Source organism: Gemmatimonadaceae bacterium (assembly GCA_040882285.1).
Lineage (GTDB): Bacteria > Gemmatimonadota > Gemmatimonadetes > Gemmatimonadales > Gemmatimonadaceae > JACDCY01.
Map to the genome: position 1 here is coordinate 412,609 of JBBEBQ010000005.1, position 57,671 is coordinate 470,279.

The following is a 57,671-nucleotide window of genomic DNA, read 5'->3' on the forward strand; positions in this document are numbered from 1 at the left end:
AGATCATCCGGCTCGCCGGCTATCTGGATCACGAGAAGCTCGCGATCGCGCGCCAGTTCCTGGTGCCGCGGCAGCTCCAGACCAACGGACTGGATCCCGCCGAAGTCACGTGGGACCCCGCCGTCCTGCCCGAGATCATGCGCAACTACACGCGCGAGGCCGGCGTGCGCGAGCTGGAGCGCCGCATCGCGCGCGTCGCGCGCAAGCTCGCGCGCCGCATCGCGGAGAACCCGGGGACGATCCCCGATCGCGTCGTCCGGACGTCGGACATCAAGGCGCTGCTTGGAACCCAGCCGCACGATCCGGATGACGTCTCGCTCGAGGACAAGATCGGCGTGGCCGCGGGACTGGCCTACACGCAGAGCGGCGGCGAGCTGCTCGAAGTCGAAGTCAGCGCGGTGCCCGGCCGCGGCAAGCTCCAGCTCACCGGCACGCTCGGCGACGTCATGAAGGAATCGGCGTCGGCCGCGCTCAGCTACACGCGCTCGCGCGTGGACGCGCTCGCGCTCCGCCCCGATTTCTACCGCACGCGCGACATCCACGTGCACCTGCCGGCCGGCGCGACGCCGAAGGACGGGCCCTCCGCCGGCATCGCCATCGCCACCGCGGTGATCAGCGCGCTCGCGCAGATACCCGTGCGCGGCGACGTCGCCATGACGGGAGAGATCACGCTGCGCGGCCGCGTCCTGCCGATCGGCGGGCTCAAGGAGAAGGCGGTCGCGGCGCACCGGAACAAGGTGCGCGAGGTGATCATTCCGCACGGCAACCTGCGCGACCTGGACGAGCTCCCGGAGGAAGTGACGCGCACCGTGCGCTTCCATCCCGTGAAGACGATGGACGAGGTGCTCGCCATTGCGCTCCGGGGAGGCGCCGGCGTGGCCGCGGTCGCGAAGGCTATCGACCAGCCCGCTACGTTCGCCCAGCCGCCCGCCGGCTACGAGCAGCCGACGGCCCACTGACCGTTGACCTCGCCCGCCGCCGATCCGCTCGTAATACGCAGCATTGAGTTCCTCGGCGGGCTGGCGAGCGTTGGGGGGTGGCGCCCAGAGATCACGGTCCCGGAAGTCGCCTTCGCCGGGCGGTCGAACGTCGGAAAATCCTCGCTGCTGAACGCGCTGGTCCGCAGGAAGGCGTTCGCGCGAGTCAGCCGCACCCCCGGCCGAACGCGGGAGATCAACTTCTTCCTGGTGAACGGCGGCTTCGTCTTCACCGACCTTCCCGGCTACGGCTACGCGCGCGTGTCCAAGACGCAGCGCGCCGGGTGGGAGCCGCTGATCGAGAGCTACCTCCGCGGCACGAAGCAGCTGCGCGGGATCGTGCAGATCTACGACAGCAGGCGCGACCTGTCGCCCGAAGACCGCACAATGCTCGGGTTCCTTGCTGAAACCCGCGTTCCTGCGATCTTTGTTGCGACGAAGGTGGACAAGTTCTCCCAGCGCGCGGCCGCGGAGCGCGTCTCCGAGATCGAGCGGCAGCTCGGCTTCGAGGGCGCGGAGGTGATCCCGTTCAGCGCCGTCACCGGCGAGGGACGCGACGAAGTCGCGGCCGCGATCGACCAGCTACTCAGCGAACCTGGCAGGGCCGATGAGGGTTAGGATTTTACTCTGGATTTCGCCGCTGTTCTTCGCCGCGTCGTGCGCGCCCGCGCAGCCGGTCGGCGGCGTCGTACCACCGGTGTCCTCGTCGGCGCACGATACCACCGGGATGGACCTCGTTCCCGCCGGCTTCGGCACGCTGCGGCAGGACGAGGTCGCGATCCGGCTGCAGCCGCCGGGACTGGTGGTGCGGCTGCTGCCGCTGGACGAAGGGCTCATACGGCTGCTGACGCCTGACTCGTACCGCGCGCTCCGCGATCTGCAGCAGAGCGCGAGCCGGCGGGTCGCCGAGCTGTCGCAGCGCTTCGGCGGACGGCAGCTGTCGCTGTGGCTGGTGTCGTTCTACGGCGTGGAGCCCGACATCAGGTTCAGCCCGATGGACGTGATCGTCACCAGCACCGGCCGCGACTTCCGCCCGGTGGACGTGATCGCTCTCAGCTCCGGCTTCGGCGAGCAGCGGCTGAAGCAGCGCGAGACCCAGAGCGCGATATTCGTCTTCGACGGCGAGATCGATCTCGATCAACCGCTCGTCGTGCGATTCCTGAACGAGCAGAACGCATTCTGGGAGCAGGCGCTGCCCCGCATTGAGCGAGAGAGAGCGTTGGTGCGCGCGAGATCTCTGCGGGCGCCAACTCCGTGACGATACTTGCTCCTGGGATATTCCAAGGGGAATCCACCTCAACCGCTTGCCCACATGCGGCTACTGCCCTCGAGAAAGATGTTGGTCATCTACACGGGAACGGTTAGGTGACGGCTGTTGAGAGCGAAGTAACCACCGCCCCCGACTTCGGCGATCAGGACCGTCTCGCCGAATCGTTGTCCGAGCTTTCACGGGGAATGCACCTCTCGGGCATTCTCCGCACCGCCAACCAGGTGCGCGAGCTGCGGGCGGCCGGCGCCGAGATTCTGGACTTCAGCATCGGCGACTTCGGCCCGAAGTATTTCCGGATTCCGGAGAAGCTGCTGCGCGAAGTAGAGAAAGCACTCGAGTCCGGCGTGACCAACTACCCCCCGCCACCCGGTCTGGCCGCGCTCCGCAAGGCGGTGAGCGGCTACGTCGAGCGGTGCTCGGGCGTGCGCTACCCCTTGGAGTCGGTCCTCATTACGTGCGGCGGACGGCCGGTGCTGTATGCCGCGTACCGCACGGTTGTCGAGCCGGGCGACACCGTCGTGTACTCCGTGCCGTCGTGGAACAACGATTCGTACGCGTGGCTATCGGGCGCCAACGCCGTCGAGATCGAGGCGCTGAGCGAGAACGGATTCCAACCCACGCTCGCCGAGCTCGAGCCGCACATGCGGACCGCGCGGCTGATATGCCTCTGCTCGCCGGGAAATCCGACGGGCACGGCGATGGCGCCCGATACGTTCAAGTCGATCCTCGAGGCGATCGTGCGGGAGAATCGCCGGCGCGAGAGCGACGGCAACGAGCGGCCGCTGTTCCTGCTGTACGACCAGATCTACAGCTCGATCCGCGTCAAGGACAACAAGCATCGATATGCGCTCGCGCTCGTGCCCGAGTCAGCACCCTACGTGCTGACGGTGGACGGTGCGTCGAAGGCTTTCTCGGCGACCGGCCTCAGAATCGGCTGGCTGCTCGCGGCGCCGGCGATCGTGCGGAAGGCCGGTGAGCTCGTGTCGCACATGGGAGCCTGGGCACCGCACGCCGAGCAGGTGGGACTCACGGAGCTGCTGAACGATCCGGACTCGATCGCCGAGTACCGGGAGACGATGGACGCGGCGGTGCACGAGCGCCTCGACGCGCTGCACCGCGGGTTCGCCGCGATGCGCGAGGAGGGCCTCCCCGTGGACGTGCTGTGCCCCGACGGAGCGATCTACGTGTCGCTGCGGCTCGAGCTCAAAGGGAAGCGGATCGGCGGGCGGGTGCTGGAGGACAACGAGATGATCCGCTCGCTCGTGCTCGAGCAGGCCGGTGTGGCGCTGGTGCCATTCCAGGCGTTCGGCCTGATGCGCGAGACGGGCTGGTTCCGGTTGAGCGTCGGCGCCGTCTCCATGGAAGAAATAGCGGAAGCGTTAGCCCGGATTCGGGCGCTGCTCTCCCGGGTTACGCGCTGACGTTGAATGTGCCAGCTCCTTAGGCCCTTCGCTCCAGGAATATTCCAAGGGGAATCCAGGCCGTGAGCAGCGAGCTGTTAGCCTTGAGCGGTCAGCAAAGGCGATATTGGACGTAACGTCAAATATCGCAGTTGCTGACAGCTAACCGCTGATTGCTCACTGCTCACGGCCTGGATTCCGCTAGTCTTCCACCAGGACCATCGGACCACCTCCACCGGCTGCCCCAATGGCCATGCTGCCTTTACGAAAGATTGCCGACCGCCCCAATGCCTCCCTCGCGTCGGCGTGGCTCGAACAGATCGCCGCCGCCCTCACCGACGGCACCACCGACCGCGCGATCCTCTGCCGCGACAGGTTGTGCGAGATCACGTATCCGGAATACGCGACCGACTGGGAGAGTGCGGTCGAGGACCGCTCGCTCCCGCTCGGCACCAGGCTCGCGCTCTCCGCGCTCGATCCGCGCAACGTCACGCTGGAGCCCGAGTACTACGCCGAGTGCGACGACACGCGGTTCCAGAAGGTGAAGCCGCTGCTGTGGCTGTGGTACTCCTTCGACCGCACCGCGCTGGGCGGGCAGTACGTGGATCTCGGCGTGCGGCTTCGCCGGCTGCTGGCGCCGCACATCTTCAAGCGGTGCGGCGAGAACTTCAAGGCGTTCCAGCACGTCGAGTTCTCCTTCGGCTACAACATGGACGTCGGCGACAACGTGGTGGTGCACCGGCACGTGCTGCTGGACGACCGCGGGGGACTCGTGATCGGGGACGGAGCCTCTATCGCGGACTACGCCAACATCTACAGCCACACGCACAGCATCGTGGACCAGAAGGACGTGACGAACGCGGTGACGACGCTGAGCGAGGGAACGCGAATCACCTATCACGCGACGGTGCTCGCCGGCGTGCACGTCGGGGAGCACGCGATGGTCGGAGCGGTTGCGGTCGCGACCAAGGACGTGCGGCCGTATCACGTCAACGTCGGGATCCCCGCGAAGAGCGTGCGCGTCAAGCCGAACGCCCCGGAGAACGCGCAGCACTTCACGACGGTCAAGCGGCAGTGACGCCGGAGCACGACTTACACTCAGGGAGCGAGACGATGGGAGAATCCGCGAGCGTCAGCGAGGAGCTGATGCAGGAGCACCGGCTCATCGAGCGGGTGCTGGACGCGCTCGAGACCGCCGCGGGACATCTCGAGGCCGGGCATTCCGTGCCGCCGGAGTTCTTTCTCGACGCCGCCGATTTCATCGCCGGCTTCGCCGACGGGTGCCATCACAAGAAGGAGGAAGGCGTGCTCTTCGGCGCTATGGTGGAGAGCGGTCTGCCGCGCCCCGAGGAGCCCCCGCTGGAGATCTTTCTCGACGAGCACGTGGAGGGGCGCGCGCTCACGCGCGCCATGCGCGACGCCGCGGGGCAGCTGCGCGGCGGCGAAGCCGGCGCGCGCGCCACGCTCATCTCGAGCGTGAATAGCTACGTCGCGCTGCTCCGCGATCACATCGTCAGGGAAGACGAGATGCTGTTCCCGATGGCGGAGGAGATGCTTTCAGCCGACCAGCGGCGGAGCGTGCTGCGCGACTTCGAGCGGGTCGAGCGGGAGGACGTCGGAGCGGGAGCCCACGAGCGGTTCCATGCGCTCGCCGAGAGACTGGAGCGCGAGGCCGCGGCGATGACCTCGTAGGCGATCCTAGGAGGGCACCAGCACGGCGCGCTTCATGAGCCCGCCGTGGTGGGCGCGGTCGAATACGTCGTTGATGTCCGCGAGCATGTGCCTTTCCACGAACGGCCGCACCGCAATCCGGCCGTCCGCGATCCACTCCAGCAGCTCGGGATACACCAGCGGGTCGGCGCCCCAATTGCCCTGCGCGATGGCGTCGAAGGCCATCAGGTTCGAGAGCGCGAGCTCGACCTTGCCCGTCGCGTAGCCGACCACCGACAGCGTCGCGCCGTAGCCGATGAGCCCGTACGCGAGCTCCTGCCCCGCGCGCGTTCCCGACGTCTCGAAGATCTTCCACAGAAACGGCCTCGCGCCCAGCTCCTCCGCGAAGCGCTTGACCTGCTTGCGCACGTCCTGCACCGATGAGTCGCTGACGTTGAGCGTCACGTGCGCGCCGGCAGCGCGCGCCTGCTCGAGCTTGGCGTCGTCTATGTCGAGCGCGACGACTTTCGCGCCCGCCGCGGAGGCTATCTGCACGCCGTACACGCCGATGCCCCCGACTCCCACGCACACGGCCAGGTCGCCCGCCGCGAGACCCGAGCGCTTCACCGCCTGGAAGGGCGTGGCCACCGCATCGGCGACGACGCTCAGCTCCCAGAGATCGTGCCGGCGAAGAACCGCGTCGGGTACGGTGCAGATGTACCGCGCCGGCAGGACGACGTGCGACGCGAATCCGCCGTGGCGGTCGTTGCCGGGCATCACCTGCTTGCGGCAGATGGAGCGGCGGCCGGCGCGGCACAGGTCGCACTCGCCACACGGCAGCACGGCCGGCACGACCACCGGCCGTCCGACAAGAGCCGGATCGACGCCGGGTCCAACGGCCCGCACGTATCCGCTTATCTCGTGGCCGAGCACGAGCGGCAACGCCGACCGCGTACGCACTCCGCCATGCAGGAAGGAGAGATCGGTATGGCACACGCCGCAGCCCGCCACTTCGATCGTCGCTTCGCCGGCGCCCGGCGTCTCCGCCGGCCGCGGTGCATGCTCGAGCACCGCGTCGGGCGCGGTCATCATCCACGCGTCCCACATTCCGCCGGCGGTCATCGCGGTCGTCACCCGAACCACTCGCCCGGAGACGCGGCCGGGGACAGGTCACCGAACAGCACGCTGCCGCACTCGTGACAGCGGTCGAGCGTGCAGTCCTTCCCGGCAAAGCAGTGCCGGTCGTCCGGCATGAGCCGCATGATCTTCCGCAGGAACCGGCAGTCGCAATCGATGCTCGGCTCGTAAATGGCTTCGAGGTACCCTTCCGCGTTCTGCAGCACGTTCCGCACGCGCACCTTCATGGACGGCGTGAGCTCGCGCGCCTCGAGCGACAGCTCCTTGGCGACCACCGCGAACGCCTCGATGCGCTCGTACTTTGCCGGCCGCTCCTGGTTGAATCGCATGATGGTCTCCCGCAGCGAGTCCTTGACGACGCGGTCCGCGGTCGCCTGGTCGTCCCCGAACTGCTCGGCGATCCGGAAATAATCCGGGTAGATCAGCGCGGCAAGGAAGCGGCGTCCGTCGCCGGCGACGATCACATGCCGGATGAAGCTGTTCATTCCGGCCAGGCGATTCTCGATCTCAGTCGGGACGATCTTCTCCGCGTTGAGCATCTTGAAGACGCGGTCCTTCCGGCTGATGAGCTTGAGCCCGGTGCCCACGAATTCCCCGAGATCCCCGGTGTGAAACCAGCCGTCCCCGGGGAGCGCGGCCTGCGTCGCGGCGGGGTCGTTGTCGTATCCCCGCATCACGTTGGAGCCCTTCACCAGGATCTCGCCGTCTGGGGCGATGCGCACGCTCACGCCCGGAATCGGATACCCCACCATCCCGGGCAACCCGCGAGCTTCGGTGAGATCCGTCATGGTGCAACATGGGGACGTCTCGGTCAGACCCCACCCCTCGAGCACGGGAATCCCCTTCCCGGCGAAGTACGCCGAGATGTTCGCCGGCAATGGCGCGGCCGCGGTGAACACGAAGCGCAGTCCGGGGTGGAAAATTCGCGGCTCGTCTTCGGGGTGCGTTTGCGCGTGCGCGACCAGCTGCTGGTACACCTGCGGAACGCTGAAGTAGATCGTCGGCTGGACGTCCAGCCAGTTGGCCAGCAGACGGCTCGTGTCCTTGCCGAGCGAATCGTCGATGTAGATCGTAGCGCCGTTGTACAGCGCGGTGTACTTCTCGAAGATCCCGCCGAAGCTGTGATGCCACGGCAGGTACGACAGGAGCCGGTCCTCGGACGTGACATTCCATACCGCGCCGAGCGCGCGCTGCTGGGAGAGAATGTTGTCGTGCGTGAGTACTACGCCCTTCATCCGGCCGCTCGTGCCCGACGTGTACATCATCAGGCAGGCCGTGGACGGGTCCACTTGCGCCGCGTAGGCGAGGAAAGCGTCCGCGGCCGCGGCGGTGGCGGCGCCGGCTCCGCGCTCCAGCGCGCCGGCGAACGGCAATATCCGCGTCAGCGGACCGGCCGAAACCGCGTCGCGCTCCGCCTCCGTCAGCGGGTCCAGCGTGACCAGCGCGCGCACCGTCTGCGGCACGCACGCCCGCATGAGCTGCTGGCGTCCGGCCACGACGAGGATCGTGGGATCGGCGTACTCGATCAGGTCGCGCAGCTGCTCGGCGGAGTAGCCCGCGAAGATGGGGACGTACGTGGCGCCGAGGCACATCGTAGCTAGCTCGACGACCAGCAGCTCGCCGCGATTCGGCGAGACCGACACGACGCGCGTGTTCGGTCCCACTCCCGCGTCCGCCAGAAAGCGCCCGAACGTGACGACGTCTTCCAGGCATTCCCTCCAGCTGACCCTGTGGAACGCTCCGTCGCGCTTTACGCCGTACATGGCATGGCGCGGGAACCGGGCCGCGTTGCGCGCCAGCATCACGCCCACCGACTCGCGCTCGCCGACCGGCCGCAGCCGCGAGTAGATGGTGTTGCCGTCCCGGACGGCGGCGCTGCCGAGGCTCATGGCTGACCCAGCTCCGCCATGTCGGGCGTGTCCACCGTGTCGTGCGTCTCACACGCGGCGAAGGCCGCGAGCGCGGCACCGAACGCGCCCATCTCCTGGGGGTGGGGCGGCACGACCACCTCGCCCCGGCATGCCTCAGCGATCAGCTCCACCATGATCGGGTGGTATGCGACCACTCCCCCCGTCGGCACGATTTTCCCTTCGAGCACGTCCATCGACACGATGCGCTTGAGGAGCGACCGGTACGCCGCCATGGCCAGATCCGCGGGCTGCTTCCCGCCGCGGATGAGAGTCAGCAGCTCGGTTCCGGCGAACACCGTGCAGAAGCTCGATAGCTCGAGGTTCTCGGTCGATCCGCGGCCGAGCGCGTTCAACTCGTCGACTCGGATCCCCAGCCGCAGCGCGATCTCGTCGAGGAAGCTCCCCGTGCCGGCCGCGCATTTCCGGTTCATGCGGTGCGACAGACGGCGGCCGGCGGCATCGAGCCGGATGACCTTCGCGTCCTGCCCGCCGATGTCGACGACGACGAGCGGCCCCGGTATGAAATGCGCCACGCCGCGCCCGTGACAATCGAGCTCCGTGCGCGATCCGTCCGCGAACGGAATCGTGTTTCTGCCGAAGCCGGTGGACCATACCGCCTTGACGTCGCCGCGCGCGCGGCCGCTGTTGGCCAGCGCCGTCTCGTAAGCGCGCTCGGCCGCCGCGGTCAAGTCCGCGCCGGACCGCGTGACCGCGGTGCCCAGCACCTCGCAATTCCCGTCGATGACGACCGCCTTCGTCGTCCAGGATCCGCTGTCGACGCCGGCGTAGTACGTCATCGCCGCGGACCTCTTCCCGCGGTCGCCGCGCGCGCGTCGGTCAGCTGCTCGACGAACCCCTCGATGTTCGTGCGCGCCTGCTCGTCGGAGAAGCACCGCAGGTCGTTCACGTCGCCGTCGAGCACGAGGGTCGGAATTCCCAGGCGCCCGGTGATGCGCCCCGGCATCCCGTAGCGCGTGTTCGAGTTGTTCGAGCAGGTCCGGCAGTCGTGGAAGATCACGCCGTCTACGTCGTAGAACTCCGCCATGCGGGCGATGTAGCGTTCCTTCGGTGCTTCGGAGCGCGCGATGAACAGCTCCAGCAGCGCGCGGGAGACGGACCGCCACGGGTCGGCGGGGTCGAGGCCCGCGAACGCCCAGCTGTTGCAGTACGTCGAGGCCACGACCGCCGTATCGAACTCGGCGAACATCGTGGACAGCGCGCGCAGCCGTCCCCAGACAGGCATGCCGTCCCAGTACAGGCGCAGCGTCTCTCCCGGCACGGCTCCCACGCGGCTCTCGACGCGCTGCCGCAGCTCGGCCAGCAACGTTCGGTAGTACGCGGGAGCGTCCTCGGTGCCGCGCAGCACCACGGCCGGTCCCATGTGGATGGTGCCGTCGAAGAACGTCAGCGGTGCCGGCCGCGCCGCGGCGGTCTCGAGACACGCGCCCCAGAGATCCGCTCCGTCCCTCGACGCGCGCGTAGCGCTCGCCAGTCGTGAGTCGTCGAGCCGCGTCCCGGCGATCTGCTCGAGCGGCGCCACCAGCGCTTCGAGCTGCCTCGTCACTGCGTCGATGTCACTTTCCATGACCTCGTCGATCGCGCGCGGCGAGTGCAGGCCGACGACGGGAACTCCCAGCTCGCGCCCGTACCACTCGAACCAGTCGCGTACGTCCCGGCACTGGTTCGTATTGAACACGAGCACGTCCGGCGTCGGCGCGCGCTCCAGGCCGTAGGCCCTGAGCGGCGACTCGCCCGCGAGGTACGCGCCGATGTCGCTGGTGAGGTACGAGCAGATGTCCTGCGAGTACCCCTGCGCGTGCGCCAGCGGCAGGTACCGGTTGGCCGTGCGCGCGGCGCCCATGATCGCCGCGTGGTTCTCGGGAAAGTGCACCGCGAATCCGAGCGCGCGCAGCAATTCGGCCGGTCCGACGCTCGTGCACCACGCCACCGGCGCGGTCCCGCGGAGGGCGGCATCCGCCAACGAGCGGTAATACGCGTCCATGGTGGCGCGCAGCGCGGTGGTGCTGGCGAGCTCGGTCAATGCAGCGCTCCTCCCGCGTGATCGACCACGCGGAGCGCGGGCTGTTCCCCCCGCTCACTGAAGGCTGCGAGCGCGGCTCCGAATGCGCCAGTGCAGATCGGCTCCGGCAGCGTGGTCACCCGCAACCCCGAGAGAGATTCCAGCGCGCGGAGCACGCCGGGGAAATACTCCACGACCCCTCCGGACACCACGACAGGGTCCGCGAATGAGCCCAGCTCCAGTACGCGCTGCGCGACGGACCGCACGCAGCCCAAAGCCACCTGCTCGCGGCTGGCGCCCTCCCGCAGGCGCTCGAGCACTTCGGACGCGGAAAACACCGAGCAATAGCTGGTCACGACCGCCGCGTCTCCGGCGGCCGCGTCGGCAAGCTCGTCGAGCTGCGCGGCGCCGACGTCGAGTTGACGCGCAGCGAGCGTGAGAAAGCTCCCGACTCCCACGGCGCAGCGACGCATCCCGCGGGATCCGGTCTGGCCTCCCGTGGCGTCCACGACGATCACGTGCGGATCGCCGCCTCCGATGTTCACCAGCGTCATGGCGTGTGGCAGGTGCTGGAACGCGCCTCGCGCATGCGCCGCGGATTCCATGAGGGTCAGCGTCGCGCCGGGAACGCATGCCATGCCGAACCCCGTCGCGCCGACGCCTGCCAGGTCCTCGAGCCGGCTCCCCGAGTCGTGCAGAGCGGCGGTCAGCGCCTCGTATGCGCAGACCTGGAAGTAGCCGCGCGTGGGGAGCACCGAGCGGCCGAGCGTGCGCCCGGCATCCGTTATCACCACGGCCTTCACGCACTCGGTTCCGACGTCCACACCCGCCGCGATTCCGCTCGAATTCCGGGACACGGCTAACTCCCCCTCGCAAGTATCGGCTCGCGACCGGCGTGGTGCGCAGCCCGCAGCTCGTGCCGCTCCAGGAACTCCGCGAGCTGCTGCTCCATCCGATCGGCCGAAAAGAGCCGCTCGTCATGCGAGTCGGACTCGATCACCAGCGCGGGCACGCCCGTCTGTCGCTCGGTCCGGACCGCGAGGCCGTAGCGCACGGGGCTCCCTTCCGGTGTCGTGCGCGAATCGTGGAACACGGCGGCGTCGACGCGAAACCGCTCGAACCTGGAGGCGAGATAATCACGCTGGTATCGCTGCGACCGGTTGCCGAACACGCCGGCGTAGGTCCGCGCGACGCTCTCGATCGGGTCGAGCGCGTCGAGCCCCGGGAGCGTGAACGTCTCGCACGGTGTAGCCGCGACGATCGAGACGCCGTGATCGGCGAACATCCGCGTGACGGGTCGCAACGCGCTCCAGACCGGCGGGCCGTCCCAGTAGAAGCGGTGTCGCTCGCCCGGTACCGCCGCGATGCCGCTCGCTACGCGGTCCTCGACTTCGCTCTTGAGGAGCCGGTAGTAGGCGGCCGCCTCCGGCGTCCCGCGCAGGACGACCATCGGCGTCAGGTGCGTCAGCATGTCGCCGAACGTCAGCGGAGCGGGCACGGTGGACGCCAGCTCCAGAACATCGGTCCAGAGCTGCGCCGCCTCCACCGTGTGCGCCACGGTCTCGCTGAGGCGATCCATGAAGAGCGTGAGACCGGTGGCGTGCTCGACCTGCTCGACGAGGCGGAGGACCTGCTCGGTCGCCCCGTACGCCTCGGAGCTGCCCATCCTGTCCATCGCCGGCAACGGGCACAGTCCCGCGACCGGCACGCCGAAGTGCGCGCCATAAAACTCGAACCAGCGCGGCAGCTCCTGACCGGTGCTGGTCGAGTACACGGCGATATCGCAACGCGGCGTGCCCGTGATTCCATCGGTCATGACGAGCGGACCGCTCTCGGACAGCAGCGCTCCGATGTCCGTGCGCATCGCCGAGCTGGAGAACGGGGAGAAGCCTTCGGCGGACGCCCGCGCCATGTAGCGGGCGGCCTCGTGCCGGGCACTGATGCGCGCGGCGCGGTTCTCCGGAAACCAGGGAACGATGCCGAGCGCGCGAACGATCTCGACCGGAGCCAGACACGACGTCGCGGCTACGAAGCGGTCGGGGTCCTCGGATGCGGCGGCGAGGTCGCGGTGGTATTCCCGGATGATCTCCCGCAGGCGCCGCGTGCTCTCGAGAGCCGGCAGCTCCTGCCGGTTCCATGGCTCGGAACCGGCAGCGGACGGCACGGTGCGACCGCTACCGGCGGTCGCCCGCTTGGATCCGGATCCGGCGTCGAGCCCCAGCGCGCGCGAGACGCTCTGCCGGTTGAGAAACTTCTGCCGCTCGCGCGAATGCACGAACCGCACGAGCGCCGCGTTGTGCGGCGCGTGGAGCCCGAGTCGCCCCGCCTCCGCGACCACCGCGCCGTTGAGCGAGTCAATCTCAGTTCGCACTCCGCGCGCGAGGTCCTGCCACATCGTCGGGCGGTTGTTCCCGAGCGCGGCGAGCGATCCGAGCAGCGGACGGAACGGATCCTCCTCATCGACGATCGGAACGCCGCGCGCGCGCATGACAGCGACGATTTCCGCGCACAGGTCGCGGATGAACGCCAGTAGGTCCTCGTCTCCGAGGATCTCGCGGCAGGTGAGTCCGGTAATGGCCGATACCGGATTGATCGACGCGTTGTGCAGCAGCTTCTGCCACACCGCATGATCGATGTTCGCGACCACGGCGGTATCGAGCCCGGCCGCCCGGAACATCTCTCCGATCGCATCGATCGCCGGAGTCACGACGCCGTCGAAGGGAGCGATCTGGATCGGCTTGATTCCGGCGCGGAACTGCAGGCGCCCCGGCCCGACGTGCTGCACGCTGTGATAGGTGATGCCGCACAGCACCCGATCCGGACCGACGAGACCGGCCACCAGCTCCGCGTTGCCGACGCCGTTCTGCATGGACAGGAAGCGCGTATCCGCGCGCGCGGCCGGTAGCGCGGCCCGCACCGCGTCCTCGGTCTGATACGTCTTCACCGCGATGAAGACCAGGTCGAACGGATCGAGCCCTTCCAGCGAGGTAACGACGCGCAGCGGAACCGTGATGGACTCGCCGCCTCCGGACCGCGCGATCTGCAACCCGTCCGTGTTGAGCTGATGCGCGCGCGCGGCATTCACCTCGAGGAGTGTCACGTCCTCTCCGGCGCGCGTGAGCATTGCTCCCACGAGCCCGCCCAGCGCGCCCGCGCCGACGACGAGGACTCTCATCGCTCCGGTCGCTCGCGCCCGCCAGTGCCGGTCATCGGTTCTTCCACACGGGTCGCCGCTTCTCGAAGAACGACGCGAGCCCTTCGCGCACGTCCTCCGTGGCCATCAGCTCTCCGAGGAAGGCATCCTCGGCCGCGCGGCGCGCCCCCTCGAATGGCTGACCGAGCAGCGCGCGCGTCAGCCGCACGTTCATCCGCAGCACGAGCGGGCTCGCGCGCCGCAGGTCCGCGAGCACGCCTTCCACGGCCGCCGGCAGCTCCGCCGCCGCGACCACGCGCGACACGAGTCCCAGCGCGAGCATCTCGGCCGCCGTATACGTGCGTCCCGTGCACGTGATCTCGAGCGCGCGGCCCAGCCCGACGCGCGCCGGCAATGCCGTCACTCCGACCGGCGCGAAGAAGCCGAGCCTGATCTCCGGCTGCCCGAACGTGGCGCGCTCGCTCGCGAGGAGGACGTCGGCCATCATCGCCAGCTCGAACCCGGCCCCCAGCGCGGCTCCGTCGACCGCCATCACCAGCGGCAGCTCGCTCGCGCCCAGTACCTGGAACAGCCGGCTGAAGGCGGCGATCATCCCGGGCGCCTGTTCCGGCCGGTGCTCGCCGATGTCCGCGCCCGCCGAGAAGGCCTTGCCTTTCGCCGACAGCGCGATCCCGCAGAGCGACCGGTCCGCCTGTGCGCGCTCGAGGGCTTCGGCGAGCTGCAGCATCGCCGCCGCGGTCAATATGTTGAGCGGCGGCGCGTCCAGCGTCACGAACGCGATGCCCTCGCGCGCCTCGTAGCCGATGAAGCGCGCGGCGGTCGCCGCCTTCACGACAGGCTCGTGCGTGGGCGGTGCGCTCATGCCAGTTGTCCTCCATCCACCCTGATCACCTCACCGGTAATGTGGCGGGAGGCTTCGCCGCACAGGAAGACCACCACACGGGCGATGTCCTCGGGCTCGGCCATCCGCCCGAGCGGCGTGTCGGCGAGCGCGCTCTCGAGCACGGCGGGCGGAAGCTTCGCGGTCATCTCCGTTCGCACCATCCCCGGAGCGATGCAGTTCACGTTCACTCCTTTCGGGCCGAGCTCGCGCGCGAAAGTGCGCGTGAGCGCTATGACTCCGGCCTTCGACGCCGCGTAATTCGACTGCCCCGCCTTGCCACGCAGGCCGTTGACGGACGCGATGTTCACGATCCGCCCGTGCAGCTGCTTCCGGAACGGGCCGGCGACCGCGCGACAGTACGCGAAGCAGCCCTTGAGATTGACGTCGATCACCTGATCCCACTGCTCTTCCGTCATCTTCCAGCTCATCGCGTCGCGCGTGATGCCGGCATTGCACACCAGATGATCGAGCCGCCCGAGCGCATCCACCGCGGCCGCGACCGTCCGCTCCGCGCCGGCGAAATCGGACACGTCGGCGCGAATCGCGATGGACCGCCTCCCCTCGTCACGCAGCTCCGCGGCCAGGCTCTCCGCTCCGGCGAACGCGCCGAATTCGACGAGCGCCACGTCGCAGCCGGCGCGCGCGAGCTCGCGCACGATCGCCGCGCCGATGCCCCGTCCAGCGCCCGTCACCAGCGCGGCCTGTCCCGAGAGCGCGAGATTCATCGTGGTCCGTGGTCCTAGGCGAGCCCGGCCCCGCAGCTGCCGCAGAAGCTGAACTGCTCCGGCATTCCCTTCGCCCCGCACTTGCCGCACGCCTTGTCGTACGGGCCCCAGAGGAACTCGCTGCTACCTTCGCCGGCGGCTTTGCGCCGCAGCCCCATGAAGTCCACCTTCCGCTTCTCGACGAACGCCTGCATTCCCTCGTACGGCTCGAGCGTCGTGAAGTGCGTCGACAGCCAGTCGCGCGCGTGGCCGACCGTCGCGTGCCACGACACCTCCTTCCAGTAGTTCACCTGCTGCTTGGTGTACCGGGTGCACTCGGGGAACTTCTCGAGCAGCTGGCCGACGAGCGTGGCGACTTCCTCGTCGAGCTTCGCGCGGGGGACTACGCGATTCACCAGCCCCCATTCCAGCGCTTTCACCGCTGGAATCCGCGGATTGAGAAACAGCATCTCGCGCGCGCGACGATCGCCTACGTGGATCGACAGCCATTGGGTCGCGCCGCCGCATGCTACGCTGCCGACGCTCGTTCCCACCTGGGCCAGGTACGTGTCGTCGGCCATGACCGCGAGATCGCACGCCAGCTGGGTCTCGTTTCCGCCGCCGACCGCGATCCCGTTGATGCGCGCGATCGTCACCTTGCCGCTCCGGAGGATGCTCTCGATGTACTTGGCGAACAGCCCCATGTACTTGAAGTAGTCGTGCGGACTCCTGGTGTAGACGTTCGCGTACTCTTTTACGTCGCCGCCGGTGCAGAACGCCTTGTCGCCGGCGCCGGTAAGCACGATCACCCCGACGTTGTCGTCGTTCGAGGCGTCGTCGACGGCGGTGATCAGCTCCTGCAGCGTGGACGTCGTGTAACAATTGAACGACTCGGGGCGGTTGATCGTGATGCGGCCGACCCAGTCCTTCTTCTCGTACAGGATGTCCTTGAAGCCGAATCCGGCGGCGTCTTTCGGAGCGAAGTAGTTCATCACCAAGGTTCCTCTGGCAGTCGTATGTGTTCAGCGCGTGTCGACCCTTAGCACGATCGCGGCGGCGCTGTCGCCTGCGGCACAGCCGGTGAATAGCCCATAACCTCCGCCGAGGGTCACCAGGTCCTCGATCAGCTCCATTATCGAGCGAAGCCCGGTCGGCCCCTGGGGGTGTCCCCACACGAGCGAGCACCCGTGCCGGTTCATCCGCTCGGCGTCGAACTTCAGCTCGCGGACGAAGTACACGTCGTTCACGGCGAACGCGGTGTGGGTCGTGACGCTCGCGAGATCGCTCGCCCGGATCCCCGCGCGCTCGAGCGCGAGCTGCGCGGCGGGGACGACCGCCATCGGCATGAAGCCCTTCCGTGCGCGCGCCTGCCCGTAGGAGAGGAGCTGTACGTCCACGTTGCCGTCGGGCGCCAACGAGCGGGCGCGCGCGCGGCCCGCCGTGAGCAGCATGGCGGCGTTCCCGTCGGCGGGGCGCGTCTGTGTGCCATACGTGACCGTACCGCCTTCGAGAACCGGCCGGAGTCCGGCAAGTCCCGCGGCCGTCGTAGGGAAAACCCCCTCGTCTCCGGTTACCGTCGCGAGGACCTTCTTCCCACGCGCGTCCCTGACCTCCACCGGATTCAACATGTAGCGGCCGAAAAACGCGCCACCGTCTACACGAGCGGACTCGTACTGCCCGTACCTGAGCAGCGCGATCTCGTCCTGCGCCTCGCGCGTGATCCCGGCCTCGCGCGCCACGTTCTCCGCCGTCTGGAGCATGGATCCCTTGGCGTAGGGATCGTGGCCGAAGCTGTCGAGCACGATGTTCTCCGATTCGCCGGTACCGCCCGGAGCCGCCGGGTTCGGATAGAACACGTGCGGCCCGTTGCTCGTGCGGTCCGCGGTTGCGGCGAGATAGGTGCGCGCGCCGTTCGACTCGAGCTCCTGCGCGCCCTGCACGACGCAGCGCACCGAGGTCGCGCACGCCTGATTGATCGTCGGCCCGCTCAAGTGCCCCAGACCGGCGAGTCCCGCGAACCACGGCGCGCCGTAAAAGGAATGCTTGCTCGCGACGGTCGTGCCGAGACACATGCCGTCGATGTCGGTCGCGGCGATGCCGCGCTCCGACAGCGCCCGCGCCGCCATCTCCGCGGCGAACGGGATCGGGGGTAGCGCGGCGAACGAGCCCTGCCACGCGCTGAAGGGCGTGCACCAGTATCCGCCGTACGGAATCCAGACATCGTTGAACTGCACGCCCAACCTCCTGAGTGAAGTACCGGAAAGCGCGCACGGCGCCCCGGATCAGCCGCTTCGTTTTGTGCCCTTGAGTCCGTGTAACAGCATATCGCGCATCTCCCGTCCTATCTGCTCGACCGAACCGTGCCGCGCGGGGTCGTACCACATGAAGATCCAGTTCAGCATTCCGAAGATGTACAGCGAGGCGTGCCGGCTCTGGCGGGTCTCCCTCGCGCCCGCCGCCGGCCCGTCGATCACCTGCGCGACCACGGAGGCCATGAGCCTGTAATACCGGCGCCGGATCTCCTCCGCGAGCTTGTACGGCTTCGGGCCGAGCGACTCGAGCTCGAACGTGCACACCTTGAGCTCGTTGGTGTGCCGGGAGTAGAACTGGAGATGGCCTGTGAGCAGCCGCTCGAGCCGCTCCTCGGGCGTGCCCGGCTGCTCGGCGATCTTCTCCTGCTGCTCGAGCAGCGCCGCGAACGTGCGGTACTGCAGCTGGAAGAGAAGATCTTCCTTGCTCGCGAAGTAGTGGTACAGTCCGGCCAGGCTCATGCCGAGAGCGGTGCTCAGCTCGCGCATCGTCATCGCGTTGAACCCGTTCTTCGCGATGAGCGCGGCCGCCTTGCTCAGCAGCCGGTCCAGCTTCTTCTGCGAGGACGGGCGGACGAGCCGGGACGGCCGGATGTCGTCGATCGGTGCTATGCGCGGCGCGCTCATGCGGGGACTCCCTCGGTCGTCGTCCGTCCGGCGAGGCCGGACAGATTCGCCCCGGGATGCGCCGCCGCTCCGTCGCCTTGGGCGCGCTCCGCCAGGCCGCGCAGAATCTTCTCCGGAGACGCGGGTAGCTCCGTCACGCGCACGCCGCACGCATCGTAAATCGCGTTGGCGATGGCGCCGAGCACTGGTACCAGCGATCCCTCGCCGACTTCCTTCGCGCCGAACGGTCCATTGGGCTCGAAGCTCTCCACCGCCGCGGTATGGATCTCGGGTGTCTCCTGCATCGTCGGGATCAGGTAGTCGTGGAGATTCGGGTTCATCGCGCTCCCTTTAGAGTCGAACAGCGTATCCTCGAGCAGCGTCTCGCCGAGCCCCATGATGATCGAGCCTTCCACCTGTCCGTGGAACGTCACGGGATTGATGACCGTGCCCGCGTCGCTGAAGTCCGTCACGCGATCCACGGACACCTGCCCCGTCTCCAGATCCACCGTGACTTCCGCGATCACGGTCGAGAAACTGTACGCCGGCGACGTGCCGACCGCGCCTCCCTTGAAGTCGCCGCCGAGATCCTTCGGCGGTTGATACGATCCCGTCCCGACGACGGGACCGTGCCGGCCGAACGCGAGCCGCGCCGCGGCCGCCCACTCCATCTCCACCGCGGGCTCGTCCCGCGCGAAGATGCGTCCGCTCCGCGCCACGAGCGACGCGGGGTCGCGCGACAGCTCGCCGGCGGCGATCGCCAGCACCTGCGCGCGGACGTTGGCCGCCGCGCGCTGCACCGCGTGCCCGGCCATGAGCGTCACCCTGCTGGAGTACGAGCCCAGGTCCAGCGGACTCGTCGTCGTGTCGCAGTCCGCCAGCCAGACCCACTCGTACGGCACGCCCAGCTCTTCCGCGGCCATCTGCACGAGCACCGTGTCGGACCCTTGCCCGATCTCCGCCGCGGCTATGTGCAGCGACACGCCGGTGCCGTCCTCGTGCACGCGGATGACGGCGTTCGAGTGCGGGAAGTCCGACCGGTAGATGGGATATCCCGCGCCCGAGACGAAGCCGCCGCAGCCGACGCCGATTCCCCGCCCGCGCGGCAGCTGGCCCTTCTTGTCCGGCCACTTCGAGGTGTCGCGCGCGCGGACAAGCGTCGCCGTGAACTCGCACGAAGAGATGTCGAGCGCGTTGCACGTGCGCGTGTTCGGCAGCGTCGCGTTCCTGAGCCGGATGTCGATGGGATCGAGACCGATGTCCTCCGCGATCATGTCGAGCAGCGACTCGAACGCGAAGCGCGGCTGCGGCACGCCGTGGCCGCGGAACGCGCCGGACGCCGGCAGGTTGGTGTAGACGCGGATCCCCTCGTAGCGGTAGTTCGGCATCCGGTACAACGTGGGCAGCATCGAGCCGGCGTAGTACGCCGTGATCACGCCGTACGAGGTGTACGCGCCGCCGTCCAGCACGACGCGCTGCTCCACTGCCGTGATCGTGCCGTCGCGCTTCACGCCGATCCTGAGGTCGATGTACTGCTTGTGGCGGCCGCGAAAGTGCCGGAACATCTCTTCGCGCGAATACTCCATCATCACCGGCCTGCCGGTGCGCTTCGCGAAGATCGCGGAGCAGTAATCGAGCGGGGTCGCCTCGGCCTTCGCGCCGAACCCGCCGCCCACCGGCGGCCGGATCACGCGGATGTTCCCCATCGGCATGCCGAGCATGCGCGAGAGCGAGCGGTGGACGTAGTGTGGCGTCTGCGTCGAGGTCCAGATCGTGAGCCGATCCGCGTGGTTTTCCCAGCGCGCGAGCGCAGCGTGCGGCTCCATCGGCGCCTGGTACGTGCGGTTCCCGACGAATCGCTGCCCGCGTATGTGGTCCGCTTCCGCGAAGCCCTTCTCCACGTCGCCGAAGTGCCAGTCCACGCGCGTGTTGACGTTGCCGGCGTAACGCGGCTTCTCGGGGTGAATCACCGGCGCGCCCGGCGCCATCGCCGCCTCCGGATCGAACACGGCCGGCAGCTCCTCGAATTCCACCTCGATGAGCTGTATCGCGCGCAGCGCCGTCTCCTCGTCCACCGCCGCCACGGCGGCGATCTCGTCGCCCACGTAGCGCACGCGGTCACTGGCGAGCAGCTGCTCGTCCTCGCGCGCGGGGCTGACGCCGTACCACACATCCGGCACGTCGGCGGCGGTCAGCACGTCCACCACGCCCGGCAACGCGCGGGCCCGGGACACGTCGAGCCGCGTGATGCGCCCGTGCGCGATGGGGCTGCCGAGAATCTTGCCGTACAGCATGCCGGGCAGCCGCAGGTCGGCGGTGTACTTGGCGCGCCCGGTGACCTTGTCGGGACCGTCGTAGCGCGTGACGCCGCGGCCCACCACCGCGTGGTCGCGCTCCTGGTCGCTCTCGCCGTGCGCGCGCGGCTGCGTGTCGAGCGCGACTCCGTCGTGCTCTCTCCATCCCTCGACCGCGCTGACCATGCGGCCGTAGGTGCCGCACCGGCAGAGATTCCCGCTGAGCGCGGCCTTGATCTCGTCGCGCGACGGGTCGGGGTCGCGGTCGAGCAGCGCCTTCGCCGACATCAGCGCGCCGCTCGTGCAGTAGCCGCACTGGAGCGCGCCGTGCTTGACGAACGCTTTCTGCAGCGGGTGCAGCTCGCCGCCGCGCGCGAGGCCCTCCACCGTCGCGACCGACTTTCCGTCGGCGGCCGCGGCCAGCATCAGGCACGACGCCACCGGCTCCCCTTCCACCTGCACCGTGCACGCGCCGCAGTCTCCCGCGCCGCATCCCCGCTTTGCTCCGGTTAGGCCGAGATCGTCGCGCAGCACGGCGAGCAGCGTCGCGTTCGGGCGCACGGCGAAAGCGCGATCCTCGCCGTTCACGTTCAGCCGGATCATCAGCTCCCCGCTCATTGCACGGAGCCTCCGGCGCGCGCCACGGCTTCCTGGAACGCGCGGCGAGCCAGCACGCGGACCAGCTCCCTCCGGTAATCGGCCGATCCGCGCACGTCGCTGATAGGCAGCGCGGCCTGCGCGCACAGCTCGCCGGCCGCCTCGAAGAGCGCGGCGGAGGGCGTCTCCCCCTCGAGCAGCGCCGCGGCGCGCGCGACGGTGAGCGGAGTCGGAGAGACCGCGCCAAGCGCGATGCGTGCCTCCGAGACTCTGTCCCCGTCGAGCGTCACCCTGGCCGCGACCGCCGCGACGGCGAGCGCCGGACCGCGCCGCCTGGCGAACCGCTGGTAGCTCGCGCCGGAGTGCGGCGGCTGCGCCGGAAGCACGATCTCCACCAGCACTTCCCCCGGGCCAAGCGCGGTCGCGCGCACGCCGGTGAAGAAGTCCACGGCGTCGAGCTCGCGCGCGCCCGCCGTGCCGACGAGCCGCACCCGCGCCGCGGATACGATCGCGGCGGGCGGAGTGTCGGCGCACGGCACCGCGCGGCAGAAATTTCCGCCGATGGTCGCCATACTCCGGATCTGCGGGCTCCCGATGGCGCGCGCCGCGTCGGCGAGCGCGGGGACCAGCGCGCGCACGAGCGGCGACGCGGCGATCTCGGCGATCGTCGTGAGCGCGCCGATCCGCAGCGCTCCCTTATCCTCCGAGATCCCCCGCAGCTCGGGGACCGACTCGAGCGCGATCAGGTGTTGCGCCGTCTCCCGCGCGCGCTGGTAGTCGGGAATCAGCTCGGTTCCGCCGGCCAGAAACGCCGCGTCGCGCCCGTACCGCAGCCCGAGCGCGCACGCCTCGGCCAGGCTCGCCGGGCGGTGCCAGGCGATGGGCGCGATCGTCATCGGGCGCGCGTTCCCGGGACGGTAGGGACTATGCTGTAGCGGCGGCCCACGCGACGCCTCCCTGGCCCAGCTTCCGGTACCTGAATCCACCGCACAGCGCGGCGCCGATGGCGCCGGCGAAGATCGCGTCCGCATGCGTCACGACTTCGAGCGGGGCGCTGGTCTTGCCCGCCTTCTTGGCGAGGCCGTCGCGCAGCGCGCCGAGCAACCCGACGTCCGACGCGAGCCCTCCGCTCACGAACGCGGGGCCGTCGAACTGGAGCGAACGCAGCAGCCGCACGAACCGGTCGGCCATGCTCTCGTGCACCCCGCGCAGGATGTCCTGCGTCGTGATTCCGCGCGACACCATGTTGATGACGTCGGTCTCCGCCAGCACCGCGCAGATCGAGCTCACCTTCTCCGGCTGCCGCGCCTCCAGCGAAAGCTGCCCGATCTCGTCGTGTGAGACGCCGAGGTAGCGCGCGATGTTCTCGAGGAACTGGCCGGAGCCGGACGCGCACTGGCTGGTCATCTTGTAATCCAGCACGCGGCCGCGCGCATCCATCGCGACGGCGCGGGTGTGCAGCGCGCCCACGTCGAGCACCGCGCGGGCGCGCGGATCGAGGAACAGCGCGCCGCGCGCGTGGGTGGTCATGCCGTAGAAGTGTCCCGTCGCGAATGGAAAATCCGCTCCCTCGCCGGTGGTGGCGACGTAGTGGATCTCGCCCACGTCCGCCGCCGACACCGCGGCCTCGAACACCTCGTCCACGACCTTGGCGACTTCCCGCCGCCGGATGCGCGCCGACTCCTGCGACAGGACCGTTCCATCGATGTCGCCGTCCGTGGACATTATCGCCACCTTGACGGCGCCGCTGCCCGCGTCGATTCCTGCCGAGATGTGTGTCATGCCGCTATCCTGCTGGCGAAGAGCGCCGCGCCAAGCGCGCCCGTGTAGATGCTGTCCGGGGAGATGTTGAGCGTCCGCTCGCCGTAGTTCTCTCCGACGAGATCACGAATCGCGTGCACGGCGGCGGGATTCTTGGCGACTCCGCCGGTGAACGTGAACTCGTCGGACACTCCCCCGGAGCGGGCCAGCAGGCTCATCGCGCGAATGACGATCGCGCGGTGCAGCCCGGCGAGAATGTCCTCGCGCTTCTCGCCGAGCCCGAGACGCTCCCGCAGCTCGGCGCCGGCGAACACGGTGCACGTGGAGTTGATCTTCACGCACCGCTTCGATTGCTCGGCGAGCGGCCCCAGCTCGTGCAGGCCGAGGTTCATCTCGTCGGCGATGTAGCCGAGGTAGCGACCGCAGCCGGCGGCGCACCGGTCGTTCATCTGGAAGTTCGTCACGATCCCCTGCTCGTCCACCTGGATCGCCTTGGTGTCCTGTCCGCCGATGTCGAGGACCGTGCGCGTGCCGGGGAACATCGCGTGCGCGCCGAGACCGTGACACAGGATCTCGGAGCGGATCTGTTCCTTCGGGAAGGGGAGGCGCGCGCGACCGTAGCCGGTTCCCACCGTGTACGACGGCTCGAGGTCCCTGGCCACGGCGTACTCGACCGCGTCGGCGAGCCCCGGCGGGTTGCCCACGCGCCGCAGCGCGTCCCCGATGTGATCGCGGAAGTCGAGGTCGAGCGGCTCGTTCTCCACGCGGATGATGCACTTGTCGTACACGCCCACCAGCCGGTCGAAGCTGACGCCCGCGGGATCGGCGAGCTGCTCGGCGATACGCATGAACGCCGAGCCCGCCGCGTCGCGGAAGAAATCGGAGCGCAGCATCGGCGGCTGCTTGAAGCGCTGCTCCTCCTCCACCGCGATCCGCCGGCAGATCTCCTCGATGCTCGCCCTGAACGCGGACTTGAGGTGGTCCGGCGCCGAGCGCTCGGTCTCCTCGAGCATCAGCTGCTCCAGCCTGCGCAGCTGCTGGAGTATCTGCTCCATCACGAAGGCGCGGCGCAAGCGGCTCACCATCGCCGCCGTCTCCGTCGCCTGGAGCTGCTGCTCGACGAGGCCGAAGCGCGCGTTGATGAATCCCTCCGTCCTCGCCACCGCGGCCGCGAGGTCGTAGTTGGAGCGCGAGTTCGTGATGCCGCGCCCGAGCACCTCGCAGTTCTCGTCGAGGATGACCGCCTTGGTGGTGGTCGAGCCCAGGTCTATGCCGACGACGCAGCTCATGCTGTCTTCCCGAGTCGCCGCGCGTCGATCATCTGGAAGTAGCTCTCCAACCGGTTCTTGATGTTCGCGGCGGAGAAGTAGCGCGGATCCACCAGGTCGGACTCGATGAACGCTCCGGGTATGCCGGTGCGCTTCTCGACTTCGCGGAGGATCATCAGCTGACCCGCCGAGAAGGAATTGCACGATTTCACCGAGTTGATCAGGAATCCGTCGGCCTGATATTCCTCGATGTAGCGCGAGATCATGTCGATCCGCGACGGCAGGTTCAGGTTGGTGTAGCAGCCGCTGCAGTAGTCGGCGAGGGTGCCGAGCGGATCGTCCGGATCGTGCCGGAAGCCGAAGTCGTACGTGCCGCCGACTTTCGTGTACGTGGACGCGACCACGACTGCCTTCTCGTCGGAGAACATCTTCCAGAAGTCGCGGAACGACGTCCAGTTCGGCGGGCCTTCGACGACCAGGCGATAGCGCTCCCCCTCGAGCGGTCCGTCGGGGGTGATCGGTCCGAGCCCGAGCGCCGCGCGCTCCTCGACTTCCGCCCGCAGGGTCCGGTAGTACTCGACGCCCTCCTCGGTTCCGCGGAACGCGCTGAAGATCGGGCCGACGTAGTACACGGTGCCGAAGTAGCCGTCGATCGGACTCGGCCTGTTCTTTCCGGCCTGGAGCACGGCCACCAGGTCGTCCTCGGCTTGCGCGGACAGCGCGAGATTATGGCGCAGCTTGTCTTCGTCGTACTTGCGGCCGGTCGCTTTCTCGAGCGCGGGAATCACCTGCTCCCTGAGCTGCCGCAGCATGTAGCTGCGATGCTCCGGCTCGAGCACGCCGTCACCCTGATACGGCACATGGAACATGACCGTCGGGCAGTCGTATTCCTCGCGCAGCAGCTCGAACCACTTCATGAACGTGTAGCAGCCCGTGTACGAGAGTAGCAGCAGGTCCGGCTTCGGCAGCTTCAAGCCGCCCGGACCCAGGTTGCCCGAGCGCATCATCCCGATGTCGCACTTCACGTAGGTGCAGACGTCCTCCGAATGGCCCGCGCGCTCCGCCTCCGCGATGTAGTCGCCGGACAGCTTGCGCATCCCCGACTGCAGCGCGTTGATCTCCGGCAGCACCGGCAGCGCGTCGAAGGAGCGGATCAGCTCGGTGAGATTCCCCGGAACGAATGTGTACACCACCGGCTCGCCCGTCTCCGGAGCGCGGGCCAGCCGCTCGAAATGGCGCGCGATCATCTCCTTCTGCAGCAGCATCGAGCGGTCTTTCAGCGCTTCGGCCATCAGGCGGCCCCCCAGAGCTTGATCGAGTCGGCGAACGTTCCGGCCTGCTCGCGGAATTGCTGGAATTGTCCGGTGTTCTCGGCGTACTTGAACGCGATGCACGGGATGCACGCCTTCTCCGCGCCGTTGCGGAGCATCGGCTGGTCGAGCAGCGCGGGGTCGCAGAAGCTCGGCGTCGCGAAGATGATCCCGTCGGCGCCGGCGGCGGCGACGCGCTCCTGCATGACGCGCTTCTTCCCCAGCGGATCGCTCTCGTACAGCACCGACGTGCACTGGTCGCTGGAGACGAACGCCTCCGCGAGCGCGCGCACGGGATCGCCGTCGAGCGGCACGTCGCGGAGGAGGAACCGGTTGCCGAGGAGGAAGTCGTCGTCCACGACGTAGCATCCGGCGCGCTCGATCGAGATGATGAGGCCCAGCGGCGGCTGCTCGCAGAAGGCGCCGACCACCACCACGCGGCTGTTGTCGCGCGGCCGCCCGGGCTCCGCCTCCACCGCGGCGAGGTACTCCCGCGCCAGCTCGATGAATTCTTCCGGGGGAATCATCTCCCCCGCGCGAAGCAGCACGTACAGCTCCTCGCTTGGCAGGTCCCACGGGCGCTCGCGGCGCGCCGTGTACAGCGCGCGAACCATCGCCCTGGTCTGGTTGTACAGCTCCACCGACGCGCGCAGGTCGGCGTCAGTCGGGTGATGGCCTGATACGGCTCCGAGGTCGTCCACGAGCCGCCGAAGCTCGCTCTCCCAGAAGTCGGCTCCCACCTCCCTGTCCGGGGTCTGCGGAACGTCGATGTAGCGGACGTACGCTTCGGGGTAGAGCAGCTTCCACATCCCCGAGAGGTTGCGGATCACGTCGCATGTCGACGGGAACAGCACCGCCGACAGCATGTCCAGCCGCCCGGACTGCGCCAGCTCGATGACCGAGCGCGGCAAATGACAGATGTAGGACTGGTAGAAGGCGTCGCCGCGGATGATCTCGAGCCGGTCGCCGCCGCCGTGGATGCCCACAGGCAGCAGCCCGCACGCGTGGATGATCTCGCGCGGCACGTACACGGGCAGGTAGCCCGCCGCCTTGCATCCCGGATGCTCGGCGAGCCAGCGGCGGACGGCACCGAAGTCGAGGTCGTCGTAGATGTCGCGGGCCTTTTCCACCAGCGCGGCGCGCGTCGGGGCGTGTCCAGCGGCCATGCCCAACCTCCCTCTCGAATTTCGAACGGACGTTCGATATACTACATATGGGCTTGGCCGGCGGCCGGTGTCAATAGCGATTGCTCCAGCCGCCCCTGGAACGCACGTTGAGCCTCAGATCAACCGGAGAACTCGGCCGTGGGATACCGCTTCAGTGGTTTCCAGATCGACAAGATCGGAGTCATCGGGTCCGGGCAGATCGGCCCCGACATCGCGCTGCACTTCGCCAAAGCGATGCACACCCGGGACGTCCCCGTCGTCGTGGTGGACGTTTCCGCCGAGGCGGTCGAGCGCGGGCGCGCCAAGGCCGACCGGAAGATCGCCAAGGGTCGGGAGAGCGGCGCATTCACCCCCGAAGCCGCGGAGAGCATGGCCCGTCTCCTCTCGTTCACCAGCGACTACGAGCAGCTGCGCGGCGCCGGCCTCGTCATCGAGGCGGCCACCGAGAACCTCGAGGTGAAGCGCCGCATCTTCGCGGAGCTGGAAGAGCTGTGCGGACCCGAAGCGATCCTGGCGTCCAACTCGTCGCACATCGAGCCGGACGAGCTTTTCGCGGAGCTCGGCACGCGCGCCCGCGCGCTGGTCATTCATTATTTCTTCCCGGCGGACCGCAACCATCTGGTGGAGATCATCCCGGGAAGCCAGACCGCGCCCGTGCTGGTCGACGCCCTGCTGGCGCTGTACGAGGAGATCGGCAAGGTGCCCGTCAGGGTCGGCGGGCGGTACGGCTTCGCCGTGAACCCCGTGTTCGAGGGGCTATTCCTCGCCGCGGCCCTCGCGGTGGAAGCCGGCCTGGGCTCCGTCAAGGAAGTCGATGCCGCGGCCCGCGCTGCACTCGGCATGGGGGTGGGGCCGTTCACGGCGATGAACCTCACCGGCGGCAACCCAATCACCGATCACGCGCTGGACGAGATGACGTCGAAGCTGGGACCGTGGTGGCGCTCGCCGCAACTAATGAAGGAGGCGATGGCCTCCGGCAAGCCGTGGGACGTGCCCGGGCGGGACGAGAAAGTCGAGCTGTCGCCGGAGCGGGAGGAGCGGATCCGCGACACCATGCGCGGCGCGTACTTCGGACTCGTGGGACAGATACTCGACAGCGGAATCATCTCTCTCGCCGACCTCGAGGTCGCGGTCGAGACCGGGCTCGCGATGCGGGCGCCGTTCGAGCTGATGAACGAGCTGGGAGCTCCCCGGGCGCTGGCGCTGGTAGAAGCGTACGCCGCGGATCATCCCGGCTTTGCCGTGCCGCGCTGCATCTCGGCGCAAGCCAGCGCGGGGCGGCCGTTCCGCGTCTCGCACGTGCTCAGGCGCGACACGGGCGACGTGGCCGTGCTCACGATTCGCCGCCCGCGGGTCCTCAACGCGCTCAACGAAGACGTGTTCGAGCAGCTGTACGAACACTTCGTCGCATTACGTTCGGACCCGAGAATCGCAGCCGTAGTGCTGACCGGTTTTGGCACGAACTCGTTCGTCTCCGGCGCCGATGTGAACTTCCTGGCGCGGATCGAGAGTCCGGTGCACGGCACGAAGACAGCGGACCGTTCGAAGCGCGCCGGGAATCTGATCGAGCAGCTGGGGAAACCCGTCGTGTGCGCGCTCAACGGCTCGGCGTTGGGAGGGGGCAATGAGCTCGCCATGTGCTGCACCGCGCGCGTCGCGCGCAAAGGTCTCGCACTGGCGGCCGCACAGCCCGAAGTGAACCTCGGCATCATCCCCGGCGCTGGTGCGACCCAGCGCCTCCCGCGACTGGTGGGGATGGAGAAGGCCGCCGAGATGCTGCGCACGGGGCGTGGCCTGTCGGGAGCGGAGGCGGTCGCATGCGGCCTGATCCGCGAGGAGGTGGACGGCAACGTCGTGGAGCGGGCGATCGAGCTCGCGCGCGCAGCCGCCCGTGGCGAGGTCACGCTGCCGGTGCTCGATCCAGGCCCGATGCCGACGCCCGCGATTCTTCCCCCGGTAGAGATAGGACACCGGAGCCGGGCCATCGACGGACTGCTGTGCCGCGCGCTACTCGAAGGCTGCAACCAACCGCTTGCCGACGGCCTGCAGGTCGAATCCGAGATGTTCGGGGCGTGCTGCGCGACGGAGGACATGCGGATCGGCGTCGGGAACTTCCTCGCCAACGGCCCGCGGTCGAAGGCGGAGTTCGTGCATCGGTGAGCTGATAAGAACGAATTCCCGAGAAGCACGGTTTCTCCGCGCAGGCCTATGTTCGCGAGGACCGGCGGGGTCGCGATCCGAAATGGCACGTTCCGGTGTGGTCCCACACCGCCCGGCACGCCGAGTATCGTCGTCATCTCCGATTCCGCGGTGTGGCCCGCACAAATGCGTCGTACGGCAGATGTTATCGGGCGGGAAGGGGAGCGGATTCGGGGATCAGCGCGGCATGTATAGGGGAATCCCTGTCGGAAAATCAGGTTAAGGCCTGGAGTGCTGACTGCCGCCGCGTCCTATCGTCTGGGCGTGACAATCGGCGCGGGGGCCGGACATTGGTCGTCGCGAGCTGGTTCGCATGATCATCACGCGGAGGGCGTGCGATGTGCCTGGGCATTCCTGGCAGGATTGTCGAGCTTCGGGACGACGGCGGATTTCCCATGGGAGTGGTGGACTTCGGCGGCGTGCGGCGCGAGGTGTGCCTGTCGTACGTGCAGGCCGACGCCGGCGTGGGGGACTACGTGATCGTGCACGTCGGCTTCGCGATCTCGAAGGTCGACGAATCCGAGGCGCGCCGCACCTTCGAAGTGCTCCGTGAGATGAGCCGACTCGACGAACTCGACTGGATTGGCGAGGTGGCCGATGCGGCGCTCGCCGGCCAATCCGCTGCGCCCGCGCCGGGCGGAGCTACGCTGACCCAAGGAACCTGACCATGGCAACCACCGCGGCAGCGCGGGGCCGGGCACCGTGAAGTACCTCACCGAGTACCGAGACGCGACGATCGCGCGCCCGCTGATCGAGCGGATCAAGCGCACGGCCACGCGCCCGTGGACGCTCATGGAAGTGTGCGGTGGCCAGACGCATACCATCGTGCGGCAGGGGCTCGACGAGCTGCTCGAGGGCGCGATCGAGATGATCCACGGACCCGGTTGCCCGGTGTGCGTGACCCCGCTCGAGCAGATCGACAAGGCGCTCATGCTTGCCGCGCGTCCCGACGTGATCTTCACCTCGTTCGGTGACATGCTGCGCGTGCCGGGCAGCGACTGCGACCTGCAACAGGTTCGCGCGCGCGGCGGCAACGTGCGCATCGTGTACTCGCCCCTCGACGCGCTCGAGATCGCGCGTCGCAACCCGGACCGCGAAGTGGTCTTCTTCGCCGTCGGGTTCGAGACCACGGCCCCCGCGAACGCGATGGCCGTCTGGCGGGCCCGCGAGCTCGGCGTGCCGAACTTCAGCGTGCTCGTCTCGCACGTCACTGTCCCGCCCGCGATCAGCGCGATCATGCAATCGCCGGACAACCGCGTGCAGGGGTTTCTCGCCGCCGGCCACGTCTGCGCGGTGATGGGATGGACGGAATACGAGCCCCTCGCGATGCGATATGGCGTCCCGATCGTCGTCACGGGGTTCGAGCCGCTCGATATTCTCGAGGGGATGCTGATGGCGGTGCAGCAGCTCGAGGCCGGCCGACACATCGTGGAGAACCAATACGTGCGCTCCGTGCGGCGTGAGGGAACGCCGGCGGCCCGCATGCGCGTGCAGGAAGTCTTCGAGCTCGCCGACCGGAAATGGCGCGGCATTGGGGAGATCCCGATGAGCGGCTTGCGGCTCCGGCCGGAGTTCGCCGCCTTCGACGCGGAGCTGAAGTTCGGCCTGGGCGACGTTCACGTGAACGAATCCTCCGAGTGCCACGCCGGCGAAGTGCTCACGGGAAAGCTCAAGCCGCCGCGATGCCCCGCGTTCGGCACCCGCTGCACTCCCGAGCGCCCCCTTGGCGCGCTCATGGTATCCACCGAGGGTGCGTGCGCGGCGTACTACCATCTCGCGAAGTACCGCGAGTCCGGCGACCCCGCGGCGGCAGGAGCGGTGTCGTGACGGCCGTGAGTTCGGTCACGCTCGCCTGCCCGGCGCCGCTCGATGCTTCCGACCGTGTGCAACTGGGCCACGGCTCCGGCGGGAAGATGAGCGCGGCGCTGCTTCGCCAGCGCTTCCTTCCGGCGCTCGCCAACGAGGCCCTGGCGCAGCTCGGCGACGGCTCGGTGGTGAATGTCGCGGGAGTCGAGGTCGTGGTCTCGACCGATACGTTCGTCGTGAGTCCGCTGGAGTTCCCGGGAGGCGACATCGGGTCGCTCGCCGTGCACGGCACGCTGAACGACGTCGCCATGATGGGGGCGCGGCCCGTGTGCCTGACGGCTGGCTTCGTGCTCGAGGAAGGGCTCCCTCTCGATATCCTCGACCGCATCGTTCGCTCGATGGCGGATGCGGCGAGCCTGGCGGGGGTGCCCGTCGTGGCCGGTGACACGAAGGTCGTGGAGCGCGGCAAGGCCGATGGTCTCTACATCAATACCACTGGCATCGGGGCGGCCGACGCGCGATTCCGCCCGGCGCCGGAGCGCGCGCGGGCCGGCGATGCAGTGATCGTGAGCGGCGCCATCGGCCGCCATGGCATGGCGATCATGGCCGCGCGTGAAGGGCTGGCGTTCGAGACGACGATCACCAGCGACAGTACCTGCCTGGTCGGCCTCGTCGAGCGCCTGCGCACGGCGCGCGTCGACGTGCACGTGCTGCGCGATCCAACGCGCGGCGGCGTGGCGAGCGCGCTCAACGAGATCGCCGCAGCATCCGGGGTCGGTGTCGAAATTGACGAGACCGTACTTCCCGTTCCGGACGACGTACGCGCTGCGTGCGAAGTGCTCGGGCTCGACCCCCTTTATGTAGCCAACGAGGGCATCCTGCTCGCCTTCGTCCCCGCCCGCGACGCCGAGCGTGTGCTGGCGGCGCTGCGCTCGCACCCTCTGGGTGCAGGCGCGCTCCAGATCGGCCGCGTGATCGCGGCGCACCCCGGCGTGGTGGCCCTGCGCACCTCGCTTGGCGGTACACGCATCGTTGACCTTCTGCCGGGGGACCAGCTCCCTCGCATATGCTAGGGGAACATTTCACTCCGGATTCACGGCGATTCGCGGTGCGCGGATAACCCGTACGTCCATTCCTCCTTTCCCTTACAGTCGCACCGCCCATCGTGTCGTAAGGTGACTCACGCCATCCCGAGGTTCCGATGATGACTCCCTCCGCGTACGCTTGGACCGAAGGTGAAACCCTGGCCCAGCATTTCGAATCGCACGGTGTCTCGCGCCGCGATTTTGTGAAGTTCTGCAGCGAGATCGCTGTCGCACTTGGTCTCGGGATCGCCGCCGGCCCGCGCATCGCCAGGGCGCTCGAATCGGTGAAGCGGCCGAGCGTCATCTGGCTGCAGTTGCAGGAGTGCACCGGCTGTGTCGAGAGCGTGCTCCGCACCGCCGACCCGACCATCGGCGATCTTCTCCTCGACGTCGTATCGCTCGACTACAACCACACGCTCATGGCGAGTGCGGGCGACGCTGTCGAACGCGCCAGGCAGAGCGCGATGGCCGCCAACAAGGGGAAGTACATCCTCGTCGTCACTGGGTCGATCCCCACGAAGGAAGACGGGATCTACACGGTGATTGGTGGGCGCACCGCCGAAGATCTCTTGCGAGAAGCGGCTGACGGCGCCGCCGCGATCCTTGCCGTCGGCGCGTGTGCGCACTGGGGGAGCGTGCAGGCTGCGCGTCCCAACCCGACGGGCGCGGTGGGCGTGCGCGACATCATCAAGAACCGGCCGATCGTGAACATCGCGGGCTGTCCACCCATCGGGGATGTGATCACCGCGACGGTCGTGCACTACCTGACGTTCGGGCGCCTGCCGGCCGTGGATCGCGAGGGGCGGCCCCTCTTCGCCTACGGCAAACGAATCCACGACCAGTGCACGCGCCGCGCGCATTTCGACGCAGGACAGTTCGTCGAGTCGTTCGACGACGAGTCAGCACGCAAGGGATGGTGCCTGTACTCCGTGGGATGCAAGGGCCCGGCGACGTTCTCACCGTGCCCGATCTTCCAGTGGAATACGCGCACGAGCTGGCCCATAGGCGCCGGCCATCCCTGCATCGGCTGCACCGAGCCGCACTTCTGGGATACGATGACGCCCTTCTACGGGCGCCTCCCGAACGTTGGCGGTTTCGCTGTTGAACAGCGCGTCGACACGATCGGTGCCGCGCTCGCAGTCGGTGCGGCAGCAGGTGTCGCGGCACATGCAGCCGCCACTGTGTTCACGCAGATCAGGCGCCGCAAGGCGACCCACCAGGTGCCGGAGACCGGAACCGAAACGGAGAATGACGATGGCTAGAACCAGGGTTGTCGTTGATCCGATCACCCGCATCGAGGGCCACCTGCGCATCGAGGCGCAGTCCGAGAACGGGAAGATCGCGAAGGCGTGGGCGTCGTCAACGCAGTTCCGCGGCATCGAGATCATCATGCAGGGGCGCGACCCGCGCGACGCGTGGGCCTTCACCCAGCGGATCTGCGGCGTGTGCACCGCCGTCCACGCCATAGCGAGCTGCCGCGCTGTGGAAGACGCGCTGAACATCAGGATTCCCGCAAACGCGAACACCATCAGGAACCTCGTGCACGGGATGCAGTTCATCCAGGATCACGTCGTCCACTTCTACCACCTGCATGCGCTCGACTGGGTGGACGTGGTGAGCGCGCTCTCGGCCGACCCTGCCGCGGCGGCGAAGATCGGGCAATCGCTGTCGCCATGGCCGAATAATGGAGAAGCCCAGCTGCGAGCCGTGCAGACTCGACTCAAGCAGTTCGTCGGCACCGGCCAGCTCGGCATCTTCACGAACGGCTACTGGGGTCACCCGGCGTACAAGCTGCCACCCGAGGTCAATCTGCTCGCGGTGTCACACTACCTCGAGGCGCTCGACTGGCAGCGCGACGTGATTCGCCTCCACACCGTGTTCGGCGGCAAGAACCCACATCCGAACTTCCTGGTGGGCGGCATGGCGTCGGCGATCAACATTGACAGCACCGCGACGATCAACGCCGAGCGCATCACCGACCTCACGGGGATGATCACGCGGGCGCGGGCCTTCGTCGAGCAGGTGTACTGGCCCGACCTCGTCGCCATCGCCGGCTTCTATAAAGATTGGGGCGCCATTGGCGGTGGCGTGCCCAACTTCCTCGCGTGCGGCGAGTTCCCCGAGGCTGACGTGCGGGACCTCGACTCGCTCTACTTTCCGCGCGGGATCATCCTCGACAAGGACCTCACGAAGGTCCACGAGTACGACCCGCAGAAAGTCCGCGAGTACATCCACAGCTCCTGGTACGAGTATGAGAAAGGAGACGCGGTTGGGCTGCATCCTTACGAAGGGGAAACGACTCCGAAGTACACCGGCCCCAAGCCGCCGTGGACGTATCTGCAGGACGAGACCAAGTACACGTGGATGAAGGCGCCGCGGTACGACGGGCGGGCGATGCAGGTGGGGCCACTCGCCCGGATGCTCGTCGCATACGCGAGCGGCCATAAGGATGTCCAGGCGATGGTAGGCGAGACCCTCGGCAAGCTGAACGTCGGTCCCGCGGTTCTCTTCTCCACGCTCGGGCGCACCGCTGCGCGCGGAATCGAAACGGTTCTGCTCGCGCGCAAGATGGAACAGTGGCTCGGCGAACTCACCGGCCGCATTCGCAACGGCGATGTCGCCACGTTCACGAAGGACAAGTGGGAGCCGGAGTCGTGGCCGGCGAAAGCTGAAGGCTACGGCTATCTCGACGCGCCGCGCGGAGCGCTTGGTCACTGGGTGCAGATCGCGGACGGCAAGATCGCCCGCTACCAGTGCGTAGTGCCGTCCACCTGGAACTGCTCGCCGCGTGACGCGCAGGGACAAGCGGGTCCGTACGAGGCGTCGCTGGAGGACAATCACCCGCTCGTCGACCCCGAACGGCCGCTCGAGATCCTGCGGACCATTCATTCCTACGATCCGTGCATGGCGTGCGGCGTCCACGTACTCGACGCTACGGGCAGGGAGGTCGTGGAGGTGAAAGTGCAATGACCGCCCGCGGAGAATCAGCAACGGGATCGCGGCGACCCGGGTTGTTTGGTCTTGGGCGCGGACTTTCCCGCGAGCGAGGCAACTTCACCTGGGTGTACCTGTGGGGTGCGCCACTTCGTGCCATGCACTGGGTCGCGGCAGCGTGCATCGTCGTGCTGATCGTGACAGGATTCTACATCGGTCGCCCGTACTTCATGACGTCGGGAGAGGCGAGTGCCCACTATCTCATGGGCCGCGTGCGCTTCACCCACTTCACTGCGGCTGCAGTGCTCGTCATGACCGGCATCGTGCGCGTCTACTGGCTCTTCGCGGGAAACCGTTTCGAGCGATTCCCGGCGCTCTTCCCCGTGACGCCGAAGAACCTCAGGAGGACAGTACGAACAGCGACCGCGTACCTCACCTTCCGTCCGGAAAAACAGTCGAGCATGGTAGGGCACGAGCCCCTGCAACAGTACGCGTACACGATTCTCTATCTGATGACGATCGTGACTGTCGTGACAGGGTTCACGATGTACGGACAATCGAATCCGGGCGGAATCATCTTCCGAGCGTTTGCGTGGGTCCCGCCGCTCCTCGGCGGACTCCAGGTCGTGCGGCTCGTTCACCACGTGCTGGCCTGGGGTTACATCATCTTCGCTGTGCTACACGTCTATTTCACGCTTCGCTCCGACTACGTCGACCGCGTAGGAAGGGTGTCGTCGATCATCACCGGCGGCCGTTACGTGTCAACGGACGAGACGTACGAAGACTACGATATCAGCAAGGTGCCGGCGCATCCGTGGCCGACGCCCGAGCACCCTGATCCGAAGAAGGACGCATGAGCGGCAGCGCCGTGATCGGTCTGGGCAATCCGCTGATGGGCGACGACGGTTTCGGCCTCGTTGCGCTCGCGCGCCTTCGCGACGAGTGGACGCTGGAAGGCGTCGAGCTGGCCGACGGTGGCACGTGGGGAATGTCCCTCCTCCCGTTGATCGAGGACTCCGACCGTGTGGTGCTGCTCGACGCCATCGCAGCGGACGCCAAGCCGGGTGATGTCGTCGTGCTCGAGCGCGACCGGCTGCCGATCTACCTCACCCGCAAGCTTTCCCCGCATCAGATAGACATGCGTGACGTCCTCGCGACCGCTGAGTGGCGCGGCAACCTTCCGACAGAGACGGTCGCGATCGGTGTCCAGCCGCTGTCGGTAGAGATGTCACTCGAACTCAGCCCGGAAGTGGATCGCGCTGTGGACGCCGCGATCGGAGCTGTGATCGCTCGCCTGGTGCAATGGGGGCATCGCTGCTCGCCTCGCGAACCGGCGGCGTCGTGCATGAGATGAGTCTCGCGATGGAAATTGCCCGTATCGCCGAGGTGAAGCTCGGGCGTGCGGCTTCGCAATTAGTGACCGTTGCCGTTGACGTCGGCGACAGCGCGGGCGTCGAGCCCTCGAGTCTCGAGTTCTGCCTCGAAGCCGTGTTCGCTACTCCGCCCTTCGCCGGAGCGAAGCCGCACATCGTGCGCTGCGCCGGCGATGTGCTGCGCGTGGCATACCTGGAGGTTGACGATGGCCGTCCGGACGATTGAAGTTCGCGAGCGCGTGATGGCGCGCAACAACGAGATTGCCGCGGACGTGCGCTTGCGCCTCGCGGGACATGGCGTGACGGCGATCAACCTCGTCTCCTCGCCCGGCTCGGGGAAGACGACGCTCCTCGAGCGCACGCTCGGCGCCCTCGGTGAGGAGATGGACATCGCCGTCATCACGGGTGACGTGCAGACGCAGAACGACGCCGACCGGCTCGCCGCGCACACCCCGCGCGTCGTCAGCGCGGTTGTCACTGGTGGCGCCTGCCACCTCGACGCACTGCAGGTGCTTACAGCCATCGACGAGATCGAGCTCGATCGTACGCGGCTGCTCTTCATCGAGAATGTGGGCAACCTCGTCTGCCCGGCGAGCTGGGATCTTGGCGAAAAGGAGATGATCGTCCTGTTCGCCGTTACCGAGGGCGAGGATAAGCCCCTGAAGTACCCGAAGATGTTCGAGAACGCGCGCCGTGTGGTCATGACCAAGATCGACTTGCTGCCGCACGTTCCATTCGACATGGATCGCGCCGTTGCCAACGCGCTTTCCGTGAACCCGGAACTCGGGGTATTCCGCGTGTCGGCCCTGACCGGACAGGGGCTCGGCGAATGGTTCGACTTCCTGCGCGATTCCGCTCGCCCGGTCAGCACGTCAGGATGACGGCCGCGCCCGCGATCACCGCGCGGGTGCTTTGCGTGACGGGCGTTGTTCAGGGAGTGGGCTTTCGCCCGTTCGTGTACCGCCTGGCCGCGCGACACGCACTGACCGGGTGGGTGCGCAACGTCGCCGGAACAGTCGAGATTCACGTGGAGGGCGGATCGGAGGAGCTCGACGTCTTTCAGCAGGAGCTTCGAACGGAGGCGCCGCCTGTTGCGCGGATCGATGCCCTGGAGCTCGCCGCCGCAGTGCCGGCCGGCGCGCACGACTTCCGGATCATCGCCAGCGCCGACGTGGAAGGCATCCGCCCGGTCACCCCGGATCTCGCGATGTGTGCGGAATGTGAAGCCGAGCTGTTCGACACCGCGGATCGCCGCTTTTGGCACCCGTTCATTACCTGCACGAATTGCGGCCCGCGATACACGGTCATCCGCTCGCTGCCCTATGACCGCGAACGCACCTCGATGGCAGCCTTTCCGCTCTGCGCGCGCTGCGAGGTCGAGTATCGCACGCCGGCCGACCGTCGCCACCACGCGGAAACAGTGGCCTGCCCCGAGTGCGGCCCCCGAGTCTGGCTCGCCCGTGCGGACGCCATCGCGCTGTCGGACGGAGACGCCGCCATCCGCGACGCCGCCGCGGAGTTGCGCATCGGTCGCATCATCGCGATTCGCGGCGTCGGCGGATTCCATCTCGCATGCGACGCGACCAACGACATCGTGGTGCGCCGGCTCCGCGAACGCAAGCAGCGCGACGCCAAGCCCTTCGCGGTGATGGTCCGGACCATCGGCGAGGCCCGCGCCCTCGGCGCCGTCTCCGCGCAGGAGGCCCGGCTCCTCGGCGGCGCGGAGCGTCCGGTGGTGCTCCTCGAGCGCGTTGTCGGGTCGCGCATCGCGCCATCCGTGTCGCCCCGGCTCGACCGCGTGGGCGTGATGATCGCATACACGCCGCTCCACCACCTGCTGCTCGAGGCCGTCGGTCGGCCCCTCGTGATGACCAGCGGCAACCTGAGCGACGAGCCGATCGCCATTGGGAACGCCGAGGCGCGAATCCGACTGCGCGACATCGCCGACCTGTTCCTGCTCCACGACCGGGAGATCCTCTCGCGCATCGACGACTCGGTCGCCCGCGTCGTCGACGGCGTGCCGGTGCTGTTGCGCCGCGCCCGGGGTTACGCGCCACTCGCCCTGACGCTTCCCGTTCCGTCTCCCCGGCCGCTCCTGGCAGTTGGGCCCCAACTCAAGAACACTTTCACGCTGGTCCGTGGCCGCGCGGCCCATGTGAGCCCGCACATCGGTGACCTCGACAGCATCGAGAGTCTCGAGCACTTCCGCGCCGCCCTCGCGCGATACCAGGACCTCTTCCGCATCGCGCCGGAAGTGGCCGTGCGCGACCTGCATCCCGGCTACCTGTCCACCCGCGTGGCCGAGGAGCTCGGGCTGTCGAGAACCATCGCGGTGCAGCATCACCACGCCCACATCGCCGCGGTGGCGGCTGAGCATGGGGTCACGACGCCGGTGGTCGGGCTGGCTTTCGACGGCACGGGGCTCGGCGACGACGGACACGTGTGGGGCGCTGAGACATTGGTCGCCGACCTCAACGGATACCGGCGCGCGGCGCACTTGCGGTATGTGCCACTCCCGGGAGGCGACCTTGCGGCGCGCGAACCGTGGCGCGTGGCGCTCGGCTACTTGTCATTGGAGCCCGGCGTTGCCGACGCGTTCGAGTTGGCGTTCCGCAACGTCGTGCCCGACCACCGAGCCACTGCCGAGCGCCAGATCGAGCGGCGGCTCAACGCACCGCTCGCGTCATCGATGGGACGGCTCTTCGATGCCGCATCCGCCATCCTCGGCCTCCGGCAGCGCGCCAGCTACGAAGGACAGGCGGCGATGGAACTTGAATCACTCGCCGGCGCGCAGCCGGCCGAACCATTGACATTTCCGGTGCGCGAGACCGGCGACTCTCTCGTGCTCGATCCCATTCCTCTGCTCGCCGCACTCGGCGAGCAGCGCCAACGTGGCATTGACGCTGGCCTCCTGGCGGCACGCTTCCACGAGAGCTTGGTCCGTGCGGCTGCTGCGGTCGCCATCACCGTGGCGGACGGCGCCGGCATCGATATCGTGGCACTGGGCGGAGGGTCGTTCCAGAACGCGCGACTCCTCGCCGGCGTCCGCGGGCGCCTCGAGGCGCGCGGCCTGCGCGTGCTCGTGCCGCGCCAGCTCGGGCCAAACGACGGCGCCATCAGCTTTGGCCAGGCGGCCATCGTCGCGTCGCTGCTCGCTCGCGGGGACTGAGAGATGCACGGTCTCCTGCTTGCCTTCGTGGCCAGCCTTCTGCTCGGGATGCGTCACGCTACAGATGCGGACCACATAGTCGCGGTTACTACGATCGTAAGCCGCGAGCGCTCGGTGTGGAAGGCGGGGGACATCGGCGCGCTCTGGGGGGTGGGGCACACGCTGACGATCTTTCTCGTCGGAGGCGCGATCATCCTTTTCAAGGTCGCCTTCAGCGCGCGAGTCGGGCTGTGGATGGAGCTCACAGTCGCCATCATGCTGGTCGTGCTGGGGCTGCTCAACCTGTTCAATGTGCAGACGAAGCCGAGCGCGCTTTCGACGATGCGGCCACTGTTCGTGGGAATCGTCCACGGTCTCGCGGGCTCAGCCGCGGCCACGCTTCTCATCCTGCCGCTGATCGATGACCCTCGCTGGGCGGTGCTCTACCTGGTCGTATTCGGATTCGGGACTACCGTCGGGATGGCGTCCATCACGCTGGCCATCGCCGCGCCGTCGGTTCTCGCATCCGCCCGTGTGGCCAGCATGCAGCACTCTCTGCGCGTCGTCTCGGGCGCGGTCAGCCTCTTGTTCGGGGTCTACCTCGCGCACAAGATCGGCTTCACCGATGGACTGTTTCTCGGCGACCCACGCTGGACGCCGCGATAGAAGACTTGCCCGGGCCGTATGTCACCGGGCCGGCAGCGAAGAAATTGACTGCGGATGCTTTTACACTCGTGGCTAACTTCGCCAGGTTACAAGGCTTACAGCGATTCAGGAACCTGTGTCAGGCGCCGGTAAAAGACCGGCGCAACAGCAAAGATGCAACAAGCCTCTCCCCGATGGCCTGCACTTCGAATCGGAGATGTTCGGGGAGTGCTGTGCGGCCGAGGACATGCGGATCGGCGTGGGGAATTTCCTCGCCAACGGCCCCCGCTCGAAGGCGGAGTTCGTGCATCGGTGAGCGGATAAGACCGGGATTCCGTCGGCCCGTCCTGATCAATGTGCTCCGCTTTTGTCACATTCGGTTTGAAGACCCCCTCAGCTCCTTTCCCCCTCTGTGGGAGCGAGGAAGAGTTTCTTGCTGCTTTCGTCAACCATCCACGACCGAGCGACTCCTAAGTCGGGAGATTCAAGGGAAATTTGTCGACGGTGGTGAGACCTCACGGCGCGGCAATGGTCCGGCTGACGCCGATACGGTAACAGCTTCCGCGCTCACATTGAGCGCTGGAGTAAAGCGGGCGACTCTGGTCACCGAGTCTCGAGCTGCGTCCCGGATGCGGTCGAACTGTTTGGATGCAATCCAGTCCGGCGGCGCCATCCACGATCCGCCACACGCGACCACGCTCTTGAGCGCGAGATAGCTCTCGAAGTTTGCGGCAGTGAGTCCGCCACTTGGGTTGAACTCGACGCCAAAGAACGGGCCGGACAGGAGCTGAAGGTACGCGACGCCACCCAGCGTTTCGATCGGCCACAGCTTGAGCAGGTTGAGTCCCGCCTCGAGCGCGGCTTCGATCTCGGTTGCAGTGGCGACACCCGGGTAAACGGGAACGTCGTGCTCGAGACAGTAGTCAACGACTGCGCGAGAGAATCCCGGCGACACGACGAACTTCGCTCCGGCATCTCTTGCCTGCGCGGCTTGCGCGACGTTTAGCACAGTGCCCGCTCCAGCGAACATTCCGGGCTGCTCCTGTGTGATGCGGCGCAACGCTTCCAGTGCCCCGGGAGTGCGAAGTGCGATTTCGGCGATCGGCAATCCACCGGCCAGCAGCGCGTTCGCGAGCGGGACCGCATTCTTCGGATCGCTGATAGTGATCACTGGAATGATGCGCGAGCGCCGAAGCGCTACCGTCATCGCCGACTGCTGGGCGTTCATGTCATCTCCACATATGCGTTGCAGATAAAGCTACATATTCTCCGCTCGGCAAAGGGGCACCGGCGCCAGCGCCCCATTCAGACATTTCGCGCGGCCCACCTCAGATGATCCGCAGCACGTCCTCCGTCGGCCCGGCGTCGCCATCGGGCAGAAGGACGGCGATGTGCGTGAGGGCTTCGCGCTCGCGCGGCCAGGCGAAACGGCCTGCGGCGACGGTCAGCGTCAGCCACTCGAATTTCACGTGCTCGAGGCCGAGCGTTACAGGTAACGCGTTCGATACCATGGCGGCGAAGGCGATGGAGAGTTGAACGGTTTGCTCGCGGTGCAGATAAAAAGCATTCACCGTGAGGTTGTAAAGCCGCTCGGCCTCGAGACCGGTCTCTTCCCGCAGTTCGCGGAGCGCGGCGTCCTCCGGCTTCTCGCCGTCGGCGATGTGGCCGTGAATGGATTCCCAGGAGCCGGGACAGCGCGTGTCGTCGGCGCGCTGCAAGGCCAGTACGCGCCACTCGCTCCCCTCGCGCGCGAGCACGTACACGTCGACCACACCGGCTTTTATCTGGGTCATCTCGCCTTTCGCTTTTTTGATGCTGGAATGATACCGGGACGTCCTCCCGGCCGGCACGGCTTCCTCCAGCGGACGTTCGGCGACGCGCAGAAGCTCTTCGAGGGTCGTGTCACCGGCCGACACGTGCGTGAGCCCCGACTCCCAGATCGCACCGGCCCCATCCACGCGCGCGGCTTCTGTCAGCGACGCCACGCCGTCGCCGCGGGCGATTCGCCTTTTCAGCTCCGGCGTCGAGATGACGATCTCGGCCACCGCGATCCGGCCATGATAGCCGGTGCCGCCACACCGCGCGCAGCCGCCGGGCGCGCCGCACGAGCACAGCCGGCGCACCAGCCGCTGCGCGATGACGCCCTTCAGCGCCGCGGCCATTTTCTGCGGCTCCACACCGAGATCGGTCATGCGCGCGATCGAGCTGCAAGCGTCGATGGTGTGCAGCGTGGCGAGCACGAGATGTCCGGTCAGCGAGGCCTGAATCGCGATGGTCGCGGTCTCCCGGTCCCTGATCTCGCCGATCAGCACGATGTCGGGGTCCTGCCGCAGGATCGAGCGCAGCGCGGCGGCGAACGTCAGCCCGGCTTTCTCGTTGACCTGCACCTGCACGATGCCCGGCGTCCTGTATTCGACCGGATCTTCGACCGTGACGATGTTGACGCCGCGCGCCTGCAGGTGGCGCAGCATCGCGTACAGAGTCGTCGTCTTGCCGGATCCTGTCGGACCGGTGACCAGCACGAGCCCCTCGCGCGCGTCGAGCAGCCGGTGGATGCGCGCGGATTCGTCGCGCGCGAAGCCGAGCGAGTCGAGCGAGCGCGCCGTGGTGCGCGCGTCGAGAATGCGGATCACGACCTTCTCGCCGTGCGCCGAGGGGAGCGTGGAGACGCGGAGATCTATGCCGACGCCGTTCGCGCCGACTCGCGCCCGTCCACCCTGCGGCCGCAGACGGTCGGCGATGTCCATGTTCGCCATGATCTTGATGCGCGACACGAGCGGGACGCCGATCATGCGCGGCAGCGTCATCGCCTGCCGCAGGACGCCGTCCACGCGATACCGCACGGCGATTCCCTGCTCTTCGGCTTCGAGATGGATGTCGCTCGCGCGCGAGGCGATCCCTTCGGCCACTATATGGTCCACCAGCTTGACGATCGGCCGCTCGATGGCCGAGTCGTCGAGGTAGCCGGGCGACTCTTCGACGGGCTCCGGCACCGCGTCCAGCTCGCGCCGCTCGGCGACTCCGTCGAGAATCTTCGCGACGGCGTCCTCCGGGCGATACACCTCGTCGATCCGCTTGGCGATGCTCGCGGGCGGCGCCAGCAGCATGCGCACGCGGCGCCCGGACGAGAACGCGAGCGTGCGCTCGCAATCCATGTCGTACGGGTTGGAGGTCGCTATCTCGAGCGTGTCGCCCGTGACCGACAGCGGGAGAATCCTGTATCGCCGCGCCAGCTCCTCCGGCACCCGCTCGCGTGCCTGTGAGCTGACCAGCAGCCGCTTCGCCACCGGTACCCGGAGCCGCTCCGACACGGCGGCGGTGATCTCGTCATCCGTGAGTGGCGACACGCGAGCGGCGGTTTCCCAGTAGCTCGTCGTGACCGCCGCGTCGATCCCGGAGAGGTCGCTCGGCTTGAGCAGATCAGCGAGAATCGGTCGGAGCCAGGAATCGGCGGGCACGTCGTAGCGTACTCCGGCCAGCCGTCACGAGATGCACCGTGTGGAGACGGCCGTGATCGAAATGCGGCGCGAGGACCGCCTTACCGCCTACAGCTATGGATGGACGGGAACCGCTACGATAGCCCCTCCTCGGCGGCGCAAGCTGTGGGATATGGCTCCGTCAACGGATGGGCTGTATGGGAGTACTACGATGAAGCCGACGGAAAATGGCTCAGCCTCAATCATCTCCGCGCAAAACTCGAAACGCGTACGGAAAGTCAATCGCTTGCGGCCCAATCTCCGGCGTGAATCGTCACCCGGTCGAGTTGGTCAACCAGGAGCAAGGCGAGAAGGTTGGATTGAAATGCCACGCTGAGTTGCGCGGCGGAACGGTGCCGCCGATGGCGATGTGACCGCGCAACATCGTGGATGCGCACTTGCCCGGCTATACGCGAGGAATGCATCCTATGGGAATGCCAGCGACTACACCGATACGTTGGACCGCAGAGATGGTGCGGGCGCTCCCGAGCGATCGGAACCGATACGAGGTTGTCGGCGGGGAGCTATACGTGACTCCGTCCCCACCGCTTCCACATCAATATGCCGCCGGCGAGCTGTACCATCTGCTTCGGCTCTACCTCTCCGACCATCCGGTGGCTCAGGTCGTGATCGCGCCGTCCGACGTGGAGTTCGACCGGCAGAACATGGTCCAGCCGGATGTCTTCGCGCTACCGCTGGTCGAGGGCCGGAGACCGATAAGCGTTGAGGAGGCGGGTTCGCTTCTACTCGCCGTCGAAGTTCTGTCGCCAAGTAGCGCACGCTCCGACCGCAACTCGAAGCGAAAGCTGTACCAGCGCTTTCGCGTACCGGACTACTGGATAGTGGATCTGGACGCTCGGGTAGTCGAGCGGTGGAGGCCAGACGATGAGCGGCCTGAGATATTGATCGATGCGGTTGATTGGCAGCCAGATCTGGCGCACCCGGCCTTCGTCGTCGACCTTGCCGCTTTCTTTCAAAGGATCTGTGGTGACAAGTAGCTACGTATGTACGGCGTCGCTATAAGTCAGCGGACAAAGCTCTCGCCGAGATAGAACCCATAGCGCCTCAGCTCGAAGACGCTGAACAGCGGAACAACTATCCTCGCGATGTTGCCAGCTGGTTCGCTGTCGTGTCCGAGGTGCGGCACGCCGTTGTTCACTCGAATCTCGCCATCGCCACGCGTATCACGAAAAACCTCGCTACAGCACCGGCCAGAAATCCCGATTTAGGTCGATCGACATGGTCCAACGCCCGTCACGCAGTCCGCGCGCCACGTCGACGCGTAGTATTTCGAATACCGTGAGCGCGCCCACCCCGATGCTCGGATACAGCCCGTGCCCGCTGCGCAGCGATCCCGCGCCGCTGTTGATCCCGACCACGTTGACGTAAGGCGCCAGGGTCATTCGTGCCGGCGCCCGCCCAAACCGGCCAAGGGATATCGCTGGAAACGGCGCGGGCAGCTGCCACTCGATCCGCGCGGACCCGCCTGAGGTACCGACGAATTCGTGGAAATCGTAACCCGGGCCAGTCACCGGTCCGCCGAGAAACACGAGCTGTTGCGGCTGCAGGGATCGCGACGGACGCGGCGTCGCATCTGCTGGATAGACGTAGTCGCCCTGCCTGTCCGTGGCCGCCGCGAAGGTGAACTGCGTGACCAGCCGGCTCGTCCCGTACGGTCGCTCGACGTTCGCGCGCAGCGCGATCTTCACTCCGGTCTGCCAGTTGCCGGGAAACTGCAAGGCCGCATACCGGAACCCGGAGCCGGCGATGCGATACCTGGCTTCGAATCCGCCGAAGGTCAGCCGCGTGGGACGCTCGAGGACCAGCTCCAGCCGCTGCTCCTCAATGCGCGCGGCGGCCAGTGTACTGTCGAACTCGCCCGACGCCGGGCTCGCGTTCACGGAAAGCAGCCGGTGCTTCTCGAGCGCTAGCGACACCGACGCGCGCCACGCTCCGACAGGCGGCGAGTGCGCCGACAGTTCGAATCCGCGCGAACCGAACGGATCCGTGTAATCGCTGCCGAATTCCTGCGCGGCCACGCTGTTGATGAGCATCGACCGCTCGGAATCCTCGCCCACCAGCTCATGATCGTCGTACGCGGCGACGGAGAGGCCGGCTCCGCTCGCCTGCCGGTACGAGATTCCAGCTCGGCCCTTCCAATCGTGATCCGAAAAGCCGTACCGCCCGCCGGCGACGAGCGACACGCCCGCGCCGAGCCGCTGCGACAGACCCAAGCCGAGCGCGAGACCCTCGACGCGATTGAACCGCGCGAAGTCGGAGATTCGCCGGCCGGATAAAGACGTAGTACGCGTGCGCGCCAACGCTTGGGCCCGCACGAGCGCGCGCGCCTCCTCCTGCACCGCGAGCACCTCGGCGTCGGTCACCGCGCGGACGTCGTCCGGCAGGCCGTCGAGGATGTCGCCGGTGAACAGCGGCGCCCGCGCGGTATCGCCCGGGGCGGGCGCGGGCGTGAACTGGGGCACGATTTCCGGGCCGGCGAACAGCGCGGGATTCAATCCGGTGTTCACCGCGTAGCAGCAGATCTCCCAGCGGCCGCGGATGATCCCGCGCGCGGGGTAATCGAGCCACCTGCCGGTGCGCCGGATCTCGATCTCCTGCCTGCGCGGCAGCCAAAAGCGCTCCTCTATGAGTCCGTTCTCCAGTACGACCGCGACGTCCTCGAGCTCGCGGTCCTTGAGCGCGGCCCGCGTGAAGCTGAGCGCCATCCGCGCGAGCGACGCGGTCTCGCGATCGATGTACAGCGCGCCGATCGCGCGCGGCTGGCGGTCGTCCCGCGGCCGCACGCGAACCTCGTACACCTGCAGCGTCCTGGGTCCGAGCCTGATCTCCAGCGAGTCGCTGATCGAGAAGTCGTACTCCTCGAGTCCGGCCGGCGACAGCGGATGGGGCACGTCGCGCACCTCGTCGCCGTCGCCCAGCCGGATGATGTGGGGAAAGTTGTTCTGAATTATCCCGAGATGATCCCGGTGGTAGTTGATGTCGGTTGGAAGCAGCAGCGTGTCGCGCCTCCCGCGGATGAGCTGTTTGCTCCGGTCCGGCGCCATCCAGTAAACGTCCAGGGCGAGCTGGTCGGCCTTGACGATCTTTGGGGGCTCGGTGAACCCTTCGCCCAGCTGGGCGAGAAAGGTCACGTAGCCGCGAGCCTCGGCGCGGTAGTCGCGTAGGGCCGTATCGGCCAGCTGCATGGCCCGGAGCGCGGTTGCCCGCTCAACCAGGGCCCGCGCGCGCGTATCATTCCACCGTTGCGCGCCGGCCGGGCTCGCGGCGCCGGCGACGGCGATGCAGCACAGCAGCGTGGCGACGGCCGTCGCGGGCTTCACCTTCATGAACCAAAGTTATGTCGCGCACTAAGCAGCCGTGACCTTCGAAGAGTTCGAGCGCCGCGCGCGCGCGGGCGGGCTGATCCCGCTACGGTCGGAGATCCTGCTGGACCTGGACTCTCCGGTGTCCGCGTTCGCGAAAATCAGGCGCGGGCAGTTCTCCTTCCTGCTGGAGTCGGCGCCCGCCGGCGGCGAGACGTGGTCGCGCTACACGTATCTCGGGACCGAGCCGCGCGCGGCGTGGCGGCTGCGCGACGGCGTCGTCGAGGACTGGACGCTCGCGAAGGGCTGGCACAACCGGCGCGAGCCGGCCGATCCGATCGACGACCTGGACGCGCTGATCCACGCGGACCGGCCGCAGACGGCGCCCGAGCTGGGGCCGTTCTGGACGGGAGCGGTCGGCTACTTCGGCTACGACGTCGTGCGGCACTTCGAGCGCATCGGCACTCCGCCGCCGCGCAGCGGTGACGTGCCGGACGCGATGTTCATATTCACGCGCTCGCTGGTGGTGATAGACAATCTGCACGGCACGGCTAACATCGTGATCACCGTGCGCGTCCCCGCCGACGCCGACGAGCCGCAGCTCCGCGACGCCTACGACTCCGCGATGGCGGAAGCGGCCGAGCTGCGCGAGCGTCTCCAGGGTCTGTCGCCGCTCGCGCCGCTCCAGCTCGGCGAGGACCGCAGGCTGTCCGGCAAGTCGAGTCTGGACCAGCCGCAGTTCGAGCGCGCCGTCGAGCGGATCAAGGAGCACATCCTCGCCGGCGACGCGTTTCAGGTGGTGCTCACACGCCGCATCGATCTGCCCGCGACGTTCGATACGATCGATCTCTACCGGGCGCTGCGCGCGATCAATCCGTCGCCGTACATGTACTGTCTAACTCTCGACGAGATGGAGATCGTGGGCAGCTCGCCCGAGCTGCTCGTGCGGCTGCAGGACGGCATGGTCACTGTGCGTCCGATAGCCGGGACGCGGCCGCGGCCCGCGCCGGGCGCGACTCCCGACTACGACAGCGTCGCCGCCGAGCTGCTCAACGATCCGAAGGAGCGCGCCGAGCATCTAATGCTGGTGGACCTCGGCCGCAACGACATCGGCCGCGTGGCGGAGTACGGCACCGTCGAAGTCACGGCGCTGCTGCGGGTGGAGAAATACTCGCACGTGCTGCACCTCGTGAGTGACGTCCGGGGCAAGGTGCGGAGCGGCGTCTCCGCGCTGCAGGTGCTCCGCGCTACGTTTCCCACGGGGACACTCACCGGCGCACCGAAAGTCAGGGCCATGCAGATCATCGACGACCTCGAGACGGTCCGGCGCGGCCCGTACGGCGGCGCCCTTGGTTACGTGGCGGCCGGCGGGGCGCGAATGGAGCTCGCCGTGACCATCCGGTCGTGCGTGATCACCGGCGGCATCGCGGCGGTGCAGTCCGGCGCGGGGATAGTCGCCGATTCGGTGCCCGAGCTGGAGTGGGTCGAGACCGAGAACAAGGCGCGCGCCATCATGTCCGCGATCGGGCGCATCCCGGAACGCGGCAAGAGGGACTGACCGTGCGAATCGGAATCCCCGGGTACGTGCGATTTCGGGTGGGACGCGCGCGGGTGACGGCGCTGGCGGACGCGGAGCAGCCCATCCGCGAAGCGCTGCGCCACGGCACGCTGTACGAGTACGCGGACCGCCATCCGGACCGCCGCCGGATGAAGGGTCGCGGCGACGTGTTCGCGGCGCCGCTTCCCGGACAGGAAGAGTCCGTCGTCGTCCGCCACGCGTTCCGCGGAGGCGCGCCGGCGCGCCTGACGCGCGATCTCTTCCTTCCTCCCACGCGCGGCCTCCGCGAGCTACTCGTGTCGCAGCGCCTCCGGGCGGCGGGCGTGAACACTCCCGAGGTCGTGGCGTACGTGACGTATCCGGCCGGCACGATACTGCGGCGATTCGACATCGCCACGCGCGAGATCCCGAATGGCGCCGACCTGTTTGCCTGGCTCGCGGCCACGGACGACGTGGGCGCGCGCGACGTCGTGCTCAACGCCGCGGCGGGCGCGGTGGCCTCGCTGGTGGCCGCCGGCGCGCACCATCCCGACCTCAACATCCGCAACGTCCTCGTCGCGCCGGGCCCCGACGGCGGCCTCGTCGGCTGGATCCTGGACGTGGACCGCGTACGCTTTCACAGCCCGGGCTCGCCCACGGTACGCGACGCCAACGTCACGCGGCTGCGGCGGTCGTTGAAGAAGTCCATGCGGCTGGGCCTTTCCATCACCAGCGAAGAGATCGTCGCGATCCTGGATCGCGTGCTGGAGCTGTCCGAGTGACGAACTTGCTAAACCGCGTGTGCATAGTGATGATGAGCGCGGTCGGCGACGCGGTGCACGTGCTGCCGGTGATCAACGCGATCAAGCGGCACTCACCGCGGAGCCGCATCACGTGGGTCGTGCAGCCGGGGCCGGACTCGCTCGTGCGCGGCCACCCCGCGCTGGACGAGACAATCGTCTTCAACCGCGCGGCCGGGCTGCGCGCCTTCCGCGACATCCGCGCCGCGCTCGACGCGCGCGAGTTCGACGTCGTCCTCAACCTCCAGGTGTACTTCAAGGCGGGCGTCGTGACGGCCTTCACGCGCGCGCCGGTGAAGGTCGGCTTCGACAGGGTGCGCGCGCGGGACATGAACACGATGTTCACCACGCACACGATCCCGCCGCACGCGCCGCAGCACGTGCAGGACCAGTACTTCGAGTTTCTCACCTACCTGGGAGTCCCGCACGAGCCGGTGGAGTGGGGGCTCGGCCCGTGGCCGAACGAGCTCGAGTGGCAGCGGTCCTTCGCCGCGCAGTTCGACCGGCCGCTCGCGTCCGTGGTCGTCGGAACCAGCAAGCCGGTGAAGGACTGGGCGCCGGAGCGCTGGGCCGAAGTGTGCGACGCGCTGTACACTGACCATGGGCTGCAGCCGGTGCTCGTCGGCGGTGGGTCGGAGCGCGAGCGGCGGGCGGAGCGCATCATTCTGGAGACCGCCAGACATCCGCACTTCTCCGCGCTCGGCAGCGGACTCCGCAACCTCGTGGGCATTCTCGACGCGTCCGCGCTGGTCCTCGCGCCCGACACCGGCCCGCTGCACATGGCCGTCGCGCTCGACCGGCCGGTCATATCGCTCATGGGCTACACCAATCCCAAGCGCAGCGGACCGTACCGCAAGTTCCACGACCTGATCGTGGATGCGTTCGCCGATCCCGGGGAGAGCTACGACGCCTCGGCGAAGAACCGCCCCGGACGAATGCGGCGCATCACGCCCCGCGACGTGCTGGAGAAGGTTGACGTCTGGAAGGCCCGCTACTCGGCGGCCGCGCTCTCCAGACTTCCGAAGCGGTAGCGCACGCCGACCTCGCGCAGAAGACCCACCAGGCGAACGAGCGGCAGACCCATCACCGCGAAGTAGTCGCCTTCGATCCGCTCGACGATCGTCGCGCCGAATCCCTGAATGCCGTACGCGCCGGCCTTGTCCATCCCTTCCCCGGTCGCGACGTAAGCGTCCACCTCGTCGTCGCCGAGCCGCCGGAACGTGACCGCGACCTGCTCGGCGCCCTGGCGGATATCGCCGCCGTACGCTACCGCGACCGCGGTGATGACCGTGTGCGTCCGGCCGTTGAGCGCCCGCAACGTCTCGCGCGCGGCGGCGTGGGTCGGCGGCTTGTCCAGCACCTTGCCGTCCAGCACGACCACGGTGTCGGCGCCAATGACGACCGCGTCCGGGTGGGCGGTCGCTACGGCGCCGGCCTTCTCCACGGCCAGCCGCAGCGCGTGCCCGAGCGGCTCCTCCCCGGGGTGCATCGTCTCGTCGAAGTTCGAAGGAACCACCGAGTGCTCGATGCCGATGAGCGTGAGCAGCTCGCGCCGCCGCGGCGACGCCGATGCCAGGACCACGTTCGGCTTCATCGCTCCAGCACCAGCGTGACGGGGCCGTCGTTCATTAGCTCGACGCTCATCATCGCGCCGAACTCGCCGGTAGCCACCGGGTGTCCGCGAACCCTGAAGGCTTCCACGAAGCGCCCGTACAACGGGACGGCGATCGCGGGCTGCGCCGCGTCGATGAAGCTGGGACGGCGCCCCTTGGCCGCGTCGCCGTATAGCGTGAACTGCGATACGACCAGCACGGCCCCGCCGACGTCGCCGAGCGAGAGGTTCATCTTCCCGGCGTCGTCGCCGAAGATGCGCAGCGTGGCGATCTTGTCGGCCATCCAGTCCACGGCGTCCGCGGTGTCCGTCGCGGTGAAGCCGGCGAGCAGCAGGAGGCCGCGGCCGATCTCGCCGGTTACGCGGCCGTCGACGGTTACGCGGGCGCTGGAGACGCGTTGCAGCACTACGCGCACGACTGCGCTCTTGGCTGTTGGCTATTGGCTCTTGGCGACGGCGGAAAAACTGGAGGCGCAGGGCTGTTAGCCAACAGCCAATAGCTAATAGCCAATAGCTCTATTCCACAGTTACGGACTTGGCCAAATTCCTAGGCTGGTCCACATTCGCCCCGCGCTTGACCGCGATGTAGTACGCCAGGAGCTGCAGCGGCACCACGGCCAGCACCGGGATCAGCATCTCGATCGTGGGCGGGATCCTGATCTCGTAGTCGATCTTCCCCTCGAGCGACGGCTCCTCGCCGGTGGTGATGGCGATCACGCGCGCGCCGCGAGCCTTCACCTCCTGCACGTTGGACACGACCTTGTCGAACACCGAGTCGTGCGGCGTGATGAACACGACCGGCATCTCGGCATCGATCAGCGCGATGGGCCCGTGCTTCATCTCGGCGGCCGGATAACCCTCGGCGTGGATGTAGCTGATCTCCTTCAGCTTCAGCGCGCCCTCGAGTGCCGTGGGAAAATTGTAGCCGCGTCCGAGGTACAGGAAATTCGTGCTGTCCTTGAACTCCTCCGCGAGGTTCTCGATCCGCGGCGCCGAATCGAGGATCTTCTGGATCTGCGCCGGCAATGCGCGCATCGCCTCGATGATCTCCCGGCCGCGCACGACCGACAGGTTCCGCAGGCGCGCGAGCTTGAGCGTGAACAGCAGCAGCGCGATCACCTGGCAGGTGAACGCCTTGGTGGACGCCACTCCGATCTCGGGGCCGGCGTGCACGTAGATGCCGCCGTCGCTCTCGCGCGCGATGGACGAGCCTACGACGTTCACGATTCCATAAGTGAACGCGCCGCGGTTCTTCGCCTCGCGCATCGCCGCGAGGGTGTCCGCCGTCTCGCCCGACTGCGAGATGACGATGCACAGCGTCCTGTCGTTGATGATCGGATTCCTGTAGCGGAACTCCGACGCGTACTCCACCTCCACCGGGATCCGCGCCATCTCCTCCAGCATGTGCTCGCCGATGAGCGCGGAATGCCAGCTCGTGCCGCACGCCGTGATCACGACGTTGTCGAACTGAAGCAGCTCTTCGTCGCTCAGGTTGATTCCGCCGAGCTTGGACGTGCCCTCAGCGTCGAGCAGGCGGCCCCGCATGGTATTCTCGATGCTGGCGCCCTGCTCGAAGATCTCCTTGAGCATGAAATGGTCGAACCCGCCGCGCTCGATCTGGTCCAGGTCCCAGTCGATGCGGCTCACTTTCTTCGACAGGCGGCGGGAGCGCTCGTCGAGGATGTGGTAGCCCTTCCGGTCGAGCACCGCGATGTCGCCGTCGTCCAAATACACGACGTCGCGCGTGTGCGCCAGAATCGCCGACGCGTCGCTCGCCACGTAGAACTCGTTGTCGCCGATTCCCAGCAGGAGCGGGCTCCCCTTCCTCGCCGCGACGATCTTGTCGGGATCGTCGCTGGAGATGACCGCGATGCCGTAGGTGCCGTCGACTTCCTGGAGCGCGTCGATGACCGCGTCCTCCAGGCTCCCGTGAAACGCCTCTTCGATGAGATGCGCGAGCGTCTCGGTGTCGGTCTCGGACACGAACTTGTGCCCGGCGGCCTCGAGCTGTTTGCGCAGAACCGACGAGTTCTCGATGATGCCGTTGTGCACGACCGCGATGTGGCCCTTGCAGTCCACGTGTGGGTGGGCGTTGCACTCGGTCGGCGCGCCGTGCGTCGCCCAGCGGGTGTGCGCGATGCCGGTGTTGCCCTCGATCGGCGACGCGGCCAGCGCCTCCTCCAGGCGCGAGATCTTACCCGCCGCCTTCCGCGTCTCCAGCCCATTCCCGTTCATCACGGCGATCCCGGCCGAGTCGTAGCCGCGATACTCCAGCCGTCGAAGGCCCTCTATGAGAACCGGATTGGCGAGATTGGGACCAACGTATCCAACAATGCCACACATGGAATCGCCGTTAGGGGTGCTAAGCTAGCCGGTCGAGGAGCGTCCGGGCCTCTAGTATCATATGCCGTGCCCCCGCCTCGTCGGGAGCTTCGGCGATCACGCGAACGATCGGCTCGGTCCCCGAAGGCCTGACGTGGACCCAGCGGTCGGCCCACGCCAGCCTGAGCCCGTCCTGCGTGTCGGGCGTAGCATCGGGAAACGCCTTCCTGAGCGCGTCGTACACGCCGTCGAGTGGCACGGCCGGCCGGTCGAGCTTGTCCTTCACGATCGAGTACCGCGGATAGCCCGCGACTATCTCCGACAGCGGCTTCCCCTCGCTCGCGAGCAGGTGCAGAACCAGCGCGGCCCCAACCGGCGCGTCCCGGCCGAGGTGGACTTCCGTCAGAATGACGCCGCCGTTCCCCTCGCCGCCGATCGGCGCCCCTTCCTCCCGCATGCGTACAGCGACGTTCACTTCCCCGACCGGCGCCCGGATCACCTCACGCCCCGACTGCGCGGCGACGTCCTCCATGATCCGGCTCGTGGACAGGTTCGTGACGAGGTTGCCGGGCCGGTGCTGCAGCACCACGCGGGCGGCGAGCGCGAGCGTGAAGTCCTCGCCGATGGCCCTGCCTTCGTCGGATACCAGCGCGAGCCGGTCCACGTCGGGATCGACGGCGAGGCCGATGTCCGCGCCGTGCGCCTTGACCAGCTCTTCGAGCTCTCCGAGGTTCTCCGCGACGGGCTCCGGCGCGCGCGGGAAGCGCCCGTCGGTCTCCATGTTGATCGCGGTGACCTTGCAGCCGAGACGGTCCAGCAGCACGGGCATGATCACCGCGCCGGCGCCCCGCACGCAGTCGAGCGCGACGTGGAAGCGGCGGCCGCGGATGGCGTCCGCGGCGAGGAACGGGATCGCCAGGATCCGCTCGATGTGCCGCGCGACCGCGCCGGTGTCCTCCGTGAGCGCGCCAAGGCCGTCCCACGACGCGCGGGGAATAGCGGCCTCCAGCATCTTTCGCATCGCCGCGCCCTGCGCGGCATCCAGGAACAGCCCCGAGGACGCGATGAACTTCAGCGCGTTCCACTCGATCGGGTTGTGGCTGGCCGTGATGGCTAGGCCGCCCGCCGCGTGGTGATGCTCGACCGCGAGCTGCACCGTCGGCGTGGGAACCATCCCGATGTCGATGATGTCGCAGCCCACGGACTGCAGCGCCGAGACGACGACGCGGTGAAACATGGGTCCCGACACCCTGCTGTCGCGCCCGAGCACCACCTTGGCCCGCGCTCCCTTCGCCCGCGCGCTCGCGGATTCACCCGCGGCCCACGCGCCGAACGCGGCCGCGAAGTGGGCCACGACTTCCGGTGTCAGCCCCTCGCCCACGCGCCCGCGGACGCCGGATACCCCGACCATCAATCCTTCGTGAGTCATTTCGTCGTGGTTATCGGAAAAATGCCGCGTGCCGCCGCTGGGGAAAATCTAGTCGCGGTCCGGCCGCGCTCCCTAAACCGCGGAGCGGAATCCTTCTCCGGCCATGAGCCGTACCAACACCTGCCGCAGACGCGGCTCGTCGTCGACCACGAGGCAGTTGACGCCTTCGCGCTTAGACAAAGCGCTTTTGGTTAACTTTTCGCGGCAAGCCCTTCCTCCATCGATCTCATGACTCGCATCTTCGACAGCGATCTCGAATCCGCCTTCGCTACCCGCGCAATTCATGCGGGGCAGCGCCCGGAGCCCCTGGCGGGCGCGATAATGACCCCGGTCTACCTCACGTCCACTTATGTGCAGACCGGACTGGGCGAAAACAAGGGGTATGAGTACGCTCGCGGTAAGAATCCTACACGCGAAGCGCTGGAGCGGAACGTCGCGGCCCTCGAGGGCGCGCGGCACGGCTTCGCCTTCTCCAGCGGCATGGGCTGTCTCGACTCTATCATGAAGCTGTTCTCCGCTGGCGACCACATCGTCTGCGGGGAGAGCGTGTACGGCGGGACGTTCCGCCTGTTCGACAAGATACTTAGCCGGATGGGCATGTCCTTCTCGTTCGTGGATACGCGCGATCCGAACAGGATCTCGGAGGCCGTCACCGCTTCGACGCGCGCGATCCTGGTCGAGACGCCCACCAATCCACTGATGCGCCTCACCGACCTCTCGGCGGCTGCGACGATCGCGCGGGACGCCGGCGCGCTGCTCATCGTGGACAACACGTTCGCCAGCCCGTACTTCCAGCGCCCGCTGGAGCACGGCGCCAGCATCGTGTACCACTCGACCACCAAGTACCTCAACGGCCACAGCGACATGATCGGCGGTATCGCGGTGACCAGCGACGACTTGCTGGCCGAGCGGCTGCAGTTCATCGTGAACGCGGCGGGCGCGATTCCGGGCCCATTCGACTGCTGGCTCGCGCTCCGCGGCACCAAGACGCTGCATCTGCGCATGGAGCGGCACGACAGCAACGGCCGCGCGATCGCGCAGTGGCTGGCCGGGCGCGTGGGCGAGGAAAACGTGCTTTATCCTGGGCTACCCTCCCACCCGCAGCACGAGTTAGCCAAAAAGCAGATGAGCGGCTTCGGCGGGATGATCTCGGTCGAGCTTGGCACGAAGGACCGCGCCGACGCCGTTCTCCGCAAGGTTCGCGTCTTCTCCCTGGCCGAGTCGCTCGGCGGCGTCGAGAGTCTCATCAGCAACCCGGCGTCGATGACGCACGCGTCGGTTCCCGCCGAGCGTCGCGCGCAGCTCGGGCTGTCGGACGGGCTCATCCGGCTGTCGTGCGGCGTGGAGGACGTGGGCGATCTCATCGCCGATCTGGATCAGGCATTGGGATGAAGGTCCTGCTCGTCGGAGGAGGCGGGCGCGAGCACGCGCTGGCCTGGAAGCTTCACTCCGATGATCCGTCAATCGAGCTGATAGCCGCGCCGGGAAACCCGGGGATCGCGGAGCACGCGCGGTGCGAAAACGTCGCGCCTGCCGATCTCGGCGGACTGCTGGCGCTCGCCGAGCGGGAGCAGGTCGGCCTCACGGTCGTCGGGCCCGAGGCTCCGCTCGCCGCGGGCATCGTGGACCGCTTTCGCGAGCGGGGGCACGCCATCTTCGGGCCGACGGCGGCCGCGGCTCGCATCGAGAGCTCGAAATCGTTCGCGAAGCGCATGATGGGCGAAGCCGGTGTCCCCACGGCGCGCGCCGTCGCGACCGGCGACGTAGCGCTGGCGAAGCGTACTGTCGCTGACTACGGCGCGCCTGTCGTGATCAAGGCCAGCGGGCTCGCGGCCGGAAAGGGCGTCGTGGTGGCGCAGACCATCACCGAAGCCGAAGCGGCCATCGACCGGCTGCTCGGCGAGCGCGCGCTGGGCGACGCCGGCAGCGAGATCCTCGTGGAAGAGTTCATGGAGGGCGAGGAGCTGTCGCTGTTCGTGCTCACCGATGGCACGACGGCGATTCCGATGCTGGCCGCGCAGGATCACAAGCGGCTGCTCGACGGCGACGCCGGACCGAACACGGGCGGGATGGGGGCGTACGCGCCCGTCGCGATCGGGACTCCGGCCCTGGTGCGCGACGTCATGGAGCGAATCATCCACCCGTCGCTGCGCTGGATGCGCGAGAACAAATCGGCGTTCACCGGCCTGCTGTACGCGGGGTTGATGGTCACCCGCGATGGGCCGAAGGTGGTGGAGTTCAATTGCCGGTTCGGCGATCCGGAGACGCAGGCCCTGCTCCCTCTGCTGGTGACTCCGCTCTTGCCGCTGCTTGAGGGTGCGGCCGGCCGCCTCGTGGATTCAGGGTTGACGTGGCGAAGCGGAGCGTCGGTGACGACGGTGGTTGCGGCCGCCGGTTACCCCGACGCGCCGCGGACCGGAGACGTGGTGACGATCCCGCGGGTCGCGGGCGACGTGCATGTCTTTCACGCGGGAACGGCGCGGGACGCGGCCGGTCGGCTCGTCAGCGCCGGCGGGCGCGTGCTGAGCATTACGGCGCTGGGGACCGACGTCCGAGGGGCGGCGTTACTCAGCAGGACGGTCGCTGAGCAGGTCGGTCTCGTGGGGAAGCAACTGCGTCGGGACATCGGGTGGCGTTCGATCGGATGACAAAACCTCATAATATTTCTCGACGTATTCGTCGATCCGCGGCTGCTGGTATTGCATGATCCACCGAGGGTGCTCTAGCGCCACCAGTTCCCGAAAGAAACCGTGCTCAGCGTTGAGTTCTCGTAGAAACCGAAAATTCTCACTTATACCCAGGACGAAAACTCGGTCGGTTTTACCGCCCATGGCAATCTGACGCTCGATCGTTTCTACGATGAACGGCTTCAGCGACCGGGCCAGCAAGCGGTCGTCATAATAGTTCAGATTGATTCCCTTTCTGATGAAGCCAAGCGGAGAGACCGCGGTAAGGAAAAAGTTGCGATAGAACTTTCGCGGCCCGCCGAACCGGTCGATGACCTTGTAAATAAATACGGACGAAAGCTCGTGTTTCCTGGGCAAGCTGTTGCGGACGCCACAAGGGTCGGCGAGCGCTTTCGGATCGGTGAAGGTGACGCCTGTGATTCCGGCGCCGAATCTCCCCGGATTGATTCCTAGCACCAGAGTGCGCGGCCGGTTGTCGTCGAAGTACTTCTCGAGAAACAGCCGAACGTAGCTGCGGACTCGCGCGTCCATGTACGGATTCATCACGATCACTCCACGGGGCGTCCGGGGCGAAGTCAGCCCCTTGTAAAACCGGAATGCGCGCGCCGCAAAGGTGTCTCCGCTCCTGGCCATGAGACGTACCTTAAACGCGCGGAACTCCAACGCCAATCCGCGCGTGTTCGGCCGCTTGCTATAATCCAGCGTGCCCGAGCTTCCTGAAGTCGAGACCATGGCCCGCGACCTCCACAAGCGGGTGCGCGGCCGCACTGTCGTCGGCGTCTCGGTCCACAGGCCCGACGTCCTCAGGGGCGCTTCGCCGCGGAAGCTCGAGCGGGTTCTCGTGGGCAGCCGGATCGTGCGGGTGTGGCGCCGGGCGAA

Annotated in this window: 51 protein-coding genes (2 of these 51 only partly in view); 25 read left to right on the top strand and 26 right to left on the bottom strand. The window is 67.7% G+C overall.

The window, feature by feature from the left end:
• The 6 genes from lon to WEA80_02830 all read left to right on the top strand — a co-directional run.
• Positions 1-959: the end of an endopeptidase La gene (lon, locus tag WEA80_02805; GenBank protein ID MEX1185493.1), read on the top strand. It extends 1,477 nt beyond the left edge of the window; only the last 959 of its 2,436 coding nucleotides appear in the window; its start codon lies beyond the left edge, outside the window; the stop codon is at positions 957-959.
• A gap of 3 nt (positions 960-962) precedes the next feature.
• Positions 963-1,595: a ribosome biogenesis GTP-binding protein YihA/YsxC gene (gene yihA, locus WEA80_02810; GenBank protein ID MEX1185494.1), complete on the top strand. Its 633-nt coding sequence runs from the start codon at positions 963-965 to the stop codon at positions 1,593-1,595.
• Positions 1,585-2,235: a hypothetical protein gene (locus WEA80_02815; protein MEX1185495.1), complete on the top strand. Its 651-nt coding sequence runs from the start codon at positions 1,585-1,587 to the stop codon at positions 2,233-2,235. Before yihA ends, WEA80_02815 begins: the two co-directional genes overlap by 11 nt.
• A gap of 107 nt (positions 2,236-2,342) precedes the next feature.
• On the top strand, positions 2,343-3,668 hold the full coding sequence (locus tag WEA80_02820; protein ID MEX1185496.1) for an aminotransferase class I/II-fold pyridoxal phosphate-dependent enzyme: 1,326 nt from the start codon (positions 2,343-2,345) through the stop codon (positions 3,666-3,668).
• A gap of 226 nt (positions 3,669-3,894) precedes the next feature.
• Entirely contained in the window at positions 3,895-4,725 is an 831-nt protein-coding gene (locus WEA80_02825) for an acyltransferase (protein ID MEX1185497.1), read from the top strand.
• 35 nt (positions 4,726-4,760) lie between these two features.
• Positions 4,761-5,339 (top strand): hemerythrin domain-containing protein, encoded by a 579-nt coding sequence (locus WEA80_02830; GenBank protein MEX1185498.1) that lies wholly within the window; start codon positions 4,761-4,763, stop codon positions 5,337-5,339.
• Between the two features lie 6 nt (positions 5,340-5,345).
• Here the strand turns inward: WEA80_02830 and had are convergent, their stop codons facing one another.
• From had to bcrC, 17 genes are read right to left on the bottom strand one after another with little or no spacing between them, the layout of a single operon-like run.
• Positions 5,346-6,431: a 6-hydroxycyclohex-1-ene-1-carbonyl-CoA dehydrogenase gene (gene had / locus WEA80_02835; GenBank protein MEX1185499.1), complete on the bottom strand. Its 1,086-nt coding sequence runs from the start codon at positions 6,429-6,431 to the stop codon at positions 5,346-5,348.
• Positions 6,428-8,323: an AMP-binding protein gene (locus tag WEA80_02840; protein ID MEX1185500.1), complete on the bottom strand. Its 1,896-nt coding sequence runs from the start codon at positions 8,321-8,323 to the stop codon at positions 6,428-6,430. The genes had and WEA80_02840 overlap by 4 nt, the downstream gene beginning before the upstream one ends.
• Positions 8,320-9,141 (bottom strand): acyl-CoA dehydratase activase, encoded by an 822-nt coding sequence (locus WEA80_02845; GenBank protein MEX1185501.1) that lies wholly within the window; start codon positions 9,139-9,141, stop codon positions 8,320-8,322. The genes WEA80_02840 and WEA80_02845 overlap by 4 nt, the downstream gene beginning before the upstream one ends.
• Entirely contained in the window at positions 9,138-10,385 is a 1,248-nt protein-coding gene (locus WEA80_02850; protein ID MEX1185502.1) for a 2-hydroxyacyl-CoA dehydratase family protein, read from the bottom strand. Before WEA80_02850 ends, WEA80_02845 begins: the two co-directional genes overlap by 4 nt.
• Positions 10,382-11,221 (bottom strand): acyl-CoA dehydratase activase, encoded by an 840-nt coding sequence (locus WEA80_02855; GenBank protein ID MEX1185503.1) that lies wholly within the window; start codon positions 11,219-11,221, stop codon positions 10,382-10,384. Before WEA80_02855 ends, WEA80_02850 begins: the two co-directional genes overlap by 4 nt.
• 2 nt (positions 11,222-11,223) lie before the next feature.
• Complete coding sequence (locus WEA80_02860) at positions 11,224-13,539, bottom strand: 2-dehydropantoate 2-reductase (protein MEX1185504.1); 2,316 nt, start codon at positions 13,537-13,539, stop codon at positions 11,224-11,226.
• Positions 13,540-13,570: 31 nt separating this feature from the next.
• On the bottom strand, positions 13,571-14,380 hold the full coding sequence (locus WEA80_02865) for an enoyl-CoA hydratase/isomerase family protein (protein MEX1185505.1): 810 nt from the start codon (positions 14,378-14,380) through the stop codon (positions 13,571-13,573).
• Entirely contained in the window at positions 14,377-15,126 is a 750-nt protein-coding gene (locus tag WEA80_02870; GenBank protein MEX1185506.1) for a 3-oxoacyl-ACP reductase family protein, read from the bottom strand. The genes WEA80_02865 and WEA80_02870 overlap by 4 nt, the downstream gene beginning before the upstream one ends.
• A gap of 14 nt (positions 15,127-15,140) precedes the next feature.
• On the bottom strand, positions 15,141-16,097 hold the full coding sequence (locus WEA80_02875) for an enoyl-CoA hydratase/isomerase family protein (protein ID MEX1185507.1): 957 nt from the start codon (positions 16,095-16,097) through the stop codon (positions 15,141-15,143).
• A gap of 30 nt (positions 16,098-16,127) precedes the next feature.
• Positions 16,128-17,339, bottom strand: a complete 1,212-nt coding sequence (locus WEA80_02880; GenBank protein ID MEX1185508.1) for a thiolase family protein — start codon at positions 17,337-17,339, stop codon at positions 16,128-16,130.
• A gap of 48 nt (positions 17,340-17,387) precedes the next feature.
• A complete protein-coding gene (locus WEA80_02885) occupies positions 17,388-18,041 on the bottom strand; it encodes a TetR/AcrR family transcriptional regulator (GenBank protein ID MEX1185509.1) in 654 nt (217 codons plus the stop codon).
• Positions 18,038-20,932 carry a molybdopterin cofactor-binding domain-containing protein gene (locus WEA80_02890; protein MEX1185510.1) on the bottom strand — a complete coding sequence of 965 codons (2,895 nt, stop codon included), beginning with the start codon at positions 20,930-20,932 and terminating at the stop codon, positions 18,038-18,040. The genes WEA80_02885 and WEA80_02890 overlap by 4 nt, the downstream gene beginning before the upstream one ends.
• Positions 20,929-21,807 carry a xanthine dehydrogenase family protein subunit M gene (locus tag WEA80_02895; protein MEX1185511.1) on the bottom strand — a complete coding sequence of 293 codons (879 nt, stop codon included), beginning with the start codon at positions 21,805-21,807 and terminating at the stop codon, positions 20,929-20,931. Before WEA80_02895 ends, WEA80_02890 begins: the two co-directional genes overlap by 4 nt.
• 28 nt (positions 21,808-21,835) lie before the next feature.
• The gene (gene bcrD, locus WEA80_02900; GenBank protein ID MEX1185512.1) at positions 21,836-22,693 is read right to left on the bottom strand and encodes a benzoyl-CoA reductase subunit D; all 858 of its coding nucleotides are present in this window, start codon (positions 22,691-22,693) and stop codon (positions 21,836-21,838) included.
• On the bottom strand, positions 22,690-23,961 hold the full coding sequence (bcrA, locus tag WEA80_02905) for a benzoyl-CoA reductase subunit A (protein ID MEX1185513.1): 1,272 nt from the start codon (positions 23,959-23,961) through the stop codon (positions 22,690-22,692). Before bcrA ends, bcrD begins: the two co-directional genes overlap by 4 nt.
• Complete coding sequence (bcrB, locus tag WEA80_02910; GenBank protein MEX1185514.1) at positions 23,958-25,232, bottom strand: benzoyl-CoA reductase subunit B; 1,275 nt, start codon at positions 25,230-25,232, stop codon at positions 23,958-23,960. The genes bcrA and bcrB overlap by 4 nt, the downstream gene beginning before the upstream one ends.
• A complete protein-coding gene (gene bcrC, locus WEA80_02915; protein MEX1185515.1) occupies positions 25,232-26,416 on the bottom strand; it encodes a benzoyl-CoA reductase subunit C in 1,185 nt (394 codons plus the stop codon). The genes bcrB and bcrC overlap by 1 nt, the downstream gene beginning before the upstream one ends.
• 138 nt (positions 26,417-26,554) lie before the next feature.
• Between bcrC and WEA80_02920 the strand changes: the two genes are divergently transcribed.
• The 12 genes from WEA80_02920 (at position 26,555) to WEA80_02975 (ending at position 39,627) form a co-directional block, all read left to right on the top strand.
• On the top strand, positions 26,555-28,576 hold the full coding sequence (locus WEA80_02920) for a 3-hydroxyacyl-CoA dehydrogenase/enoyl-CoA hydratase family protein (GenBank protein MEX1185516.1): 2,022 nt from the start codon (positions 26,555-26,557) through the stop codon (positions 28,574-28,576).
• 377 nt (positions 28,577-28,953) lie between these two features.
• A complete protein-coding gene (locus tag WEA80_02925) occupies positions 28,954-29,280 on the top strand; it encodes a HypC/HybG/HupF family hydrogenase formation chaperone (protein MEX1185517.1) in 327 nt (108 codons plus the stop codon).
• A 37-nt stretch (positions 29,281-29,317) separates the two neighbouring features.
• Positions 29,318-30,442, top strand: a complete 1,125-nt coding sequence (hypD, locus tag WEA80_02930) for a hydrogenase formation protein HypD (GenBank protein MEX1185518.1) — start codon at positions 29,318-29,320, stop codon at positions 30,440-30,442.
• A complete protein-coding gene (gene hypE / locus WEA80_02935; protein MEX1185519.1) occupies positions 30,439-31,494 on the top strand; it encodes a hydrogenase expression/formation protein HypE in 1,056 nt (351 codons plus the stop codon). The genes hypD and hypE overlap by 4 nt, the downstream gene beginning before the upstream one ends.
• Before the next feature lie 131 nt (positions 31,495-31,625).
• Entirely contained in the window at positions 31,626-32,768 is a 1,143-nt protein-coding gene (locus tag WEA80_02940) for a hydrogenase small subunit (GenBank protein MEX1185520.1), read from the top strand.
• The gene (locus WEA80_02945; GenBank protein ID MEX1185521.1) at positions 32,761-34,476 is read left to right on the top strand and encodes a nickel-dependent hydrogenase large subunit; all 1,716 of its coding nucleotides are present in this window, start codon (positions 32,761-32,763) and stop codon (positions 34,474-34,476) included. Before WEA80_02940 ends, WEA80_02945 begins: the two co-directional genes overlap by 8 nt.
• Complete coding sequence (cybH, locus tag WEA80_02950; protein ID MEX1185522.1) at positions 34,473-35,297, top strand: Ni/Fe-hydrogenase, b-type cytochrome subunit; 825 nt, start codon at positions 34,473-34,475, stop codon at positions 35,295-35,297. The genes WEA80_02945 and cybH overlap by 4 nt, the downstream gene beginning before the upstream one ends.
• Entirely contained in the window at positions 35,294-35,794 is a 501-nt protein-coding gene (locus tag WEA80_02955; GenBank protein ID MEX1185523.1) for a HyaD/HybD family hydrogenase maturation endopeptidase, read from the top strand. The genes cybH and WEA80_02955 overlap by 4 nt, the downstream gene beginning before the upstream one ends.
• A gap of 8 nt (positions 35,795-35,802) precedes the next feature.
• A complete protein-coding gene (locus WEA80_02960) occupies positions 35,803-36,039 on the top strand; it encodes a hypothetical protein (protein MEX1185524.1) in 237 nt (78 codons plus the stop codon).
• Entirely contained in the window at positions 36,020-36,694 is a 675-nt protein-coding gene (hypB, locus tag WEA80_02965) for a hydrogenase nickel incorporation protein HypB (GenBank protein ID MEX1185525.1), read from the top strand. The genes WEA80_02960 and hypB overlap by 20 nt, the downstream gene beginning before the upstream one ends.
• Positions 36,643-38,982: a carbamoyltransferase HypF gene (hypF, locus tag WEA80_02970; GenBank protein MEX1185526.1), complete on the top strand. Its 2,340-nt coding sequence runs from the start codon at positions 36,643-36,645 to the stop codon at positions 38,980-38,982. Before hypB ends, hypF begins: the two co-directional genes overlap by 52 nt.
• Before the next feature lie 3 nt (positions 38,983-38,985).
• Positions 38,986-39,627, top strand: coding sequence for a hypothetical protein (locus WEA80_02975; protein ID MEX1185527.1), 642 nt, complete (start codon positions 38,986-38,988; stop codon positions 39,625-39,627).
• A gap of 463 nt (positions 39,628-40,090) precedes the next feature.
• On the opposite strand, the gene eda is transcribed toward WEA80_02975, so the two are convergent.
• Complete coding sequence (eda, locus tag WEA80_02980) at positions 40,091-40,834, bottom strand: bifunctional 4-hydroxy-2-oxoglutarate aldolase/2-dehydro-3-deoxy-phosphogluconate aldolase (protein MEX1185528.1); 744 nt, start codon at positions 40,832-40,834, stop codon at positions 40,091-40,093.
• Positions 40,835-40,934: 100 nt separating this feature from the next.
• A complete protein-coding gene (locus WEA80_02985; GenBank protein MEX1185529.1) occupies positions 40,935-43,064 on the bottom strand; it encodes an ATPase, T2SS/T4P/T4SS family in 2,130 nt (709 codons plus the stop codon).
• Between the two features lie 446 nt (positions 43,065-43,510).
• On the opposite strand from WEA80_02985, the gene WEA80_02990 reads away from it, so the two are divergent.
• On the top strand, positions 43,511-44,080 hold the full coding sequence (locus WEA80_02990; protein MEX1185530.1) for a Uma2 family endonuclease: 570 nt from the start codon (positions 43,511-43,513) through the stop codon (positions 44,078-44,080).
• Positions 44,081-44,106: 26 nt separating this feature from the next.
• Here the strand turns inward: WEA80_02990 and WEA80_02995 are convergent, their stop codons facing one another.
• Both WEA80_02995 and WEA80_03000 read right to left on the bottom strand, forming a co-directional pair.
• Entirely contained in the window at positions 44,107-44,241 is a 135-nt protein-coding gene (locus WEA80_02995) for a hypothetical protein (GenBank protein MEX1185531.1), read from the bottom strand.
• Between the two features lie 40 nt (positions 44,242-44,281).
• Positions 44,282-46,429: a hypothetical protein gene (locus WEA80_03000; GenBank protein MEX1185532.1), complete on the bottom strand. Its 2,148-nt coding sequence runs from the start codon at positions 46,427-46,429 to the stop codon at positions 44,282-44,284.
• A 31-nt stretch (positions 46,430-46,460) separates the two neighbouring features.
• On the opposite strand from WEA80_03000, the gene WEA80_03005 reads away from it, so the two are divergent.
• From WEA80_03005 to WEA80_03015, 3 genes are read left to right on the top strand one after another with little or no spacing between them, the layout of a single operon-like run.
• Positions 46,461-47,963: a chorismate-binding protein gene (locus WEA80_03005; protein ID MEX1185533.1), complete on the top strand. Its 1,503-nt coding sequence runs from the start codon at positions 46,461-46,463 to the stop codon at positions 47,961-47,963.
• 2 nt (positions 47,964-47,965) lie between these two features.
• On the top strand, positions 47,966-48,724 hold the full coding sequence (locus WEA80_03010) for a lipopolysaccharide kinase InaA family protein (protein MEX1185534.1): 759 nt from the start codon (positions 47,966-47,968) through the stop codon (positions 48,722-48,724).
• Positions 48,721-49,773 (top strand): glycosyltransferase family 9 protein, encoded by a 1,053-nt coding sequence (locus tag WEA80_03015; protein MEX1185535.1) that lies wholly within the window; start codon positions 48,721-48,723, stop codon positions 49,771-49,773. Before WEA80_03010 ends, WEA80_03015 begins: the two co-directional genes overlap by 4 nt.
• Here the strand turns inward: WEA80_03015 and WEA80_03020 are convergent.
• From WEA80_03020 to glmM, 4 genes are all read right to left on the bottom strand, one after another.
• Positions 49,734-50,336 carry a nucleoside triphosphate pyrophosphatase gene (locus WEA80_03020; GenBank protein MEX1185536.1) on the bottom strand — a complete coding sequence of 201 codons (603 nt, stop codon included), beginning with the start codon at positions 50,334-50,336 and terminating at the stop codon, positions 49,734-49,736. The two genes, WEA80_03015 and WEA80_03020, sit on opposite strands and share 40 nt — an antisense overlap.
• Complete coding sequence (gene dtd / locus WEA80_03025; protein MEX1185537.1) at positions 50,333-50,770, bottom strand: D-aminoacyl-tRNA deacylase; 438 nt, start codon at positions 50,768-50,770, stop codon at positions 50,333-50,335. Before dtd ends, WEA80_03020 begins: the two co-directional genes overlap by 4 nt.
• Positions 50,771-50,870: 100 nt before the next feature.
• Complete coding sequence (gene glmS / locus WEA80_03030; GenBank protein ID MEX1185538.1) at positions 50,871-52,697, bottom strand: glutamine--fructose-6-phosphate transaminase (isomerizing); 1,827 nt, start codon at positions 52,695-52,697, stop codon at positions 50,871-50,873.
• A 19-nt stretch (positions 52,698-52,716) separates the two neighbouring features.
• Positions 52,717-54,105 carry a phosphoglucosamine mutase gene (gene glmM / locus WEA80_03035; protein MEX1185539.1) on the bottom strand — a complete coding sequence of 463 codons (1,389 nt, stop codon included), beginning with the start codon at positions 54,103-54,105 and terminating at the stop codon, positions 52,717-52,719.
• A 228-nt stretch (positions 54,106-54,333) separates the two neighbouring features.
• Here glmM and WEA80_03040 point away from each other — a divergent pair, with 228 nt between their 5' ends.
• Together WEA80_03040 and purD are read left to right on the top strand one after the other, a co-directional pair.
• Positions 54,334-55,497, top strand: a complete 1,164-nt coding sequence (locus WEA80_03040; GenBank protein MEX1185540.1) for a PLP-dependent transferase — start codon at positions 54,334-54,336, stop codon at positions 55,495-55,497.
• On the top strand, positions 55,494-56,753 hold the full coding sequence (purD, locus tag WEA80_03045) for a phosphoribosylamine--glycine ligase (GenBank protein MEX1185541.1): 1,260 nt from the start codon (positions 55,494-55,496) through the stop codon (positions 56,751-56,753). Before WEA80_03040 ends, purD begins: the two co-directional genes overlap by 4 nt.
• Here the strand turns inward: purD and WEA80_03050 are convergent.
• On the bottom strand, positions 56,670-57,524 hold the full coding sequence (locus WEA80_03050; protein ID MEX1185542.1) for a uracil-DNA glycosylase family protein: 855 nt from the start codon (positions 57,522-57,524) through the stop codon (positions 56,670-56,672). The genes purD and WEA80_03050 overlap by 84 nt on opposite strands.
• Here WEA80_03050 and mutM point away from each other — a divergent pair.
• Positions 57,523-57,671 carry the beginning of a bifunctional DNA-formamidopyrimidine glycosylase/DNA-(apurinic or apyrimidinic site) lyase gene (gene mutM / locus WEA80_03055; protein MEX1185543.1) on the top strand. 631 nt of this gene lie beyond the right edge of the window, so only the first 149 of its 780 coding nucleotides appear in the window; its start codon is at positions 57,523-57,525; its stop codon lies off the right edge, out of view. The genes WEA80_03050 and mutM overlap by 2 nt on opposite strands.

Coding starts and splice junctions, on each gene's coding strand:
- WEA80_02815 (MEX1185495.1), top strand. CDS start 1,585: ATGAGGGTTAGGATTTTACTCTGGATTTCGCCGCTGTTCTTCGCCGCG.
- WEA80_02825 (MEX1185497.1), top strand. CDS start 3,895: ATGGCCATGCTGCCTTTACGAAAGATTGCCGACCGCCCCAATGCCTCC.
- WEA80_02830 (MEX1185498.1), top strand. CDS start 4,761: ATGGGAGAATCCGCGAGCGTCAGCGAGGAGCTGATGCAGGAGCACCGG.
- WEA80_02840 (MEX1185500.1), bottom strand. CDS start 8,323: ATGAGCCTCGGCAGCGCCGCCGTCCGGGACGGCAACACCATCTACTCG.
- WEA80_02845 (MEX1185501.1), bottom strand. CDS start 9,141: ATGACGTACTACGCCGGCGTCGACAGCGGATCCTGGACGACGAAGGCG.
- WEA80_02860 (MEX1185504.1), bottom strand. CDS start 13,539: ATGAGAGTCCTCGTCGTCGGCGCGGGCGCGCTGGGCGGGCTCGTGGGA.
- WEA80_02865 (MEX1185505.1), bottom strand. CDS start 14,380: ATGAGCGCACCGCCCACGCACGAGCCTGTCGTGAAGGCGGCGACCGCC.
- WEA80_02870 (MEX1185506.1), bottom strand. CDS start 15,126: ATGAATCTCGCGCTCTCGGGACAGGCCGCGCTGGTGACGGGCGCTGGA.
- WEA80_02875 (MEX1185507.1), bottom strand. CDS start 16,097: ATGAACTACTTCGCTCCGAAAGACGCCGCCGGATTCGGCTTCAAGGAC.
- WEA80_02885 (MEX1185509.1), bottom strand. CDS start 18,041: ATGAGCGCGCCGCGCATAGCACCGATCGACGACATCCGGCCGTCCCGG.
- WEA80_02890 (MEX1185510.1), bottom strand. CDS start 20,932: ATGAGCGGGGAGCTGATGATCCGGCTGAACGTGAACGGCGAGGATCGC.
- WEA80_02895 (MEX1185511.1), bottom strand. CDS start 21,807: ATGACGATCGCGCCCATCGCCTGGCACCGCCCGGCGAGCCTGGCCGAG.
- bcrD (MEX1185512.1), bottom strand. CDS start 22,693: ATGACACACATCTCGGCAGGAATCGACGCGGGCAGCGGCGCCGTCAAG.
- bcrA (MEX1185513.1), bottom strand. CDS start 23,961: ATGAGCTGCGTCGTCGGCATAGACCTGGGCTCGACCACCACCAAGGCG.
- bcrB (MEX1185514.1), bottom strand. CDS start 25,232: ATGGCCGAAGCGCTGAAAGACCGCTCGATGCTGCTGCAGAAGGAGATG.
- bcrC (MEX1185515.1), bottom strand. CDS start 26,416: ATGGCCGCTGGACACGCCCCGACGCGCGCCGCGCTGGTGGAAAAGGCC.
- WEA80_02925 (MEX1185517.1), top strand. CDS start 28,954: ATGTGCCTGGGCATTCCTGGCAGGATTGTCGAGCTTCGGGACGACGGC.
- WEA80_02940 (MEX1185520.1), top strand. CDS start 31,626: ATGACTCCCTCCGCGTACGCTTGGACCGAAGGTGAAACCCTGGCCCAG.
- WEA80_02945 (MEX1185521.1), top strand. CDS start 32,761: ATGGCTAGAACCAGGGTTGTCGTTGATCCGATCACCCGCATCGAGGGC.
- cybH (MEX1185522.1), top strand. CDS start 34,473: ATGACCGCCCGCGGAGAATCAGCAACGGGATCGCGGCGACCCGGGTTG.
- WEA80_02955 (MEX1185523.1), top strand. CDS start 35,294: ATGAGCGGCAGCGCCGTGATCGGTCTGGGCAATCCGCTGATGGGCGAC.
- WEA80_02960 (MEX1185524.1), top strand. CDS start 35,803: ATGGAAATTGCCCGTATCGCCGAGGTGAAGCTCGGGCGTGCGGCTTCG.
- hypB (MEX1185525.1), top strand. CDS start 36,020: ATGGCCGTCCGGACGATTGAAGTTCGCGAGCGCGTGATGGCGCGCAAC.
- hypF (MEX1185526.1), top strand. CDS start 36,643: ATGGTTCGACTTCCTGCGCGATTCCGCTCGCCCGGTCAGCACGTCAGG.
- WEA80_02975 (MEX1185527.1), top strand. CDS start 38,986: ATGCACGGTCTCCTGCTTGCCTTCGTGGCCAGCCTTCTGCTCGGGATG.
- eda (MEX1185528.1), bottom strand. CDS start 40,834: ATGAACGCCCAGCAGTCGGCGATGACGGTAGCGCTTCGGCGCTCGCGC.
- WEA80_02990 (MEX1185530.1), top strand. CDS start 43,511: ATGGGAATGCCAGCGACTACACCGATACGTTGGACCGCAGAGATGGTG.
- WEA80_03000 (MEX1185532.1), bottom strand. CDS start 46,429: ATGAAGGTGAAGCCCGCGACGGCCGTCGCCACGCTGCTGTGCTGCATC.
- WEA80_03020 (MEX1185536.1), bottom strand. CDS start 50,336: ATGAAGCCGAACGTGGTCCTGGCATCGGCGTCGCCGCGGCGGCGCGAG.
- glmS (MEX1185538.1), bottom strand. CDS start 52,697: ATGTGTGGCATTGTTGGATACGTTGGTCCCAATCTCGCCAATCCGGTT.
- glmM (MEX1185539.1), bottom strand. CDS start 54,105: ATGACTCACGAAGGATTGATGGTCGGGGTATCCGGCGTCCGCGGGCGC.
- WEA80_03040 (MEX1185540.1), top strand. CDS start 54,334: ATGACTCGCATCTTCGACAGCGATCTCGAATCCGCCTTCGCTACCCGC.
- purD (MEX1185541.1), top strand. CDS start 55,494: ATGAAGGTCCTGCTCGTCGGAGGAGGCGGGCGCGAGCACGCGCTGGCC.
- WEA80_03050 (MEX1185542.1), bottom strand. CDS start 57,524: ATGGTCTCGACTTCAGGAAGCTCGGGCACGCTGGATTATAGCAAGCGG.